Origin of the sequence: Pseudomonas sp. REST10, assembly GCF_029542605.1 — a bacterium.
Taxonomy (GTDB): domain Bacteria; phylum Pseudomonadota; class Gammaproteobacteria; order Pseudomonadales; family Pseudomonadaceae; genus Aquipseudomonas; species Aquipseudomonas khazarica.
This window is the reverse complement of sequence record NZ_CP035677.1, coordinates 2,341,019-2,395,968: the sequence shown is the minus strand read 5'-3', so window position 1 is coordinate 2,395,968 and position 54,950 is coordinate 2,341,019. Positions and strand designations below refer to the sequence as shown.

Genomic DNA, 54,950 nt, shown 5'->3' with positions numbered 1-54,950 from the left:
GCATAGGCGAAGCCCTTGTCGATCAGGGTCTGGATCATCTGGTGCATACCGGCGATATGGCCGGTGGCACGCGGTTCGATGTCCGGGCGCAGCACGGACAGGCGCGCCTCGTCCTCGTGCATCGCGGCGATCATGCGCTCGACCAGCGCCTCGAACGGCTCGCCGTTCTCGTTGGCGCGGCGGATGATCTTGTCGTCGATGTCGGTGATGTTGCGCACGTAGGTCACGTCATAGCCGCGCTGACGCAGCCAGCGGGTGACCACGTCGAAGGCGACCATCACGCGGGCGTGACCGATATGGCAGTAGTCGTACACGGTCATGCCGCACACGTACATGCGCACCTGGTTGCCGATCAGCGGCTGGAAGGCGTCCTTGGTCTTGGTCAGGGTGTTGTAAATGCTCAGCATCTTTCTCTAATTCCTCAAGCACGGCTTGCAAGGCAGCGCGCGATGATCAGGCAACGCGGGGCGACGTGAGCAAGCGCTTTGCCAACCTCGCATCGACGCTGCCTGATCGAGCGCAGCGATTTGCCAGCCGTTATTGCCCCCAGGAGTCGCGCAGGGTCACGGTACGGTTGAACACCAGGGCATCGGCGGTCGAGTCCTTGTCCAGGCAGAAGTAGCCTTCACGCTCGAACTGGAAGCGATCGTCGGCAGTAGCCTGGGCCAGCGACGGCTCGGCACGGCAACCGGTGAGCACCACCAGCGAATCCGGGTTGATGTTGTCGAGGAAGCTGCCGCCCTCTTCCGCCTTCTCCGGGTTGGCCGAGCGGAACAGGCGATCGTACAGGCGCACCTCGCAGGCCACGCTCTCGGCCGCCGGCACCCAGTGGATCACGCCCTTGACCTTGCGCCCTTCCGGGTTCTTGCCGAGGGTGTTCTCGTCGTAGGAGCAACGCAGCTCGACGATGTTGCCGGCGGCGTCCTTGACGGCCTCGTCGGCGCGGATCACGTAGCTGCCGCGCAGGCGCACTTCACCACCGGGGATCAGACGCTTGAAGCCGTCCGGCGGGGTTTCCTCGAAGTCGCTGGCATCGATGTAGATCTCGCGGGAGAACGGCAGCACGCGCACGCCCATGTCCTGCTTCGGGTGGCGCGGCAGCTCGAGGTTCTCGACCTGGCCTTCCGGGTAGTTGGTGATCACCACCTTCAGCGGCTTGAGCACGCACATGGCGCGCGCGGCGTTGGCGTCCAGGTCGTCACGAATGGCGAACTCGAGCATGCCGATATCCACCAGGCCGCCGGCACGGTTGACGCCGATCATGTCGCAGAAGGTGCGGATCGACGCCGGGGTGTAGCCGCGACGGCGGTAACCGGACAGCGTCGACATGCGCGGGTCGTCCCAGCCATCGACGTGTTTCTCGTCGACGAGCTGCTTGAGCTTGCGCTTGCTGGTGATGGTGTAGTTCAGGTTCAGGCGGGCGAATTCGTACTGACGCGGCGCCGCCGGCACCGGCAGGTTGGCCAGGAACCATTCGTACAGCGGACGGTGATCCTCGAACTCCAGGGTGCAGATCGAGTGCGTCACACCCTCGATCGCATCGGACTGACCGTGGGTGAAGTCGTAGCTCGGGTAGATGCACCACTTGTCACCGGTCTGGTGGTGATGGGCGTGGCGGATGCGATAGAGGATCGGGTCGCGCAGGTTGATGTTCGGCGAGGCCATGTCGATCTTGGCACGCAGCGAACGGGCGCCGTCCGCGAACTCGCCAGCCTTCATGCGGGCGAACAGGTCCAGGTTCTCCTCCACCGAACGCTCACGGAACGGGCTGTTCTTGCCCGGCTCGGTGAGATTGCCACGGTATTCGCGCATTTCTTCGGCGTTCAGATCGCAGACGAAGGCCTTGCCCGCCTTGATCAGCTCGATGGCCCAGGCATGCAGCTGGTCGAAGTAGTTGGACGCGTAGCGCTCTTCGCCCGCCCACTTGAAGCCCAGCCACTCGACGTCGGCCTTGATCGCGTCGATGTATTCCTGGTCTTCCTTGGCCGGGTTGGTGTCGTCGAAACGCAGGTTGCACTGGCCACCGAACTCCTCGGCCAGGCCGAAGTTCAGACAGATGCTCTTGGCATGACCGATGTGCAGGTAGCCGTTGGGCTCCGGCGGAAAGCGGGTCACGATCTGGGCGTGCTTGCCGCTGTCCAGATCGGCCTGGACGATGGGGCGCAGGAAGTTGGCGGCTTTTTCGACGGTGGGCTTGCTCATGGTGTCCTTAACAATACTGGCGCGGCACAGGGTAGGCCGCCTCGGGCAAAGTCCGTATCATAACCAACCTGTCAAGCCCCTGACAGGGTGCATGCCACCCTGACAAGCGCTGTTCATCCACGAGCCGAGCGCTCGAACCTGCCTCATCACGGATACGATCATGATCAAACTGCACACCAACCACGGCGTCATCACCCTGAACCTGTTCGCCGACAAGGCCCCGGAAACCGTGGCCAACTTCGAGCAATACGTGAAGGAAGGCCACTACGACGGCACCATCTTCCACCGTGTGATCGGCAACTTCATGATCCAGGGCGGCGGTTTCGAGCCGGGCATGAAGCAGAAGCCGACCCGTGCACCGATCAAGAACGAAGCCAACAACGGCGTTGCCAACAAGGTCGGCACCGTCGCCATGGCCCGCACCATGGAGCCGCATTCGGCCAGCGCGCAGTTCTTCATCAACGTCGCCGACAACAGCTTCCTCAACCACAGTGCACCCACCGTTCAGGGCTGGGGCTACGCCGTGTTCGGTGAAGTGGTCGAAGGCATGGACGTGGTCGAGAAGATCAAGGGCGTCTCCACTACCATGAAAGCCGGCCACCAGGACGTACCGGTCGACGACGTGGTCATCGAAAAGGCCGAAGTCGTCTGACAGACCGACGAAAAACTACTGCGCTAGGCCATGCGTCGTTGCGGCCGGCCTCGGACTGCTCATTTACAACTCGTAAACTGCGCATCCTCGGCCATCCGCGCCTAGCCTAGCCTAGCCGTCGCTCGCTACCTTTTTCATCGGCCTGTTGAACGAAATGATCCTGCTGATCTCCGATCTGCACCTCGAAGAGAAACGCCCGGACATCACCCGGGCGTTTCTGCATTTTCTCGCCACGCGCGCGCGCCAGGCCGAGGCGCTGTACATCCTCGGCGACTTCTTCGAGGTCTGGATCGGCGACGACGGCATGTCGCCCTTCCAGCATGAGATCGCCCGCGCCCTGCGCGAGCTGAGCGATGCCGGCACGCGCATCCACCTGATGCACGGCAACCGCGACTTTCTCATCGGCAAGGCATTCTGCCGCGAGGCCGGCTGCACCCTGCTCCGCGATCCCTGCACGGTGCAACTGGGCGGTGGGCGCGTACTGCTGATGCACGGCGACAGCCTGTGCACCCTGGATGTCGGCTACATGAAGCTGCGGCGCTGGCTGCGCAACCCGCTGTCGCTGCTGATCCTGCGCAACCTGCCGCTCGCCACCCGGCAGAAGCTGGCACGCAAGCTGCGCAACGAAAGCCGCGCGCAAACGCGGATGAAGGCCAGTGAGATCGTCGACGTCACGCCGCAGGAAGTGCTCAGGGTCATGGCCGCGCATGGCGTGCGCACGCTGATCCATGGCCACACCCATCGCCCGGCCGTGCATGAGCTGGAGGTGAACGGCCAGCCGGCACGGCGCATCGTGCTGGGCGACTGGGATCGCCAGGGCTGGGCGCTGCAGATCGATGACGAGGGCTTCAACCAGGCGCCGTTCGAGCTTGCTCCCGCAAACGCCTGCGAGCCGTAGCCATACCATCCTGTAGGAGCGGCTTCAGCCGCGAAAGCGATGTAGGGCGGGTGAAACCCGCCATCTCCCTCGCGGCGGGTTTCACCCGCCCTACCCGGCCAAACGCCTCCGAGCCGTAGCCCGTACAAATGCTCAATCTGAAGTGGCAACCGCCGCCGCAGCCTTATGCCGGTACACCACTGTGGAAACGGAACTGCTCGTCCGGCGAGGTGATCAGTTCCTGCTCCACGGCCCGCACCACCTCGATGCGCGCATCGACATCGGCCGCATCGCCGTACAGGTAGGCGAGCTTGAGATAGCCCCGGTAGTGGCGCCCTTCGCTTTCCAGCAGCCCGGCGTAGAACTTGGCCAGTTCGGCGTCCAGACGCGGCACCAGCGCGGCGAAGCGCTCGCATGAACGCGCCTCGATGAAGGCGCCCACCACCAGCACATCCACCAGCCGCTCGACTTCACCATTGCGCAGCAGCGCACGCAGGCCGGCGGCGTAGCGCGACGCCGATACGTGGCGGATCTCGATACCCCGGCCGCGAATGATCTTGCTCACCTGCTCGAAGTGCACCAGCTCCTCACGGGCCAAACGCGACATTCTCGCGGTCAATTCGGTCTTGGTTAGGTAGCGTCCCATGAGGCTCAGGGCTGTCTGTGCGGCCTTGTACTCCAGGTTGCGGTGATCGAGCAGCAGGATTTCCTGCTGACGCAAGGCCTCGTCCAGCCAGGCATCCGGTGTGGCGACGCCGCCAAGAAAGCCGAGAATTTCCTGCAGGATCGACACAGGTTCTTCGCCGTTACTCGGAATATGCTCGGCATTTGACATCATATTTGAAGCGCTCATGGTGCTGGCGAGGTTGAAAATGGCGGGCCATTATACGAGTGACAGGCCCGTCGACCAGCACAGCGTTGATACAGGTCAACGAGCGGCTGAAGCCGGCGCACCTATAGTTGGATAAGCGCTATTCATTCTCAGGGAGACGACCATGCAAGCGATTCGCAGTATTCTGGTGGTGATGGAGCCCCAACACCCGGAAGGCCTGGCACTGAAGCGGGCCAAACTGATAGCTGGAGTCACCCAGTCGCACCTGCACCTGCTGGTGTGCGACAAGAAGGGCGATCACAGCGCCTGGCTCAACGACCTCAGCAGCGGCCTCGCCCAGGAGGGCTTCAGCGTCTCCACCCAGCAGTCCTGGCACGACAACCTGCACCAGACCATCATCACCGTGCAGCAGGCCGAAGGCTGCAACCTGGTGGTCAAGCAGCACCTGCCTGACAACCCCCTGAAGAAAGCCCTGCTCACCCCCGAGGACTGGAAGCTCCTGCGCTACTGTCCGGGGCCGGTGCTGATGGTCAAGACCGACCGCCCATGGACCGGCGGCAGCATCCTCGCCGCCGTGGATGTGGGCAATGCCGATGGCGAGCATCGCACCCTGCATGCCGGCATCATCAGCCACGGCTACGATATCGCCGGGCTGGCCAAGGGCACCCTGCACGTCATCACCGCCCACCCGACGCCCATGCTGTCCGCCGTCGATCCGACCTTCCAGCTGAAAGAGACCATCGAGGCGCGCTACCGCGAGCAATGCCGCAGCTTCCAGGCCGAGTACGACATCAGCGACGAGCGCCTGCACGTGGTCGAGGGCCCTGCCGACGTGGTGATCCCGCAAATGGCTCACCGCCTCGGCGCCGCCGTCACGGTGATCGGCACGGTGGCGCGCACGGGGCTCTCCGGCGCGCTGATCGGTAACACGGCCGAGGTGGTGCTCGATGCACTGGAAAGCGATGTCCTGGTGCTCAAGCCGGATGAGGTGATCGCCCACCTCGAAGAACTGGTGGCGCAGCGCTGAAGCTGCCCCGGAAATGAAAATGCCGCTCGAGGTCGAGCGGCATTTTTGTATCTGCCGGTGTCGGGCTAGACCCTTACTTCCAGGCCTTCGCGCAGGAACTTCGGAGCGATGTAGCGCTCGTAGTGCGCCTCGGACAACAGGAAGAACTCGCGGTCGATGGCATCGCGCAGCTCGGGCAGGCCCCAGTCGCGAAACTCCGGGAGCAGCACCATGCCGTAGGCCTCCAGCTGATTGATCATGCGCGCGCCGCGCGCGATCAGCTGATACGCCCAGCAATAGGGCGACTGCTGCGGCACGAAGCGGATCTGCCGCTGCTCCAGCTGGCTCCGCAGGCGCTGCTCGTCGAACACCTCCAGCTTGGCCGCCATCACCTGCACCAGCAGGACTTCCAGGCGCGTCCAGACGGCGCGCTTCTCCTCGTCGCCGTAGCTGTTCCAGTTGATCACCTCGTGGTGGAAGCGCTTGCAACCGCGGCAGACCACATCGCCATAGACGGTCGAACACAAGCCTACACAAGGCGTCTTGATGCGCTGATTGGACATGGCAAAGCGATATAGACAGCAGAACGGTCGAGCATCTTAGCCCTTTGTCTAATCCAGATCACCCCTACCAATACAGGGACGTCGGCTTAACTTTGTCCGCGCTTTCCAGTAGAATCGGCCCGCCTTTTACGGCGCCAATGTCCGTTGGAAGCTGTTTTCAAAGCGTCACGAGCACAGTCGATCCTGCAGGTACGATGGCGACGCAGCCGCTCGAAGTCCCCCCGAGCGTCTGCGTCAGCCCTCATCAGAACCCGTCCTGCCGGCGTAAAACTTTGAAAGCAGCTTCTACAAGAGACTCATGCAATCTCGGCTGATCGGCTCATAAAGTCGAAAAGCGCCTGGTTCGTGAGTATCTGGATCGCGTCCCGGACAACCCTTTGGGACCACTGATGAGGGTAATAACTGTGCTTGAAGCCTATCGCAAACACGTAGCAGAGCGTGCCGCTCAGGGTATCGTGCCCCAGCCGCTGAACGCCGAACAAACCGCAGGCCTGGTCGAGCTGCTGAAAAACCCGCCGGCTGGCGAAGAAGAATTCCTCGTAGACCTGATCACCAACCGCGTGCCGCCAGGCGTGGACGAAGCCGCCTACGTCAAGGCCGGTTTCCTCTCTGCCGTTGCCAAGGGCGAAGCCACTTCCCCGCTGATCAGCAAGCAGCGCGCCGCTGAACTGCTGGGCACCATGCAGGGCGGCTACAACATCGCCACCCTGGTCGACCTGCTGGACGATGCCGCCCTCGGCAGCGTTGCCGCCGAGCAGCTCAAGCACACCCTGCTGATGTTCGACGCCTTCCACGACGTCGCCGAGAAAGCCAAGGCCGGCAATGCCAACGCCAAGGCCGTGCTGCAGTCCTGGGCCGATGGCGAGTGGTTCACCAACAAGCCGGCCATCGCCGAGAAATACAGCCTGGCCGTGTTCAAGGTCCCGGGCGAAACCAACACCGACGACCTGTCCCCTGCCCCGGACGCCTGGTCGCGCCCCGACATCCCGCTGCACGCCCTGGCCATGCTGAAAATGGCCCGCGACGGCATCGTGCCGGAGCAGCAAGGCGCCATCGGCCCGCTGAAGCAGATCGAAGAGATCAAGGCCAAGGGCTTCCCCGTCGCCTACGTCGGTGACGTGGTCGGTACCGGTTCGTCCCGCAAGTCCGCCACCAACTCGGTGCTGTGGTTCTTCGGCGACGACATCCCGTACGTTCCGAACAAGCGTGCCGGCGGTTTCTGCTTCGGCACCAAGATCGCTCCGATCTTCTACAACACCATGGAAGATGCCGGCGCCCTGCCGATCGAGTTCGATGTCTCGAACATCAACATGGGCGACGTGATCGATGTCTACCCGTACGCTGGCAAGGTCTGCAAGCACGGCACCGACGACGTCATCACCACCTTCGAACTGAAGACCCCGGTGCTGCTCGACGAAGTCCGCGCTGGCGGCCGTATCCCGCTGATCGTCGGCCGTGGCCTGACCGAGAAGGCGCGTGCCGAGCTGGGCCTGGGCGCTTCCGAGCTGTTCAAGAAGCCGGAGCAACCGGCTGACAGCGGCAAGGGCTTCACCCTGGCGCAGAAGATGGTCGGCAAGGCCTGCGGCGTCGAAGGCGTGCGCCCTGGCACCTACTGCGAACCGAAGATGACCACCGTCGGTTCCCAGGACACCACCGGCCCGATGACCCGCGACGAGCTGAAAGACCTGGCTTGCCTGGGCTTCTCCGCTGACCTGGTGATGCAGTCCTTCTGCCACACTGCGGCCTATCCGAAGCCGATCGACGTCACCACCCACCACACCCTGCCGGATTTCATCCGCACCCGTGGCGGCGTGTCCCTGCGTCCGGGCGACGGCATCATCCACAGCTGGCTGAACCGCATGCTGCTGCCTGACACCGTCGGCACTGGTGGCGATTCGCACACCCGCTTCCCGATCGGCATCAGCTTCCCGGCCGGTTCCGGCCTGGTGGCCTTCGCCGCCGCCACCGGCGTCATGCCGCTGGACATGCCGGAATCCGTTCTGGTGCGCTTCAAGGGCAAGATGCAACCGGGTATCACCCTGCGTGACCTGGTCCATGCGATCCCTTACTACGCCATCCAAAAAGGCCTGCTGACCGTCGAGAAGAAAGGCAAGAAGAACATCTTCTCCGGCCGCATCCTCGAGATCGAAGGCCTGGACAACCTGACCGTCGAGCAGGCGTTCGAGCTGTCCGACGCCTCCGCCGAGCGTTCGGCTGCCGGCTGCACCATCAAACTGCCGGAAGCGGCCATCGCCGAATACCTGCAGTCCAACATCACCCTGCTGCGCTGGATGATCAGCGAAGGCTACGGTGATGCCCGTACCCTGGAGCGTCGCGCCCAGGCGATGGAAGCCTGGCTGGCCAACCCGGTGCTGATGGAAGCCGACAAGGACGCCGAGTACTCGGAAATCATCGAGATCGACCTGGCCGAGCTCAACGAGCCGGTACTGTGCGCCCCGAACGATCCGGACGACGCCCGTCTGCTGTCCACCGTGGCCGGCGACAAGATCGACGAAGTGTTCATCGGTTCGTGCATGACCAACATCGGTCACTTCCGCGCTGCCGGCAAGCTGCTGGACAAGGTCAAGGGCGGCATCCCGACTCGTCTGTGGCTGTCGCCGCCGACCAAGATGGATGCCCACCAGCTGACCGAGGAAGGCTACTACGGCATCTACGGCAAGGCCGGCGCACGCATGGAAATGCCGGGCTGCTCGCTGTGCATGGGTAACCAGGCTCGCGTCGCTGCCAACTCCACCGTGGTCTCGACCTCCACCCGTAACTTCCCGAACCGTCTGGGCGATGGCGCCAACGTGTACCTGGCCTCTGCCGAACTGGCTGCGGTCGCTTCGATTCTCGGCAAGCTGCCGACCGTCGAGGAGTACATGGCCTACGCGAAGGATATCGACAGCATGGCTGGCGACATCTACCGCTACCTGAGCTTCGACCAGATCGCAGACTTCCGTGAAGCTGCGGCCAACGCCCAGATCCCGGTCGTTCAGGCCTGATCCCAGCGTTGTGACAAGAGCCCCGCCCAGTGCGGGGCTTTTTTATGCCTGCACAGGAGCAGGCACACTGGCATATGCCTTGCTTCGCCTCCAGGCACAGGGCCCTTCCAACGCTGGAAGCGGCTTGATCGACAACGGCGTCGTATCCCCTCCGGCCATTGCGCCGGAGTCAGGTACGACGTTTTTTTATGGCCTGTCACTGGTCATCTGCGTGAGCGTTAAGGAAGCGACATGAGCGAACACGACACCCCTCGCGACGACGCCCCGGCCTGGGGCAGCGATGCCCCTGAGAAAAGCGTCCTGAACATCGGCTTCATGGCCCTGAGCGACTCCGCCTCGGTGGTGGTCGCCGCCACTCAGGGTTTCGCCGAGAAGTACGGGCTGAGCCTCAGGCTGCATCGCCAGACGTCCTGGGCCGGCCTGCGCGACCGCCTGCTCAGCGGCGAGCTGGACGCCGCGCACAGCCTGTACGGGTTGATCTACGGGGTGCAGCTGGGCCTCGGTGGCGCCCCCGCCACCGACATGGCCGTGCTGATGGGGCTGAACCAGAACGGCCAGAGCATCAACCTGTCGCACAGCCTGCAGGCGGCCGGCGTGACCAACGGTGAGGCACTCAGGCAACACGTGCACCAGCATGAGGCGCGCCTGACCTTCGCCCAGACCTTCCCCACCGGCACCCACGCCATGTGGCTCTACTACTGGCTGGCCAGCCAGGGCATCCATCCGCTGCGCGATGTCGACAGCGTGGTGGTCCCGCCGCCACAGATGATCGAACACCTCGAAGCGCAGCGCATCGACGGCTTCTGCGTCGGCGAGCCTTGGACCGCCAAGGCCGTCGACGAACAGCTGGGCTGCACCGTCACCACCATCCAGGCGATCTGGCCGGACCACCCGGAGAAGGTGCTGGGTTGCACCCGCGCCTTCGTCGAGCAGAACCCCAACACCGCGCGCGCCCTGATCATGGCCGTGCTCGACGCCGCCCGCTTCATCGACGACAACGAAGAGAACAAGCGCAGCACCGCCCAGCTGCTCAGCGGCAGCGAATACGTCAACGCCCCGGTGTCGGCCATCACGCCACGCTTCCTTGGCCAGTATCAGGACGGCCTGGGGCATACCTGGCAGGACGAGCACCCGCTGCGCTTCCATGCCGGCGGCCTGGTCAACCAGCCCTACCTGTCCGACGCCATGTGGTTCATGACCCAGTTCCGCCGCTGGGGCCTGCTGCGCAGCGACCCGGACTACCTCGGCATCGCCCGCCAGGTGCAGCAACTGGCGCTGTATCGCGAGGCAGCCAGCGCGCTGGGCATTGCCGTACCCGCCGAGATGCGCAGCTCCACGCTTCAGGACGGCACCTGCTGGGACGGCAGCGACCCGGTCGCCTATGCCCGCAGCTTCCACCTCCACGCCCTGGCCGACAGCCCGGCTGCCGCCCTGTAACTGCCCGGAGAGCCATCGATGCTGCGTATCCTGCTGATCAACGACACGCCCAAGAAGGTCGGCCGCCTCAAGACAGCACTGGTCGAGGCCGGCTTCGAGGTGATCGACGAATCAGGGCTGACCATCGACCTGCCCGAGCGCGTCGAGGCGGTGCGCCCCGACGTCATCCTGATCGACACCGAGTCGCCCGGACGCGACGTCATGGAACAGGTGGTCCTGGTCAGCCGCGACCAGCCACGGCCCATCGTCATGTTCACCGACGAGCACGACCCCGGCGTGATGCGCCAGGCGATCCAGAGCGGTGTCAGCGCCTACATCGTCGAAGGCATCCACGCCCAGCGCCTGCAGCCGATCCTCGACGTGGCCATGGCGCGCTTCGAGAGCGACCAGGCCTTGCGCGCGCAATTGCAGGCCCGCGACGCACAGCTGGCCGAGCGCAAGCGCGTGGAGCTGGCCAAGGGCCTGCTGATGAAGATGAAGAGCTGCAACGAAGAGGATGCCTACACCCTGATGCGGCGCCAGGCCATGAGCCGCCAGCAGAAGCTGATCCAGGTCGCCGAACAGATCATCGCCATGCACGACATGCTCGGCGGCTGAGCAACTGTACCGCTGAAACAGCTCACTGTACCGGTACGGACTGTATCAGTCAGGCAACTGTTACAGCCGCCTTCGCCGGCGCCTGTGTATGCCCCGTCCCGCCGGCCTCGGCTAGGGTAGACAACCCCTAGCCGAGGAACCCCTCATGACCGAACACGACCTGCTGGCCGAAGCCGACCGCCGCGCCCTCGCCTACCTGGACGGCACCCCCACGCGCCGGGTCTTCCCCGACGCCCCTGCCATCGCCGCCCTGGCCGCCTTCGACCAGCCACTGCCGGAACAGGGTCACGCCGCCGAGCAGGTGCTGCGCCAGCTCGACGACATCGGCTCACCCGCGACGGTGGCGAGCAACGGCGGGCGCTACTTCGGCTTCGTCATCGGCGCGACGCTGCCGGCGGCGGCCGCCGCCGAACGCCTGGTGCTGGCCTGGGACCAGTGCGCCTCGTCCTTCAACAACTCGCCGGTGGTCGACCAGCTCGAACGGGTCGCCGGGCGCTGGGTATGCCAGGCTCTGGGGCTGCCGGCGCAGAGCGCGGTCGGCTTCGGCACCAGCGCCACCGCCTGCACCCTGACCTGCATCGCCGCCGCTCGGCGCAAGCTGCTCGCCGAGCAGGGCTGGGATTTCGATGGTGATGGCCTGACCGGTGCGCCAGCGCTGCGCGTGGTGCTCTCGGAAACGGCGCACGTCACCGTGAAGAAGGCCCTGCGCGTGCTCGGCTTCGGCATGAATCAGCTGATCTACGCACCGGTCGACGAACGCGGGCGCATCGACCCGGCGCGTCTGCCGCCGCTGGATGCACGCAGCCTGCTGATCCTGCAGGCCGGCGAGGTCAACAGCGGCGAGTTCGACCCGTTCGCCGAACTGATCCCCAGGGCCCGCGCCGCTGGCGCCTGGGTGCATGTCGACGGCGCCTTCGGGCTCTGGGCGCGGGCCTCGTCGTCGGCGCACCTGGCCGCCGGCATCGAGCAGGCCGACAGCTGGACCTGCGATGGGCACAAATGGCTCAACACCCCTTACGACAGTGCCATGGCCATCTGCCGGGACGCCAGCGCCCTGGCTGCGGCGATGAACAGCGACGCCGCCTACGCCATGGCCAGTGCCCACGCGCAGACCAACCTGACCCTGGAGTTCTCCCGCCGGGCGCGCGGCGTGGCGATCTGGGCGGCACTGGCCAACCTCGGCCGCGACGGCCTGCGGCGCATGATCGACCGACACATTCGCCAGGCCCGCCTGCTCGCCGACGCCCTCAGCGCCGGTGGCTACCAGGTGCTCAACCAGGTGCCGCTGAATCAGGTGCTGGTACGCGCCGACTCGGACGCACAGACAGACGCCATCCGCGAGGCGGTCCAGGGCAGTGGCGAGGCCTGGTTCGGCCCGACCCGCTGGCAGGGACGCCCGGCGTTCCGCCTGAGCGTCTCGTCCTGGCGCACCACTGACGAGGACATCCAGGCCCTGGCCGAACTGCTGCTGCGACTCAAGCGCCAGAGCGGCGCATAGCGCGCTGGACAGCCTGGCGGCCACAGGCGTATCGTCGCCGCCAGGTCACAGCAGTGACCAACGTCGCTCGGACGGTTCCGGGCGCTTACGTATCCGAGGAAATCATGGCAGAGAACGCCAAGCGCCGCTTTGCGCGCATCGATCGTCTCCCCCCCTACGTCTTCAACATCACCGCCGAACTGAAGATGGCTGCGCGCCGTCGCGGTGAAGACATCATCGACTTCTCCATGGGCAACCCCGACGGTGCGACTCCGCCGCACATCGTCGAGAAGCTCGTGCAGGTCGCCCAGCGCGAAGACACCCACGGATACTCCACCTCCCGCGGTATTCCACGCCTGCGCCGCGCCATCTCGCGCTGGTACAAGGACCGCTACGACGTGGAGATCGATCCGGAAAGCGAAGCCATCGTCACCATCGGCTCCAAGGAAGGCCTGGCGCACCTGATGCTGGCCACCCTGGATCATGGCGACACCGTGCTGGTGCCCAACCCCAGCTACCCGATCCACATCTACGGCGCGGTGATCGCCGGCGCCCAGGTGCGTTCGGTACCGCTGGTGCCGGGCGTGGACTTCTTCGCGGAGCTGGAACGCGCCATCCGCGAGTCGATTCCCAAGCCGAAGATGATGATCCTGGGCTTCCCCTCCAACCCCACCGCGCAGTGCGTGGAGCTGGACTTCTTCGAGCGCGTGGTCGCCCTGGCCAAGCAGTACGACGTACTGGTGGTGCATGACCTGGCCTATGCCGACATCGTCTACGACGGCTGGAAGGCCCCGTCGATCATGCAGGTGCCGGGCGCCAAGGACATCGCGGTGGAGTTCTTCACCCTGTCCAAGAGCTACAACATGGCCGGCTGGCGCATCGGTTTCATGGTCGGCAACCCCGAGCTGGTCAACGCCCTGGCGCGGATCAAGAGCTACCACGACTACGGCACCTTCACCCCCCTGCAGGTGGCCGCCATCGCTGCCCTGGAAGGCGACCAGCAATGCGTGCGCGATATCGCCGAGCAGTACCGCCAGCGTCGCAACCTGCTGGTCAAGGGGCTGCACGAGATCGGCTGGATGGTAGAGAAGCCCAAGGCCTCGATGTACGTCTGGGCCAAGATTCCCGAGGCCTACGCGCATCTGGGCTCGCTGGAGTTCGCCAAGAAGCTGCTGGCCGAAGCCAAGGTCTGCGTGTCGCCCGGCCTGGGCTTCGGTGACTACGGCGACGACCACGTCCGCTTCGCCCTGATCGAGAACCAGGACCGCACGCGCCAGGCGCTGCGCGGGATCAAGGCGATGTTCAGGGCCGACGGCCTGCTGCCGGGCAAGCCCGCCAGAGCCGAGCAGGAACAGTGACAGAGGGCGCCGCAAGGCGCCCTTTCTCCATCAGCGGCAAAGCTGACAAGATCTGCGACAATTCATGACGTTTGCCAACCTCAGCTGGTAGTTCCGGGGAATTGCCCGGCAGAGTGAACGCCCGTACACTGCGCGCCCCTTCCCTGACGGTCGTACCTCGATGCTCTTCGTTCTGCGCATGCTGCTGATGGGCGTGCATTTCATCTTCGCCGGGCTGCTCGGCCTGCTGCTCGGCCTGTGCCGCCCCTTCAACCCGGACAACAGCCGCCTCTGCGCACGCCTCTACTCGCTGCCCGCGCTGTGCCTGCTGCGCCTCAAGCTCAAGGCCGACGTCCGTCCGCTGCTGGAACACCAGCGTTCATGCGTGATCATCGCCAACCATCAGTCCAACTTCGACCTGTACGTGCTGGGCCGCGTGGTGCCCAGGCGCACGGTGAGCATCGGCAAGAAGAGCCTCAAATGGGTGCCGTTCTTCGGCCAGCTGTACTGGCTGGCGGGCAACGTGCTGATCGACCGCAGCAACGCCCTGGCTGCCAAGCGCGCCATGCTGACCACCACCGCAACCCTGCGTGATCACGACACCTCGATCTGGGTGTTCCCGGAGGGCACGCGCAATCTCGGCCGTGGCCTGCTGCCGTTCAAGAAAGGCGCCTTCCAGATGGCGATCAACGCCGGCGTCCCGATCATTCCGGTGTGCGTGAGCAACTATGCCAGGTCCATGCGCCTCAACCGCTGGAACAGCGGCCGCATCCTGATCCGCTCGCTGCCGGCCATCCCCACTGCCGGCCTGAGCCTGGACGACATGCCGGCGCTGATGGAGCGCTGCCAGCAGGCCATGCGCGAGTGCATCAACAGCATGGACGCGGAACTGGCCAGCGCCTGACTGGCAGACGGGTTGTCGGTGCGCACCGACAACCCGCGGCAACCATCAAAACGATCGATAGTTACTCTGCTGCACATCCATTATTCAATCGAAATCCCTTGAGCGATTCTGTGCCCACGCCTACCCAAGACCTGGAGCACGGACATGTCACGCCTCGCACAAGCGGCCCGCAACGGCGCCCTCGCAGCCATCGGCCTGTATCTGATCAGCACCTCCACGGTGCTGGTGCTGAGCTATGCCAGCCTGAAGCCAAGCACGCCGACCTTCGAACAGTCGGCGCCGCTGCAGACGCTGATCAGCCAGCTGCCGGCGCTGTTGCGCGCCCTCTCGCCAAGCTGAGGTGCGGCCATGCTCAGAACCCAACGGAGCCGCCTGCTGATGCTTGCCGGCATGGCCCTGCTGACCACCCTGCTGGCCCTGGTCGGCATCGGCAAAGGCTCGGCTGGCGCTGTGGCGCGCAACATCGAATGCAGCCACAAGCTCGCCCATCACCTCGACCTGGCCGAGAGCCTCAAGCGGCAGCGCAGCAGCCCGCCACCCAGCCGCGACGAGCGCTTCTCGCCCTACTTCCTGCCCGTCAGGCAGGCATGAAAAAGCCCGGAAACCCGGGCTTTTCTGACGGCGAATCAGGCTCAGGCCTTGGCTTTCCTGCCCTGGGCGACGAAGCGCATCATCCACTCGCCCACCACACTGCCCTGCTGGGCGTGCTTGAGGCTGTCCACCCCTTGCTGATAGACCTGCTCGCCAAGGTGCTGCTGACGCAGCTCGAGCAGCGCCCGCGAGTAATCGTGGATGAACTCGGGGTGGCCCTGGAAGCACAGCACCTGATCCTCGATGTGGTACGCACCGATCGGGCAGAAGTCGCTGGACGCCAGCAGCGTGGCCTTCTCCGGCAGGCGAGTGACCTGGTCCTGGTGGCTGATCAGCAGTTGCAGCTCGTCCAGTGCCGGGCTCATCCACTCCGGGTTGCCCTGCAGGCGATAGCTGTGCACGCCAACACCCCAGCCCTGCTCGGCACGCTCGGCCTTGCCGCCCAGCAACAGCGCCAGCAACTGGTGACCAAAGCAGATGCCCAGCAGCTTGTCGCCACGCTGGTAGCGCTCGAGCAGGTACTGCTTGAGGGTCTGGATCCATGGCTCGCTGCCGAACGAATCCGCCTTGCTGCCGGTCACCAGGTAGGCGTCGAACTGCTCGCTGTCGGGCGGGTAATGCCCCTCCACCACGTTGTAGACACTGAACTCCGCCGCAACCGGTTGCTGAGCGAAAAGCTGCTCGAACATACGGCCATAGCCCTGATACTGGTCGACCAGTTCGGGACGGAGGATGTCAGTTTCCAGGATGCAGATACGCAGTGACATGAGGTTTCCTGTGTGAGCACGAAGGTAGGACGATTTGTGCGTTTTTCTTAACACATGCCCCCACACAAAGAAATAGCCAAGCCTGATTTACACGCATATTCGGCGTTCCGGAGCCCTGTGCAAGGCTGCGAACATTCGTCAATTAAAATTGACATCGCCCTGACGCAATGGCGCTGCACGAGGCGCTATCAGCCGCTTCGATAGTTACCATGCACACCATTCACTTCTGTGATGGCGAGCCTGCGGTGAATATCACTTCACCGGGCAGTCGCCCTCATCACACAGAAGGAAATCGATCATGAGCATTTATGCCGCGCTCGCCAGCTTCGCCGCTGCTTCCGCCTTCCAGACCTCCGCCCCGGCTCGCCCTGCCCCTGCGGCACCGGCAAACCGCGACGTCCGTTCCAGCTGACGACCCGCCAGGAGAGCCGCCATGCACAGCCAACTCAGCCTGGACGCCTATGGCGTCACCTACGTTCACCTGCAAGACGACGGCCTGCAGTTCGAGAGCGAAGCCGCCCTGCAGCTCGATGACGGCAGCATGCTGACCCTGCGCATGCCGACCCGCTACAGTGAGATGCTGGCCATTCACGAAGCGGTGTGCATTCAGCAGGGCTGGTGCCAGGCGGCCTGACGGACGCTCCCCCAAAAAGAAACGGCCCATCGGGCCGTCTCTTTGCACACCAGCCGCCTCAGAAGCACTCACCCTTGGCCGCCTTCTCCAGCAGCAGCGCCGGCGGCAGGAAGCGCTCGCCATATTGCTCGGCCAGGTACTGCGCACGGGCGACGAAGTCCTTCACCCCGTACTGATTGATGTACTGCAGCGCACCGCCCGTCCAGGCAGCGAAGCCAATGCCAAAGATCGAGCCGACGTTGGCATCGGCCACCGACTGCAGCACGCCCTCCTCGACGCAACGTACCGTCTCGATGGCCTGGATGAACAGGATCCGGTCGCGGACATCCTGCTGCGGAATCTGCGCATCGGCCTTTTCGAAACGCGCCTTGAGCTCGGGCCACAGGTGCTTCTTGCCAGCGGCCGGGTAGTCGTAGAAGCCCATGCCAGCCGCCTTGCCTGGACGCTTGTACTCGCCCAGCATCATGTCGATGACCGCGAAGGCCGGGTGCTCGGGGACGGATTTGCCCTCTGCCGCCAGGTCCTTGATGGTCTGCTGGCGGATGTGGTTCATCAGGCTCATCGACACTTCATCGCTGATCGCCAGCGGGCCGACCGGCATGCCGGCGTTGCGTGCCTCGTTCTCTATCATCGCTGCGCTGACGCCTTCGCCAAGCATGGCCAGGCCTTCGTTGGTGAAGGTGCCGAACACCCGCGAGGTGAAGAAGCCACGGCTGTCGTTGACCACGATGGGGGTCTTCTTGATCTGCATGACGTAGTCGAAACCACGCGCCAGCGTCTCGTCGGAGGTCTTCTCGCCGCGGATGATTTCCACCAGCGGCATCTTGTCGACCGGACTGAAGAAATGCAGGCCGATGAAGTTCTCCGGCCTGGCCACGGCAGTCGCCAGACCGGTGATCGGCAGCGTCGAGGTGTTGGAGGCGATCACCGCATCGCCCAGCGCGGCCGCTTCTGCGGCGGCGGTGACCTTGCCCTTGAGCGCACGATCCTCGAATACCGCCTCGATGATCAGGTCGCAGCCGTCGAAGTCCGCCTCGCTGTCGCTCGCCTTGATCAGCCCGAGGAACGCGTCGCGCTGCTCGGCGCTCATGTGCCCCCTGCCGACCTTCTTGTCCAGCAGCCTGGCCGAGTAGCCCTTGCCCTTCTCCGCCGCTTCGACGGACACGTCCTTGAGCACCACCTCGATACCCGCCGCTGCCGATACGTAGGCGATACCCGCACCCATCATGCCCGCGCCGAGCACACCGACCTTCTTCGTCCGGGTCTTCGGGTAACCCTGCGGGCGCGAACCGCCGGCATTGATCTCATTGAGATGAAACCAGAAGGTGCCGATCATGTTCTTCGCCACCTGGCCGCAGGTCAGCTCGGTGAAGTAGCGCGCCTCGATGATCTGCGCGGTGTCGAAGTCGACCTGCGCGCCCTCGACCGCCGCGCACATGATTTTCTCCGGCGCGGGGAAGCAGCCCCGGGTCTTGTCGCGCAACACGCTCGGGGCAATGGCCAGCATCTGCGCCACGTTCGGTGAACTCGGCGTCCCCCCCGGAATCTTGTAGCCCTGCACGTCCCAGGGCTGCCGCGCGGTCGGGTTGGCGGCGATCCAGGCCCGCGCCTTGGCCAGCATCTCCTCGCGGTCGCCGGCCAGATCATGGATCAGCCCGGCCTTGAGCGCTGCCTCCGGGCGCACCTTCTTGCCTTCGGCCAGGTACGGCAGCGCCTTTTCCAGGCCGAGGATGCGCACCATGCGCACCACGCCGCCACCACCGGGCAGCAGCCCCAGAGTGACCTCCGGCAGGCCGAGCTGCACATGGGGCTCGTTCAGGGCAATGCGCTGGTGGCAGGCCAGGGCGATCTCCCAGCCACCACCCAGCGCGGCACCGTTGATGGCCGCGACCACCGGTTTGCCGAGGGTCTCGAGACGGCGCAACTGGCCCTTGATCTTGAGGATCATCTCGTAGAAACCCTGGGCATCGGCTGGGGTGACCTGGATCAGTTCGTTGAGGTCGCCGCCGGCGAAGAAGGTCTTCTTCGCCGAGGTGACGATGACCCCGGCGATGGTGTCCTTTTCCGCCTCCAGGCGGTCGACGATCTCGGCCATGGCCTCGCGGTACACCGCGTTCATGGTGTTGGCACTCTGGCCGGGCATATCCATGGTCAGGACGACGATAGCGTCCTGGCCTTTTTCGTAGCGGATGGCGTCAGTCATTTTTTCACGTCCCAAATATTCGGGGAGTGCTTCAGGGGCGTCACGCGCGCGGCTCAGGCAAGGCGGAAATCATTGGACTTCCAGCGCCGCGCGGCCGAGCGCAGTCGCCCGTGACAGCTCCTAGATACGTTCGATGATGGTGGCGATACCCATGCCACCGCCCACGCAAAGGGTGGCCAGGCCATAGCGCAGCTGGCGCTTCTCCAGTTCGTCGAGCAGCGTGCCGAGGATCGCGCAGCCGGTGGCGCCCAGCGGGTGCCCCATGGCGATCGCGCCGCCATTGACGTTGACCTTGTCCTCGCTCACGCCCATGTCCTTCATGAACTTCATCACCACCGAGGCGAAGGCCTCGTTGACCTCGAACAGATCGATGTCATCCACCGCCAGCCCCGCCTTGGCCAGCGCCTTGCGCGTGGCAGGCGCCGGCCCGGTGAGCATGATGGTCGGATCGGTACTGGTCACCGCCGTGGCGACGATACGCGCACGTGGTTTCAGGCCCAGTTCGCTGCCCTTGGCCGCAGAGCCGATCAGCATCAGCGCGGCGCCGTCGACGATGCCGGAGCTGTTGCCCGGCGTGTGCACATGCTCGATACGCTCGACATGGCTGTAGACGCGCAAGGCGGTGGCATCGAAGCCCATCTGCCCCATCATCTCGAAGCTGGGCTTGAGCTTGTTCAGCCCCTCCAGCGTCGAGTCGCCACGGATGAATTCGTCATGTTCGAGCAGCAGGATGCCGTTCTGGTCGCGGACCGGCACCAGGGACCTGGCGAATGCGCCATTACCGCTGGCGCGTGCGGCCTTCTGCTGCGAACGCAGGGCGAAGGCATCGACGTCCGCGCGGGTGAACCCTTCCAGCGTCGCGATCAGGTCGGCGCCGATGCCCTGCGGCACGAAATTGGAGTGAATGTTGGTTTCCGGGTCCATCACCCAGGCGCCGCCGTCGGAGCCCATGGGCACGCGTGACATCGACTCGACGCCACCGACCACCACCAGGTCCTCGAAGCCGGAGCGCACCTTCATCGCTCCCATGTTCACCGCCTCCAGCCCCGAGGCGCAGAAGCGATTGAGCTGTACGCCCGCCACGCATACGTCCCAGTCGGCCACCATCGCGGCGGTCTTGGCGATGTCGGCGCCCTGGTCGCCTACCGGCGTCACGCAGCCCAGCACGATGTCGTCCACCTGGCTGGTATCCAGATCGTTACGGGCTTGCAGGGCAGTCAGCAGGCCGGCGACCAGCTGGACGGGCTTGACGCTGTACAGCGCGCCGTCCTTCTTGCCCTTGCCACGCGGCGTGCGCACCGCGTCGAAAATATAAGCTTCGGTCATGGCATCCTCGGAAGGTCATGCGGCGCTGGCGATCACGGCGCCGCGCCGGTTCTTGTTTGAGCGTCCCTACCTTAGCGCCACGAGGCCAGCGCTCAATGACCGAAGCGCTCAGCGCCATTGACCACTGAGCTCAGACGAACGGTCGTTTGTTCGTCAACGGCCACATGGGCCCGAGCAACCTGTCTGCCACAAGGCATGCGGCCTGCGCGCCTGGCGCGCGTCATAGCGCGTGTTTCCTAGCAGCCAGCCATTAGCAACCAAGTCATCTAAGAAAGCGCTGACTGCAGCCCTAGAGTTAGTCATGCACCTTGACGAAAACCGGTGCAGGGAACCGTCGCTGGGTCATGCCGGGGCGGTCGATGGAACTACGCCCAGGCAGCAGCTCGCCAGGCAGACCGGCAGGCGTCCGACACGACGCCCATAACAACAAGAGGCATATGGCCATGAACAAGCAGCCGAAATACCGTCAGGCTGGCGTCATTCTCTTCGCCACGGCGGTCATACTGATCCTTCCCAACCTGACCCGTCTGGTCAGCTGACCCCTCAACGACCCCGCTGCTGTGCAGACGCCGTGGTGCGCTCGGCACAGGGCGGGTGCTTTCCCATGACCTGCTGACACCCCGTCTGGACGGCGCGCCCGCATCGGGCAAAGATAGTTCGATCCCTCGCCAGCCCCGGAGCCAGACATGCGCCTCGCCATTCTCTTCCTTACCGGCCTGTTCACCCTTGCCGGCGCCCACGCCGCGGAAGTGGACCAGGCTGCCGCACTCGAGACGCTGCAAGACGAAGACAGCCTGCTGATCGACGTGCGCAGCGCCGAGGAATTCGCCGACGGCGCCCTGCCCGGCGCTATCAACCTCGAACATGATCGGATCGCGGAACGCATCGCCAGCGTGGCCCCCGACAAGGACCGCCCGCTGGTGCTGTACTGCCGCAGCGGGCGGCGCTCCTCATTCGCGCAGGACAAGCTGCAGGCACTGGGCTACAGCCGGGTGATCAATGCAGGCGCGTATGACGACCTGCTGCCGCTCCTGGAGCGCGGCGAATGAGGGGGCTGCTGGTCAGCCTGATGCTTCTTGGCTGTTCCCTCTCGCTGCAGGCTGGCGAGTTCGCCGCGCAACTGAACGCTGGCACGCGCAGCTGGAGCAGCAGCGAACTGTTGCACCACCCTCAGGCCCGCGACATCGAGATCGCCGACGACGTCAGCTACAAGCGCCCCATGCGCTACCGTGCGGTCCCGATCCGCGCGCTGCTCGAGGGCGTGACGGCGGGCGATCACCTGCAGGCGGTGGCATCGGACGGCTTCGCCGCCGAGCTTCCGGCCGCCCTGCTGCTGGCCGACGAAGGGGCCAAGGCCTGGCTGGCCATCGAAGACCCGGACGAGCCGTGGCCACCGCTGGCCCAGGGCAAGGCCAGCGCGGGGCCATTCTACCTGGTCTGGACCGACCCGCACGCCAGCCAGATCAGCCCCGAGCAGTGGCCCTTCCAGGTCGTCAGGATTCGCCAGCTCGCGGCGGTGGAGCAACGCTTCCCCGCCCTGCTCCCGGCCGGTGACGCGAGCAGCGAGGTGCAGGCCGGCTTCGCCCTGTTCCAGAAGAACTGCATGGCCTGCCACCGCCTCAATGGCGCCGGTGACTCCGCGTTCGGCCCCGATCTGAATATCCCCTACAACCCCACCGAGTACTTCACCGGCGACTTCCTGCGCCAGTACATCCGTGACCCGCAAAGCCTGCGGCGCTGGCCACAGGCACGCATGCCCGGCTTCTCCGAGCAGGTGCTCGACGCCACGCAGCTGCAGCAGCTGATCGCCTACCTGCAACACATGGCCACGCGCAAGCTCCCGCCGCCGGGCTAGCGCGGCAGGCTCTCCTCCAGCGCCTCGCGAATCAGGCTCTGCAGCAACTGCACCGGCTCGCTCGGCTGCGCCTCGGCGCGGTGCAGGGCCAGCTCCAGAGTCGGCAGCGGCGGTAAGCCGCTGCTGCCGCTCGGCAGGACCTCGACACCGGCCGGCAGGCACAGCGCCGTACGCACGGTGATGCCCAGGCGCGCACGCGCGGCGGCCCACAGGCCACCCAGGTTGGCGCTGGAAAACGCCACGCGCCAGGGCAAACCGGCACGATCCAGCGCCGCACATGGCTCGGAACGGAACAGGCATGGCGCCTCGAAGCACAGCAGCGGTAACGGTTCGCCCGCCTGTTCGCGCCAGCGGGCCAGTACCTCGGCGTCGCCGATCCAGCACATCTGCACCCGGCCCAGGAGCTCGCGCCCCGGCGCAGCAGGATCGCCCCCCCAGACCAGCGCCAGGTCGAGCCCACCAGCGGCGAGCGCCTCGAGCAACTCGGCGTTGCGCGCCACCCGCACCTCGATGCGCACCCGTGGATGCAAGCGCGCAAAGCGGCCGAGCACCTCCGGCAGGAGGATTTCGCCGAAGTCTTCCTGCAGACCCAGACGCACCTCACCACCGAGCCGGCCGCTGTGCAGCGCGGCACAGGCCTCGTCATTGAGGGCCAGCAGGCGTCGGGCGTAAGCCAGCATCAGCTCGCCGCTGTCGGTCAGCGCCAGGCCGCGCCCCGCGCGACGCAGCAGCAAGGCATCGGCCTGACTCTCGAGCTTGCGCAGCTGTGCGCTGGTGGCCGAGGTCGAGCGCCCCAGGCGCTGCGCGGCGCGAGCGAAGCTGCCCAGTTCGACCCCGGTAACGAAGGTGCGCAGGGCGTCCATGTCGAAGTTGGTCAGGCGCATGACACTCCCGTTTTTTGGAATCAACAGTTGGAAATTATCCGATTTTCAGCACGGATTCTCTCTCGCACACTGCCAGACCTCAAGCGCGAGGCATCCGGCCTGCGCATGTGCAGCGAGAACCGATCATGAACATGCCCGCTCCCACCGCCACCACCTGTCCGCCACAGGCCCCGCCGCTGAGCCAGCGCTGGAAGGTGCTGATCGCCGGTTTCGTCGCCAACGCCGCGCTGATTGCCGCTACCGCCGGCCTGCCGACCACGGCACTGAGCCTGAGCAGCGACTACGGCTTCGGCCATGCCGAACTGGCCTGGGTCTTCGGCAGCATGGGTCTGGGACTGGCTCTGAGCGAGTTGCCCTGGGGCATGCTGACCGACCGCTGGGGCGACCGCCCGGTGCTGCTCTGCGGCCTGCTGGTGACTGGCCTGGCGCTGCTTGGCCTGGCCATCGGCGGGCAGCCGGGTGATGGCGCCCTGATACGCCTGTGCGCCGGCCTGACGCTCGCCGGGCTGGCCGGCGGTAGCGTGAACGCCGCCAGCGGTCGCGCGGTGATGGCCTGGTTCGGCCCCGGCGAACGCGGGCTGGCCATGAGCATCCGCCAGACCGCCGTGCCCCTGGGCGGCCTGCTGGGGGCCTGCGTGCTGCCGTCACTGGCGCGCCAGCAGGGGTTCAGCCTGGTGTTCGGCCTGCTCGCCGGGCTCTGCGCGCTGGCCGGCTACCTGACCTGGCGCTGGCTGCACGAGGCTCCCGGCCAGGCCCAGGCGGAACCCGAGCGCCGCGCCCTGCGCCCGGCCTGGAGCGAAGCGCCGCTGTGGCGCCTGGCGCTGGGTATCGGCGTGCTGTGCATGCCGCAGTTCGTGATCCTCAGCTTCGGCGCGGTGTTCATACATGAGCAGCTCGGCGGCAGCCTGCTCATGGTCAGCGCCAGCCTGGCCACCCTGCAGCTCGGTGCCGCCGTCGCACGCGTGCTGAGCGGGCGCTGGAGCGACCGCAACGGCAATCGTCATCTGTACCTGTGGCGCTGCGTGCTGGCGGCCGCTGCGGCCTACCTGCTACTGGCCGGTGCCACCGCCCTGCTGACGCGGCAGATGCTGCCCCCGGCGCTGGTGCTGGCGCTGCTGATCGGCTGCGGCATCCTGATCTCGGCATGGCATGGCGTGGCCTATACCGAACTGGCCAGCCAGGCCGGCGTGGCCCGTGCGGGCACGGTGCTGGGCATGGCCAACACCCTGGTGTTCGTCGGCATGTTCCTCACCCCGACGCTGGTCGCCGCCGGCCTGCGCCACGGTGACTGGCCGCTGGTGTGGGGCGTGGCGGCCCTGCTGACGCTGGCAGCCTGGCCGCTGCTGCGCGCGTCGCGCGGCTGAACGACCCTACTGCTGGCGCACCTGCAGCAACGGCGCGACCTGCACCTGCGCATGCATCTGCTCGCAACCACCGCCACGGCGCATGCCGCGCACCGGGCAGGCATCGAGGTAGTCCAGGCCGACCGCCAGCTTCAGGTGACGCCCCGGGCGTGCCAGGCAGTTGGTCACGTCGAAGCTGTACCAGGCATCGCCAACCCAGGCCTCGGCCCAGGCATGGCTGGCCAGGTGCTCGGCATCGTCCGTGTAGAGGTAGCCCGACACGTAGCGCGCCGGCACCCCCAGGCTGCGAGCACAGGCGAGGAAGGCATGGGTGTGGTCCTGGCAGACACCGCGACGGCCGGCGAAGGCCTCGGCAGCACTGGTATCCACTTCGGTGACGCCCGGCTGATAGACGATATGGGCATTGAGCGCATGCATCAGGTCGATCAGGCCGTTGCGGTCGCTGTGCGCCCTGGCGTGCTGCGCGGCGAACTCGCGAATGGCGTCATCCGCCTGGGTCAGGCGGGTGAAGCGCAGGAACGGCAACGCCGACTGCTGCTCGTGCTCGGCCTCGCACGTCTCGTCGATCTCCACCTGGCCCCGGGCGCCGATGACGATGGCCTCGTGCGGCTCGTCCAGGGTCAGCACATGCAGGATGTTGCCGTACGGATCGATCTGCGCATGCACCGGGCGCGGCAGATCGAGCTGCCAGCTGAGCACCTGCTGTCGCTCGCTGTCATGCGGGGTCAGGCGCAGGTACTGGATACTCGCGCGCACCTGATCATCGTAACGGTAGGTGGTGTCATGACTGATCGAAAGTCTCATGCGACCTCCAGATAGGACGTGTGGATGGTGTTGCCCAGCTGGCGCACCAGCAGGATGAAGTCGGTCAGCCAGGCGTGCAGACCTTCGTCGAGCACTTCGTCGATGCTGGTGTAGCGCAGGCGCGCATCCAGTTCGGCGGCCAGGCGCTGCGCGGGGCGACCGTTCTCCCCCGGTAGACCGGCGAGCATCAGGTTGAGTTCTTCCATGCAGGCGCGCAGCGAACGCGGCACGTCCGGACGCAGCAGCAGCAGTTCGGCGACCTTGCGCGTGCGCGGCGAGCCACGGTAGATCTCGGCGAAGGCCTCGAACGAGGACAGCGCACGCAGCAGCGCGCTCCACTGGTAGTAACTGCGCGCCGTGCGCTCCTCCAGTTCGTCGATCTCTTCGCCGAGCATTTCGTAGCGCGCATCGAGCAGACGCAGGGTGTTGTCGGCGCGCTCGATGAAGGTGCCCAGGCGGATGAAGCGATAGGCCTCGCCACGCATGATGGTGCCGAAGGTGGCGCCACGGAACAGGTGCGAACGCTCCTTGACCCACTCGCAGAAGCGACTGATGCCATAACGCCCCAGCCCCTGCTCGGCGATGCCGCGCATTTCCAGCCAGGTGGCGTTGATGTTCTCCCACATGTCGGCGGTGATGCGCCCGCGCACCGCGTGCGCATTGCTGCGCGCCGCCTGCAGGCAGCAGTAGATGCTGCCGGGGTTGCTCGCATCGAGGGCGAAGAAGTGCAGCATGCGCTCGGCATGCAGCGGGCCATGACGCTCCAGGTATTCGTCCAGCGTGCCGGTGATGAGCAGCGGCATGGCCAGTTCGTCGAGGCCGTCGCCACGGCCGTCCTGCGGCATCAGCGACAGCGAGTAGCTGACGTCGAGCATGCGCGCGAGGTTCTCGGCACGCTCCAGGTAGCGCGACATCCAGTACAGATCGGAGGCAGTACGACTGAGCATGATTAGTCCTCCACCACCCAGGTGTCCTTGGTCCCGCCGCCTTGCGACGAGTTGACCACCAGCGAGCCTTCGCGCAGTGCCACGCGCGTCAGGCCGCCAGGCACCAGGCGGGTTTCGCGGCCGGTCAGGACGAACGGACGCAGATCGATATGGCGCGGTGCGATGCCGCGCTCGACGAAGGTCGGGCAGGTCGACAGGCTCAGCGTCGGCTGGGCGATGTAGGCCTCCGGCTTGGCGATCAGGCGGGCACGGAAGGTCTCGATCTCGGCCTTGCTCGCCGCCGGCCCGACCAGCATGCCGTAGCCACCGGAGCCCTGGGTTTCCTTGACCACCAGCTCGGACAGGTTGGCCAGCACGTGGGACAGCTCCTCCGGCTTGCGGCACTGCCAGGTCGGCACGTTCTTGAGAATCGGCTCCTCGTCCAGGTAGAAGCGGATCATGTCGCCGACGAAGGGATAGACCGACTTGTCGTCCGCGACACCGGTGCCGATGGCGTTGGCCAGCACCACGTTGCGCGCGCGATAGGCCGACAGCAGCCCGGCGACGCCGAGCATCGACTCGGGGTTGAAGGCCAGCGGATCGAGGAAGGCGTCGTCGAGACGGCGGTAGATCACGTCGACCTGGCGCGCCCCCGCGGTGGTGCGCATGTAGACCTTGTCGTCACGCACGAACAGGTCCGCCCCCTCCACCAGCTCCACGCCCATCTCGCGGGCCAGGAAGGCGTGCTCGAAATAGGCGCTGTTGAAACGTCCCGGGGTCAGCACCACGACCGTGGGGTTGTCCAGCGGGCTGGAGCTCTTCAGCGCGTCGAGCAGCAGGTTCGGGTAGTGATCCACCGGCGCCACGCGCTGCGCGGCGAACAACTCGGGGAACAGGCGCATCATCATCTTGCGGTCTTCGAGCATGTAGCTGACGCCGCTCGGCGTACGCAGGTTGTCCTCGAGCACGTAGTAGCTGCCGTCGCCATCGCGCACCAGGTCGACCCCGGCGATGTGCGCGTAGATGTCGCGATGCAGGTCGAGCCCCTGCATGGCCATCTGGTACCCCTCGTTGGCCAGCACCTGTTCGGCCGGGATGATGCCCGCCTTGATGATGCGCTGGTCGTGGTAGAGGTCGGCGAGGAACAGGTTGAGCGCCTGCACGCGCTGGATGCAGCCACGCTCGACGATGCGCCACTCGCTGGCGGGTATGGCGCGTGGAACGATGTCGAAGGGAATCAGCCGCTCGGTGCCCTGATCGTCGCCGTAGAGGGTGAAGGTGATACCCGCGCGATGGAACAACAGATCGGCTTCGCGCCGGCGCTGGGCCAGCAGCTCGTCCGGCGTTTCCGCCAGCCAGCGGGCGAACTCTCGGTAGTGCGGGCGGACAGCGCCACTCGCGTCGTACATCTCGTCATAAAAGGTGCGGGCCATGCCGTACTCCTTGTCACCCGGACTTGCAGCATCCTCTGCAAGGCCCGAGCCAGCACTATTAATCCTTTAATTTCAACAACCTAGCAAATGATCGAATACTCCACGCACCATCAAGGTGCGGCGCAATGTTGCCGTCACAACCTGTCGCCCCATTAGGTGGCGCAGGAGCGGCGAACGCCTCGCGATGCAGGCAGAGAGCCTGCACCACCCGCTCCACGCCGGACGCGGCCAGCTGTCCGTCACATTGCGTGACCGCTCGGTCAAGTGCAATCGCTTTCGCACGCAGGCGACGGCATGAACTGCCCCAGGGTGAAGCGCCCCCTCACTGCCTGGAGGCGAGAAACTCGGCAACGACCTGCACGGCCGTGTCGAGGTGCTGCTCATGAGTGTAGCCCGACGCCTTCAGCGGCTTGAGGTCGTGGTCGGCGGCGGCCAGCCAGTGCAGGTCGATGGCCGAGGACAAGGCGTAGGCGGCGACCGCCTCACGATTACCCAGCGCATCGCGTTCGCCCTGGACGATCAGCGTCGGCGTGCGCAGCTCGGCCAGGTGGGCGACACGGGGCTTTTCCGGTTTCCCGGCGGCATAGAAAGGGTAGCCCAGGCAAACCAGGGCAGCCGCCCCCAGTTCGTCTGCCAGCAGACTGGCCATGCGCCCGCCCATGGACTTGCCGCCGATGGCCAGGGGCCCTGCGACGAGTTGGCGCACCCGGGCATGGACGTCACGCCATTGCTGCAGCAGTTGCGCCTGGGGATTCGGGGGGCGCTTGCGTCCATCCACACGGCGCTGGGCCATGTAGGCGAACTCGAAGCGCACCACGCGCACGCCGCGCGCGGCGAGCCCCTGCGCCATGCGCTGCATGAACGGACTGTCCATCGCTGCGCCTGCACCGTGCGCCAGGATCAGAGTGGCCGTTGCCGCCTGCGGCGGTTCGTCCCACAGCCAGGGCTGCCCCTGCTCACATTGATCGGCGTCAATAAACCCAGATGGCCCTTTGCTCATGCTTGCCTCGCGTCGATATCCGTGGTGTTCATGGCCTGCTCATGCCTAGGGGTGCCACGGATGTCGGCCGCTCTGCCATAACCGTGGATGGAAGCCCAGACATGAACACAACAACCCGTTCCGCCTACAACTACAGGGTGGTTCGCCAGTTCGCCATTATGACGGTGGTTTGGGGCATCGTCGGCATGGGACTCGGCGTATTCATCGCCGCCCAGCTGGCCTGGCCCGAACTGAACTTCAACCTACCCTGGACCAGCTTCGGCCGGCTCCGCCCACTGCACACCAATGCGGTGATCTTCGCCTTCGGTGGCTGCGCACTGTTCGCCACCAGTTACTACGCGGTGCAACGCACCAGCCAAACCACGCTGTTCGCACCCAAGCTGGCTGCCTTCACCTTCTGGGGCTGGCAACTGGTGATCGTGCTGGCCGCGATCAGCCTGCCGCTGGGCTGGACCAGCTCCAAGGAATACGCCGAGCTCGAGTGGCCGATCGATATCCTCATCACCATCGTGTGGGTGTCCTACGCCATCGTCTTCTTCGGCACCGTCATGCAACGCAAGGTCAGCCACATCTACGTGGGCAACTGGTTCTTCGGCGGTTTCATTCTCACCGTGGCGATCCTCCACCTGGTCAACAACATGGAGATTCCGGTCACCCTGACCAAGTCCTACTCGCTGTACGCGGGTGCGACCGATGCGATGATCCAGTGGTGGTACGGCCACAACGCCGTGGGCTTCTTCCTGACCGCTGGCTTCCTGGGGATGATGTACTACTTCGTGCCCAAGCAGGCAGGTCGTCCGGTCTATTCCTACCGCCTGTCCATCGTCCACTTCTGGGCGCTGATCGCGGTCTACATCTGGGCCGGTCCGCACCACCTGCACTACACCGCGCTGCCGGACTGGGCCCAGTCCCTCGGCATGGTGATGTCGCTGATTCTCCTGGCACCGAGCTGGGGCGGCATGATCAACGGCATGATGACCCTCTCCGGCGCCTGGCATAAGCTGCGCACCGACCCGATCCTGCGCTTCCTGGTGGTATCGCTGGCCTTCTACGGCATGTCCACCTTCGAAGGCCCGATGATGGCCATCAAGACCGTCAACGCCCTGTCCCACTACACCGACTGGACCATCGGCCACGTGCACGCCGGCGCCCTCGGCTGGGTCGCCATGGTGTCGATCGGCTCGCTGTATCACCTGATTCCCAAGGTCTTCGGTCGCGAGCAGATGCACAGCATCGGCCTGATCAACGGCCACTTCTGGCTGGCCACCATCGGCACCGTGCTCTACATCGCCTCGATGTGGGTCAACGGCATCACTCAGGGCCTGATGTGGCGTGCAGTCAACGAAGACGGCACCCTCACCTACTCCTTCGTCGAAGCGCTGGAAGCCAGCCATGTCGGCTTCGTGGTGCGGGTGATCGGTGGCGCCATCTTCTTCAGCGGCATGCTGCTGATGGCCTGGAACGTCTGGCTGACCGTGCGTAGCGCCGAGTCGACCGAGATGGAAGCCGCTGCGCAGTTCTCGGTAGAAGGAGCCCACTGATGAAACACGAGATTCTCGAGAAGAACATCGGCCTGATGGCGCTGGTGATGATCCTGGCGGTCAGCATCGGTGGTCTGACCCAGATCGTTCCCCTGTTCTTCCAGGACGTCACCAACGAGCCGGTCGAAGGCCTCAAGCCTTACAACGCCCTGCAGCTCGAAGGTCGCGACATCTACATCCGCGAGGGCTGCGTCGGCTGCCACTCGCAGATGATCCGCCCGTTCCGCGCCGAGACCGAGCGCTACGGCCACTACTCCGTCGCCGGTGAAAGCGTCTGGGACCACCCCTTCCTGTGGGGTTCCAAGCGTACCGGTCCGGACCTGGCCCGCGTCGGCGGCCGTTACTCGGACGAGTGGCATCGCGCTCACCTGTACAACCCGCGCAACGTCGTGCCCGAGTCGAAGATGCCGGCCTACCCCTGGCTGGTGGAAAGCACCCTCGACGGCCAGGACACCGCCAAGAAGATGAGTGCCCTGCGCACCCTTGGCGTGCCCTACAGCGACGAGGACATCGCCGGGGCCGGTGATGCGGTCAAGGGCAAGAGCGAGATGGACGCGCTGGTCGCCTACCTCCAGGTGCTTGGCACCGCCGTGAAGAACAAGAGGTAAGCGCCATGTTGGAATTCATCGATGTGGGCACGCTGCGCGGGCTGGGTACCGCGCTGGTACTGATCGCCTTCACCGCAGTCACCTTCTGGGCCTATAGCGGCGAGCGCCGCGACGAGTTCAACGCAGCGGCCAACCTGCCGTTCGCCGACGACAAGCCCGATGTCTGGAGTAACGAAGCATGACCGCCTTCTGGAGCCTATACATCACCCTGCTCACCGTGGGCACGCTGATCGCGCTGTTCTGGCTGATCTTCGCCACCCGCAAGAGCGAAGTGCACAAGAACCCGACCGAGCAGACCATGGGCCATGCCTTCGATGGTATCGAGGAGTATGACAACCCGCTGCCCAAGTGGTGGTTCATGCTGTTCCTCGGCACCCTGGTGTTCGGCGCGGCCTACCTGCTGCTCTACCCGGGCCTGGGCAACTTCAAGGGCCTGCTGCCGGGTTACAAGGACGGCTGGACCCAGGTCAACCAGTGGCAACGCGAGATGGATCGTGCCGATGAGCTGTACGGGCCGATCTTCGCCAAGTTCGCCGCCATGCCCATCGAGGACGTGGCCAAGGACGAGCAAGCCCTGAAGATGGGTGGCCGCCTGTTCGCCTCCAACTGCTCGGTATGCCACGGTTCCGACGCCAAGGGCAGCTACGGCTTCCCCAACCTGGCCGACGACAGCTGGCGCTGGGGCGGCGAGCCGGAGACCATCAAGACCACCATCCTCAAGGGGCGTCACGGCATGATGCCGCCGCAGGGTGCGGTGATCGGCGAAGACGGCGTGCGCAACGCTGCCGCCTACGTCCTGACCCAGCTGGCGGGTCGCGAACTGCCGGAAGGTGAAGTCGCCGACGTCGCAGCAGGCGAGAAGATCTTCTCCACCACCTGCTTCGCCTGCCACGGCGCCAGCGGCACGGGCACCCCTGCCCTGGGTGCACCGGACCTGACCCGTCCGAGCGCATTCATCTACGGCAGCAGCTTCGCCCAGTTGCAGCAGACCATCCGCTATGGTCGCAGTGGCAACATGCCGCCTCAGGAAGATTTCCTGGGTAACGACAAGGCCCACCTGCTGGCGGCCTATGTGCTGAAACTGAGCCAGGGCAAGAACGAGTAACTCCCGCTTTGCCGGCGATCATCCCCTGGTCGCCGGCCCCTCCCAGCACCTGTGCGACCCAGTGTCGCACCTGCCGACCAATAGCCCTGCAATTTTCTTGATCTGGGCTAAGCTGCCTTTCAGTCGCCATCTGACACAACTCCAAGGCGATCCCTTCTTAGCGCTGCGCAAATTGGTTGCGCCAAAGCTGCCGGAGCTGTCTCCGGGGCCTGCCCGCAGTCCCCTTGAAAGGCTCTGAAACCCCGTTCGTGTCGGCATGTTGCGTTGCAATGGCTACCTGCTTTCTCCATACTTGCCGCCGATTTTTGCCCCATAAAACTCCATTAACCGTGGAACCCCTAGCATGAGCACAGCAATCAGTCAGACTGCTTATAACTATAAGGTGGTCCGCCAGTTCGCCATTATGACGGTGATCTGGGGGGTCATTGGGATGGGTCTAGGCGTGTTCATCGCCGCACAACTCGTGTGGCCAGAACTCAACCTGGGCCTGCCGTGGACCAGCTTCGGCCGTCTGCGTCCCTTGCATACCAACGCGGTGATCTTCGCTTTCGGCGGATGCGCCCTCTTCGCGACCTCGTACTACGTGGTCCAGCGCACCTGTCAAACGCGTCTGGTCTCCGACGGTCTGGCTGCCTTCACCTTCTGGGGTTGGCAAGCGGTCATCGTCCTGGCGGTGATCACCCTGCCCATGGGCTACACCAGCTCCAAGGAATACGCCGAGCTCGAGTGGCCGATCGACATCCTCCTGGGTGTGGTCTGGGTCACCTACCTGCTGGTGTTCTTCGGCACCATCATGAAGCGCAAGACCAAGCACATCTATGTGGGCAACTGGTTCTTCGGCGCCTTCATCCTGGTCACCGCGATGCTGCACATCGTCAACAGCATGGAAGTACCGGTCACCCTGACCAAGTCCTACTCCATGTATGCCGGTGCCACCGACGCCATGATCCAGTGGTGGTACGGCCACAACGCCGTGGGCTTCTTCCTGACCACCGGCTTCCTGGGCATGATGTACTACTTCGTACCCAAGCAGGCCGAGCGTCCGATCTACTCCTATCGCCTGTCCATCGTGCACTTCTGGGCGCTGATCACCCTGTACATCTGGGCCGGCCCGCACCACCTGCACTACACCGCACTGCCGGACTGGGCCCAGTCCCTCGGCATGGCGATGTCCGTGATCCTGCTGGCGCCGAGCTGGGGTGGCATGATCAACGGCATGATGAGCCTGTCCGGCGCCTGGCATAAGCTGCGCACCGACCCGATCCTGCGCTTCCTAGTGGTGTCCCTGGCCTTCTACGGCATGTCCACCTTCGAAGGCCCGATGATGGCCATCAAGACCGTCAACGCCCTGTCCCACTACACCGACTGGACCATCGGCCACGTGCACGCTGGCGCCCTCGGCTGGGTAGCGATGATCTCCATCGGCTCGCTGTATCACCTGATTCCGAAGGTGTTCGGTCGCGAGCAGATGCACAGCATCGGCCTGATCAACGCGCACTTCTGGCTGGCCACCATCGGCACCGTGCTGTACATCGCCTCGATGTGGGTCAACGGCATCACCCAGGGCCTGATGTGGCGCGCGGTCAACGAAGACGGCACCCTCACCTACTCCTTCGTCGAAGCGCTGGAAGCCAGCCATGCGGGCTATGTCGTGCGCATGATCGGTGGTGCCTTCTTCGTCACCGGCATGCTGCTGATGGCCTACAACACCTACCGCACCGTGCGTGCCGCCAAGCCGGCTGAATACGATGCGGCTGCGCAGATTCCCGCCGGAGTAGCTCACTGATGAAACACGAAATCATCGAGAAGAATATCGGCCTGATGGCGCTGCTGATGGTGATTGCCGTCAGCATCGGTGGCCTGACCCAGATCGTCCCGCTGTTCTTCCAGGACGTCACCAACGAGCCGGTCGAAGGCCTCAAGCCCTACACCGCACTGGAGCTGGAAGGCCGTGATATCTACATCGCCAACGGTTGCGTTGGCTGCCACTCGCAGATGATCCGTCCGTTCCGCGCCGAGACCGAGCGCTACGGCCACTACTCCGTCGCCGGTGAAAGCGTCTGGGACCACCCCTTCCTGTGGGGTTCCAAGCGTACCGGTCCGGACCTGGCACGTGTCGGCGGCCGTTACTCGGACGAGTGGCACCGCGCCCACCTGTACAACCCGCGCAACGTAGTGCCCGAGTCGAAGATGCCGGCCTACCCCTGGCTGGTCGAGAACAAGCTCGATGGCAAGGACACCGCGAAGAAGATGGAAGTCATGCGTGGCTTCGGCATCCCCTACACCGACGAAGATATCGCCGGTGCTCGCGATGCCGTGAAAGGCAAGACCGAAATGGACGCGCTGGTCGCGTACCTGCAGGTTCTCGGCACTTCCATCAAGAACAAACGGTAAGACGCCATGGATATCGGGACTATTCGCGGAATCGGCACGGCGGTGGTGTTCATCGCCTTCATCAGCGTGGTGCTCTGGGCCTACAGCAGCAAGCGCAAGTCGGGCTTCGACGAGGCCGCCAACCTGCCCTTCGCGGATGATCCCGAAACCAAGCGCGACCAAGACTCTTCCAGGAGCAATAACCAATGACCACGTTCTGGAGTTGGTACGTAACCATCCTCTCCCTGGGCACCATCTTCGCCCTGACCTGGCTGATCTTCGGCACCCGCAAGGGCCAGCGCCAGGAAGTGACCGACGAAACCGTCGGCCACAGCTTCGATGGCATCGAGGAGTATGACAACCCGCTGCCGAAGTGGTGGTTCATGCTGTTCGTCGCCACCATCATCTTCGCCCTCGGCTACCTGGCCCTCTACCCGGGCCTGGGCAACTGGAAGGGCCTGCTGCCGGGCTACGACTACGTCGACAGCGAGAGCAAGACCCCCTTCGCTGCCGGCGTACAGATCGCCGACGGCTCCATGCGTCACGCGGGCTGGACCGGCGTGCACCAGTGGGAGAAGGAAATGGCGCGCGCCGACGAGCAATACGGCCCGCTGTTCGCCAAGTACGCTGCCATGCCCATCGAGGAAGTGGCCAAGGACGAGCAAGCCCTGAAAATGGGTGGTCGTCTGTTCGCTTCCAACTGCTCGGTGTGCCACGGTTCCGATGCCAAGGGCAGCTACGGCTTCCCCAACCTGACCGACAACGAATGGCGCTGGGGCGGCGAGCCGGAAACCATCAAGACCACCATCCTCAAGGGTCGCGAAGGTGCCATGACGCCTCAGGGTCCGGTCATCGGCGAAGATGGCGTGCGCAACGTCGCCGCCTACGTCCTGACCCAGCTGGCGGGTCGTGAGCTGCCGGAAGGCACCGAAGCCGACATCGAAGCGGGCCAGAAGGTCTTCGCCGGTACCTGCTTCGCCTGCCACGGCGCCGACGGCAAGGGTACCCCTGCCCTGGGCGCCCCGAACCTGACCAACCCGGCAGCGTTCATCTACGGCAGCAGCTACGCGCAACTGCAGCAGACCATCCGCTACGGTCGTCACGGCAAGATGCCGGCCCAGGAAGAATTCCTCGGCAACGACAAGGTCCACCTGCTGGCCGCTTACGTCTACAGCCTGTCGCACAAGGCGCAAGAGCAGTAAGCGTAGAAGGACTCTTTTGACAAGGGTCAATGAACGCCCGGGTCGCGACTGCTGGTCGCACCCGGGCGTTGTCTTTCAGGCGTACCATATAGCCACCGTGAACTGACCCTGACCGGCACGCATCGGCCCGGGCTGCCAACCAACCGCCGTGGTATGCATTGATGAGCGAACAGATTCCCGTCCAGGACATCACCCCTCCTTCCGCCAAGAATGCCAGCGTCGATCTGTACGCCAGCCGCGAGAAGATCTACACCCGCGCATTCACCGGCCTGTTCCGCAACCTGCGTCGCGCAGGCGGAGCACTGCTGTTCATTCTGTTCTTCGGCACCGTCTGGCTGAACTGGGAAGGCCGTCAGGCCGTCTGGTGGAACCTGCCGGAGCGCAAGTTCCACATCTTCGGCGCCACCTACTGGCCACAGGACTTCATGCTGCTGTCCTGGCTGTTGATCATCTGCGCCTTCGGCCTGTTCTTCATCACCGTGTTCGCAGGCCGCGTCTGGTGCGGCTACACCTGCCCGCAGAGCGTGTTCACCTGGGTGTTCATGTGGGCCGAGAAGGTCACCGAGGGTGACCGCAACCAGCGCATGAAGCTGGACAAGCAGCAGATGAGCGGCCACAAACTGGCACGCAAGGTGGCCAAGCACGGTATCTGGCTGGGCGTGTCCCTGCTCACCGCGATCACCTTCGTCGGCTACTTCACCCCCATCCGCGACCTGATTCCCGAGCTGCTGACGCTGCAGGCCGGCGGCTGGGCGCTGTTCTGGGTCGGCTTCTTCACCCTGGCCACCTATGGCAACGCCGGCTACCTGCGCGAACAGGTATGTATCTACATGTGTCCCTACGCGCGCTTCCAGAGCGTGATGTTCGACCAGGACACCCTGATCGTCTCCTACGATCCGCGTCGCGGCGAGTCACGCGGCCCGCGCAAGAAGGACGCCGACTACAAGGCCCAGGGCCTGGGCGACTGCATCGACTGCAAGATGTGCGTGCACGTCTGCCCCACCGGCATCGACATCCGTGACGGCCTGCAGATCGAGTGCATCGGTTGCGCCGCCTGCATCGACGCCTGCGACAGCATCATGGAGAAGATGAACTATCCCAAGGGGCTGATCAGCTACACCACTGAACACAACCTGTCCGGACGCAAGACCCACCTGCTGCGCCCGCGCCTGATCGGTTACGCTGTCGCGCTCGTCGCCATGATCGGCCTGTTCGCCTGGGCCGTGGCCAACCGCCCGCTGGTCGAGCTGGACGTGCTCAAGGACCGCGTGCTGTTCCGCGAGAACGAGCGCGGCCACATCGAGAACGTCTACACCCTGAAGATCATGAACAAGGCGCAGCACGACATGACCTACGTGATCACCGCCGACGGTCTCGACGGCCTGGTCTACGAAGGCAAGCGCGAGGTTCGCGCCCTGGCGGGCGAGGTCTACTCCTTCCCGGTGGAACTCTCCATCGCGCCGGAGAAGCTGCCTTCCAGCGCCAACAACATCGTCTTCCACGTACAATCCGCGGATGACCCCAGTATCAAGAACGACGCCGACAGCCGCTTCATCGGCCCAAGCGTCCGCTGACAACGGAAAGAGCATGACCGAACACGCACCATCGCCAGCAAAACCCTGGTACAAGCAGTTCTGGCCCTGGTTCATCATCGCCCTGCTGGGCTACTCCGTGGTGCAGGGCCTTGCCCTGCTCACGCTGGCCACGCGCAATCCACCCGGGCTGATTTCCGATGACTACTACGACGTCGGCAAGGGCATCAACCAATCGCTGGAGCGCGAGCAACTGGCCGAGCGCCTGCAACTCCACGGCGAGCTGGTGCTCGATGGCGCCACCGGCGTCGCGACCCTGGTGCTGGAGGGCAACAGCCGCCCGCAGCAGATCGTCCTCAACCTGATCTCGCCGACCCAGCCGGAGCGCGATCGTCGCGTCATTCTGCAGCCCGGCGCCGATGGCCAGTACCGTGGCCAGATGGTCGACCAGGTCAGCGGCCGGCGCTTCGTCGAACTGCTGGGCCAGGAAGGCAGCCAGAGCTGGCGCCTGTTCGAGGAAGAGAACATTGCCGACGGCAAGGCCATCATGATCGGTGACAATCCCTCCTACTGATCATGCCCGCCCCTACGCCCTGCTATCACTGCGGACTGCCGGTTCCCACCGGCAGCCATTTCCATGCCACGGTCCTCGGCCAGCCCCGTGACTTCTGCTGCCCCGGCTGCCAGGCCGTAGCGGAAGCCATCGTCGCCGGCGGCCTCGAGCACTACTACAGCCACCGCAGCGAAAACGCCGCCAACCCGCAGACCCTGCCCAAGGCCCTGCCCGACGAGCTGGCGCTGTACGACCGCAGTGACGTGCAACAGCCCTTCGTGCAGCACGAGGGCGAGCTGAGCGAAACCCAGCTGCTGATCGAAGGCATCAGTTGCGCCGCCTGCGGCTGGCTGATCGAGAAACACCTGCGTGGCGTGCCCGGCGTGGCCGAGGCGCACCTGAACCTGTCCAACCACCGCCTGCAGGTGCGCTGGCAGGACAGCCAGATCCCGCTCAGCCAGTTGCTCGCCGAGTTGCGCCGCATCGGCTATGCCGCTCACCCCTGGCACGCGGACGAGGCCGCCGAGCGGCTGGCAGCGGAGAACCGCAGGCGCATGCGCGAGCTGGGCGTGGCCGGCCTGCTGTGGATGCAGGTGATGATGGCGGCCATGGCCACCTGGCCGGAATTCAACGTCGACCTGACGCCCGAGCTGGACAAGATCCTGCGCTGGACCAGCCTGTTCCTCACCACCCCCATCGTCTTCTACTGCTGCGGGCAGTTCTTCCGCGGCGCCCTGCGCGACCTGCGCACCCGCCACCTGACCATGGACATCTCCGTCTCCCTGGCGATCGGCGGGGCCTACGTCGCGGGCATCTGGTCCACCGTCACCGGAGTCGGCGAGCTGTACTTCGACGCCGTGGGCATGTTCGCCCTGTTCCTCCTCGCCGGACGCTACCTGGAGCGACGTGCGCGCGAGAGAACCGCTGCGGCGACCGCACAACTGGTCCAGTTGCTGCCTGCCTCCTGCCTGCGCCTGGCCGATGACGGCCAGAGCCAGCGCATCCTGCTCAGTGAACTGCAGGTCGGCGAACGGGTGCTGGTGCAACCCGGCTCGCTGGTGCCTGCCGACGGGCGCATTCTCGCCGGCCAGTCCAGCGTCGACGAATCCCTGCTGACCGGCGAATACCTGCCGCAGGCGCGCGCTATCGGCGACAGCGTCACCGCCGGCACCCTGAACGTCGAAGGCCCGCTGACCGTGGAAGTCCAGGCCCTGGGCGATGCCACGCGGCTGTCCGCCATCGTCCGCCTGCTCGAACGTGCGCAGAGCGAGAAACCGCGCCTGGCGGAGATCGCCGATCGCGTTTCGCAGTGGTTTCTGCTGTTCATCCTGCTGGCCGCCGCCCTGGTCGGTTGCATCTGGTGGGAAATCGACTCCAGTCGCGCCTTCTGGGTCGTGCTCGCCCTGCTGGTCGCCACCTGCCCCTGCGCACTGGCCCTGGCCACACCGACGGCGCTGACCACCGCGACCGGCAGCCTGCACAAGCTGGGCATGCTGCTGACCCGTGGCCATGTCCTCGAAGGGCTCAACCATATCGACACGCTGGTGCTGGACAAGACCGGCACGCTCACCGAGGGACGCCTCACCCTGAGCGCCATCTATCCGCTGCGCGAACTGGATCAGGACAACTGCCTGGCGCTGGCCGCCGCCCTGGAAAACCGCTCCGAGCACCCCATCGCCCGCGCCTTCGGCCAGGCACCACGGGCCGCCGATGCGGTCGACAGCCATCCGGGCCTGGGCCTGCAGGGCAGCGTCGACGGCCGTCTGCTGCGCATCGGCGAGGCCCGCTTCGTCTGCGCGCTGAGCGGCCAGGAGGTACCGGAGATTGCCGGAGAGCACGGCCAGTGGTTGCTGCTGGGCGACGAACAGGGGCCACTGGCCTGGTTCGTCCTCGACGACCGCCTGCGCGACGACGCTCCCGAGCTGATCGCCGCCGCCCGCGCGCGTGGCTGGCACATCCACCTGCTGTCGGGCGACAGCTCGCCGATGGTCGCCGAGGTAGCACACCAGCTCGGTATCGAGGACGCCCGTGGCGGCCTGACGCCGGACGCCAAGCTGGCAGTGCTCAAGCAGCTGCACGGCGCGGGGCGCCGTGTGCTGATGCTCGGCGATGGCGTCAACGACGTGCCGGTCCTGGCGGCAGCCGATATCAGCGTGGCCATGGGCTCGGCCTCCGACCTGGCCAAGACCAGCGCCGATGCGGTCCTGCTGTCCAACCGTCTGGGCAGCCTGGTACAGGGTCTGGCCATGGCCAGGCGCACGCGACGGATCATCATCGAGAACCTGTGCTGGGCAACGCTGTACAATGGCATGGTCCTGCCCTTCGCCGCGCTCGGCTGGATCACCCCCATCTGGGCGGCGGTCGGCATGTCGTTCAGCTCACTGCTGGTCGTGCTCAATGCCCTGCGCCTGAGCCGCAGCCCGAACAGCTAGGCACGAACCGCGCTCGCTCGGCGCTGTGCGTGCCTACCCATACGCCCCACGGAGACCGCATGCCCGCGCTCTACATCCTGATCCCCGTCGCCATCGCCCTGGTCGCCTTCGCCATCTGGCTGTTCTTCTGGGCCGTGGACAGCGGCCAGTACGACGACCTCGACGGCCCCGCGCACAGCATTCTCTTCGATGACGAAGACCCGCTGCACAAGGCGGGCGTGGAACAGGCCGAAGAGCAGAGCAAGCAGGACAAGCCCGATGCTTGAGCTGGCGCCCCTGCTGGTGTCAGCCCTGATTCTCGGCCTGCTCGGCGGCGGCCATTGCCTGGGCATGTGCGGCGGCCTGATGGGCGCCCTGACCCTGGCCATTCCCCCCCAACAACGCGGTCGCCGCCTGCAGCTGCTGCTGGCCTACAACCTCGGGCGCATCCTCAGCTACAGCGCCGCCGGGCTGCTGCTCGGCCTGGCGGGCTGGGCCGTGCGCGGCAGCGCCGCCGAGGTCGTCATGCGCAGCCTGGCGGCCCTGCTGCTGATCGCCATGGGCCTGTACCTGGCCGGCTGGTGGAGCGGCCTGACCCGCATCGAGGCGCTCGGCCGTGGCCTGTGGCGGCATATCCAGCCGCTCACCCGCCGCTTCATGCCGGTCAGCAGCCTGCCGCGCGCACTGGTGCTCGGCGGCCTGTGGGGCTGGCTGCCCTGCGGCCTGGTCTACAGCACCCTGCTGTGGGCCTCCAGCCAGGGTGATGCCCGCGTCAGCGCCCTGCTGATGCTGGCGTTCGGCCTCGGCACCTGGCCGGTCCTGCTGGCCACCGGCCTCGCCGCCGAACGCATCACCGCCCTGCTGCGCCAGCGCGGCATCCGCATGGCGGGTGGCCTGCTGGTCATCCTGTTCGGCCTCTGGACCCTGCCCGGCCCGCACCAGCACTGGCTGATGGGCCACTGACCCCTTCCCTGGCCCGGATGCGATCCGGGTCCGGCAGCGACAACCCACCACACCCCGCCTGCCCTTGATTCAGATCAAGCCGCCCGCCCGGCTGCATCCCTAGACTGGCCGCACAGCCTGACCAGGATTATTTCCCATGCTCGAAGCCATCCAGTGGGACGCCGATCTGATCCGCCGCTACGATCTCGCCGGCCCACGCTACACCTCCTACCCGACTGCCGTGCAGTTCCACGACGACATCGGTCCGTTCGACCTGCTGCACGCCCTGCGTGACAGCCGCAAGGCCGGCCGCCCGCTGTCGCTGTACGTGCACATCCCGTTCTGCGCGCACATCTGCTACTACTGCGCCTGCAACAAGGTGATCACCAAGGACCGTGGCCGCGCCCTGCCCTACCTGGAGAAGCTCGAGCGCGAGATCGAGATGGTCAGCCGCTACATCGGCAAGGAGCAGGTCATCGAACAGCTGCACTTCGGCGGCGGCACGCCCACCTTTCTCAACCACGACGAGCTGCGCCGGCTGATGCAGCACCTGCGTCAGCATTTCAACCTGCTGGATGACGATTCCGGCGACTACAGCATCGAGATCGACCCCCGCGAAGCGGACTGGTCGACCATGGGTCTGCTGCGCGAGCTGGGCTTCAATCGCGTCAGCCTGGGCGTGCAGGATCTCGACCCGGAGGTGCAGCGTGCGGTCAATCGCCTGCAGACGCTGGAAGAAACCCGCGCCATCATCGAGGCCGCGCGCACCCTGCAGTTCCGCTCGGTGAACATCGACCTGATCTACGGCCTGCCCAAGCAGACGCCGGAGCGCTTCGCCCGTACCGTCGCGGAGGTGATCGCCCTGCAACCGGACCGCCTCTCGGTGTTCAACTACGCTCACCTGCCCGAGCGCTTCATGCCGCAGCGGCGCATCAACAGCGAGGACCTGCCAGCGGCGGCCGACAAGCTGGCCATGCTCCAGGCCAGCATCGAGCAGCTGGCCAACGCGGGCTACCGCTACATCGGTATGGACCACTTCGCCCTGCCGGATGACGAACTGGCGATTGCCCAGGAAGAAGGCACCCTGCAGCGCAACTTCCAGGGCTACACCACCCACGGCCATTGCGACCTGATCGGCCTGGGCGTGTCGGCCATCAGCCAGGTCGGCGACCTCTACAGCCAGAACGACAGCGACATCGCCAGCTACCAGCAAAGCCTCGGCAACGGCCAGCTGGCCACCCGTCGCGGCCTGCATTGCAACGCAGACGACCGCCTGCGCCGCGCGGTGATCCAGCAGCTGATCTGTCATTTCGAACTGGATTTCCGCGGTATCGAGCACGCCTACGCCATCGACTTCCGCGACTATTTCGCGGCCCTCTGGCCAGACCTGCAGCGCCTGCATGACGACGGCCTGATCGAACTGGGCGAACACGGCATCCGCGTGCGCCCTGCCGGACGCCTGCTGGTGCGCTCGCTGTGCATGCTGTTCGACCGCTACCTGAACGACCAGGTGCGCCAACGCTTCTCACGGGTGATCTGAAGCGCCGAGCGCCAGCGCTGCCTGAGCGCTGGCAGGCGAGTCAGGCCACGGACAGGCTCGCCACCGTCTGCATCTGCTGCTCGGTGAGGTTGCTCTCACGGATCAGCTTGATCAGATTGGCATTGGCCGAGGTCAGGGCGCCGTTGAGTGACGCCAGCTCACTCTGCAACCCTTCCAGTTGCTGGCGCTTCGCCTCTGGATCGAGGCTCTGATCGCTCATCAGCGCCTCGATCTGCGCCTGTTTCTCGGCGATCTGCGCGCGCAGCTCACGGATCATCTTCAGCAGGTCCTTGATCGCCCTGGGCAGGTCGCTGTCATCGATGTCCTTGTTCTTCTCGGCGCTCGCCGACATGCTCTTGCCCAGGTTGGAAAGGCTCACGCGAAGCCCTTCGCGCACCTCCTCCGGGCTCCGTTCCACTGCGGTATTTTGTCGCTGAACACCCTGGACGAGATTGCCCAGCGACCCGCCGATATCGATACGCATCACGCTGCTCCCTGCCTTGGACGATAGTGCTACAGTCTGCATCGGCCGCTGCAGGGCAAACTTGAGCATCCGGTCAGGCCTCAGATGGCTAGCCCCTGCCTGCCCCGCTGCGGTACCCTTACGAGCATTGCGTGTATATCGGGAAGCCCAACGATGTCCGAGAGCATCAAGTTGCGTACGCAACATCAAGCCCATTGCAAGGATTGCAGCCTGGCTGCCCTGTGCCTGCCCATTTCGCTGAACATGGAGGACATGGACGCGCTGGACGACATCGTCAAGCGTGGCCGTCCGCTGAAGAAAGGCGAGTTCCTGTTCCGCCAGGGCGATGCCTTCGGCTCCGTTTTCGCGGTGCGTTCCGGCGCCCTGAAGACCTTCGGCCTGAGCGATGGCGGCGAGGAGCAGATCACCGGCTTCCACCTGCCCAGTGAACTGGTCGGCCTGTCCGGCGTCGATGGCGAGCGCTACCCGGTCTCCGCCCAGGCCCTGGAAACCACCTCCGTGTGCGAGATTCCCTTCGAGCGCCTGGACGACCTGGCCCTGCAACTGCCGCAACTGCGTCGCCAGTTGATGCGCATCATGAGCCGCGAGATTCGTGACGATCAGCAGATGATGCTGCTGCTCTCGAAGAAGACCGCCGACGAACGCATCGCGACGTTCCTGGTCAACCTCTCGGCCCGTTTCCGCGCACGCGGTTTCTCGGCCAACCAGTTCCGTCTGGCCATGTCGCGCAACGAAATTGGTAACTATTTGGGCCTTGCGGTCGAGACGGTGTCTCGCGTATTTACCCGCTTTCAGCAGAACAAGCTGCTCGAAGCCGAGGGCAAGGAAGTGCACATTCTCGATCCGATCGAGCTGTGCGCCCTGGCTGGCGGCAATCTAGACGTTTGAGTTCGCACGATTCTCGCGGGCTCAACGCATTCAGGACCCCACGATGATTTTCGACGAATTCAGCATCAAGACCCTGATCCGCCCGGTACCGGACTTTCCCAAGCCGGGCGTGATCTTCCGCGACATCACTCCGCTGTTCCAGTCGCCACGCGCGCTGCGCCTGGTGGCCGACAGCTTCATCCAGCGCTACGTCGAAGCCAAGTTCAGCCATATCGGCGCCATGGATGCTCGTGGCTTCCTGATCGGCTCGATCATCGCCTACGAGCTGAACAAGCCGCTGGTGCTGTTCCGCAAGCAGGGCAAGCTGCCGGCGGATGTCCTCAGCGAGGGCTACCAGACCGAGTACGGCGAAGCCTTCCTCGAAGTGCATGCCGACAGCCTCTGCGAGGGCGACTCGGTGCTGGTCTTCGATGACCTGATCGCCACTGGCGGTACCCTGATCGCCGCCGCCAACCTGGTGCGACGCATGGGCGCCGATGTGTTCGAGGCCGCCGCCATCATCGACCTGCCCGAGCTGGGCGGTTCGCAGAAACTCCAGGATGCCGGCATCGCCACCTTCACCCTGACCGCCTTCGCTCTCGACGACCATTGAGCCTCCGGACCCGCCCTCTCGCGGCGGGTCACGCTCGGGTACCCATCGACCCTTCTCGCTGAAATGACCATGCAAGCATTCGAACTCGACCAATCACCCGACTGGCGCAAGCGCCTGGGTGCCCGGATGGACAGCCTGACCACACAACGCGTGGTCACCCTGCTGATCATCATCAACGCCGCCATTCTCGGCCTGCAGACCTCGCCGGCGCTCATGGCGGACTGGGGCAAGCCGCTGCTGATCCTCGACAGCCTGATCCTCGCCTGCTTCGTGATCGAGCTGGCGCTGCGCTTCGCGGCCCACGGCGTCGCCCTGCTGCGCAATCCCTGGGCGGTATTCGACTGCGTGGTGGTGGCCATCGCCCTGGTGCCCGCCAGCGGCCCCTTCGCCGTATTGCGCGCCCTGCGCGTACTGCGGGTGCTGCGTCTGGTCTCGATCAACCCGAGCATGCGCAAGGTGGTGCAGGCCCTGCTCGCCTCGCTGCCCGGCATGGGCAGCATCGTCATGCTGATGGGGCTGGTGTTCTACGTCGCGGCGGTGATGGCCACGCAGCTGTTCGGCGCGAGCTTCCCTGAGTGGTTCGGTAACATCGGCGCCAGCCTGTACACCCTGTTCCAGGTGATGACCCTGGAAAGCTGGTCGATGGGCATCGTGCGCCCGATCATGGAACAGCACCCGCTGGCCTGGCTGTTCTTCGTGCCCTACATCCTCGTCGCCACCTTCATGATGCTCAACCTGTTCATCGCGGTGATCGTCAACGCCATGCAGAGCACGCACGAGCCGAGCGCCGAGGAGCTGGCCGCCGCCGCACGTGAACAGGCCATTCTCGACGAACTGCGCGCCCTGCGCAGTGAAGTGGCCGAACTGCGCCGCAACACGCCCTGATCCGCGCTACCGCGCGCCCGTCGTCTCGCGTCGGGTCGCGCCCCTCCCCAGGCAGCCTGGCAGCACACCCGCCTTAAGTTGGCGGCGCCAGGCGCCGCCACACCCGATAGTTACATCGTTCAATGACACAGTTGGCCTGTCGAGGTCCCGGCACCTCGACCCGAATGCTGTCACCCGGAGCCGCACGATAACCGGGAGCGCCAACTCCCCTTAAGAGGACACGAACGATGAGCGCCAGCGCCACCCTGCCCCAAACGAAATCCAGCTTCCCGGTTCGCCGCATGGATTTCAGCTTCAGCGAGACACCGAAATACTGGTTCTACGACGACCCCTTCATGAGCCAGTTCATGAACAACCTGTCGTCGCTGTTTCCCTACGGCGAGAAGTTCTTCGTCGACAGCGTACGGGCGGTACGCGACCAGGTCAGCGAGCCGCAACTGAAAAAGGACATCAGTGCCTTCATCGGCCAGGAGGCCATGCACTCCAAGGAGCACGCGGCGTACAACGACTACGCCAATGCCCACGATATCGACCTGGAGCGCCTGGAGCTGCGCATCAAGATACTGCTGGAATGGGTCACCCGCTTCAGCACCAAGAAGCATCGTCTGGCCGCCACCTGCGCCCTGGAACACTTCACTGCGACCATGGCCGAACAGCTGCTCAAGCGCGAAGACCTCACCACGCAGATGAACGACCCCAAGCTCTATCAGCTGTGGATGTGGCACGCGATCGAGGAGAACGAGCACAAGGCGGTCTGCTACGACGTCTACCAGAAGGTCTACGGCGGCTACTTCACCCGGACCCTGGTGATGCTGCTGACCACCGTGATCTTCTTCGGCGTGATCGGCTGGTTCCAGATCCACCTGCTGCGCAAGGATGGTCAGCTGTTCAACTGGCGCAGCTGGGGCTTCGGCCTGAAGAAGCTGTTCGGCCCGCGCAACGGTTTCTTCACCAAGCTGATCGGCCCTTACCTGGACTACTACCGGCCCGGCTTCCATCCGAAGGATCACGACACCGAGAAGCTGGAGAACCGCTGGCGCGAGCGCCTCGGCTTCAACAGCTGATACCCCTGCAGGGCGGCCCAGGCCGCCCTTTTTTATGCAAGTGTGCAGCCGCGAAAAGCATCGCGGCTGAAGCCGCTCCTACAACAGCCCTCCATAGCCTGCATATCTCACCGCAGCCGGCGTCCCTCAGCCCAGCCGCAGCTGCCCCATGCTCTGCAGCACGCTGGCACCGGTGAACAGCATGACGATCTGCTCCTCGGCCAATGCACAGATCGCCTCGCGCCGATGCGGCTGGCCGATGTAGTCCAGCGACTGCTCGAACAGACTGCGACTGATCAGCCCCGAGACCTGGCGCACGGCCGCCGCACTGACGATCCCCGGCAGCAGCTTGAACTCGACGATGTCGGCGGCCATGTCGTCGGCGAAATCATCCATTACCCGACGCAGGGCCTCGCGCAACACCGGCGAGGCGCCATGCAGTTCGCGGACACCGATGATGAAGGCCTCCGGGTGCGCGGCAACGAAGTCGAAGAACAGCTGCACCGTCTCGTGACAGACGCGCCGCCCACGCCCCAGGTCGATCCCCAGCAGCCTGGGCAGTGCCGGCCCCTGCTCCTTGACCGCGCGCTGTGCCGCCTCGCGGCGCAGGTCGCGCAACGGCTGGCGCAGCAAGCGGGTGATCTCGCCGATCACGTTCAGGCCGAGATCGTCGACATCACGAAAGTGCCGGTAGAAGGTATTGGGGTTGAGGCCCGCCTCGCGGGCCAGTTCGCGCAGCCCCAGGCTGCTGAGGCTGCGGCTGGTTGAGGTGAGGCGTAACGCCGCCTCCATCAGCAGGCGCTTGCCGGGCGCCTCGCTGGCCTTGTCACGCACCTGCGCTTCGTCGTCGTGCATCCCTTCCCCTATCTAAAGTTGGCTTGCTGGCCCGATGCCTTGCCGCCGAGTATACACATGTCTACCTTGGTATACAGATGTAGACACCAACAAGAACGACAAGCAGGAGTCCGGCCATGAATGCGCCCGTGTCACCCCCTACCGCTGCCCGCCATTGCAAGATCGCCATCCTCGGCAGCGGCTTTTCCGGCCTCGGCATGGCCATCCGCCTCAGGCAACAGGGCGAGCAGGACTTCCTGCTGTTCGAAAAGGAGGCCGGCGTCGGCGGCACCTGGCGCGTGAACAATTACCCAGGCTGCGGCTGCGACGTGCAATCGCACCTGTACTCCTTCTCCTTCGAACCGAATCCGAACTGGACGCGCATGTTCGCCAAACAGCCGGAAATCAGGGCCTACCTGGAAGGCTGCTGGGAGAAATATCGCCTGCAGGACAAGACCCGGCTCGGCACCGAGGTGGTGGAGATCCGCTGGGACGAGCAGGCCGAGCTGTGGCACCTGCTGGATCGCGCTGGCAACCGCTACAGCGCGCAGTTCGTGGTGTCGGGGATGGGCGCCTTGTCCACGCCATCGATTCCCGCGCTCAAGGGCCTGGAGAACTTCAGCGGCGAGGTGTTCCACTCGCAGCAGTGGAACCACGACTACGACCTCTCCGGCAAACGCGTGGCGGTGATCGGCACCGGTGCCTCGGCCATTCAGTTCGTGCCGCAGATCCAGAAGCAGGTCGAGCACCTCGACCTCTACCAGCGCACCGCTCCGTGGATCATGCCCAAGCCGGATCGCGCCATCCGCGACAACGAGCGCAGCCGCTTCAAGCGCTTCCCGCTGGCGCAGAAACTCTGGCGCGGCGCCCTCTACAGTATCCTCGAAAGCCGGGTGATCGCCTTCGCCTTCGCCCCGCGCCTGCTGCGCATGGCCCAGGGAATCGCCAAGCTGTACATCAAGAAGCAGATCAAGGACCCGGTGCTGCGCGCCAAGGTCACCCCGGACTACACCATGGGCTGCAAGCGGGTACTGATCTCCAATGACTACTACCCGGCGCTGACCCAGGCCAATGTCGACGTGATCACCGATGGCATCGCGGAAATCCTGCCACATGGCGTGCGCACCAGCGACGGCCAGGAACGCGCCGTCGACGCGATCATCTTCGGCACCGGCTTCACCCCCAGCGATCCGTTGCCACGCGGTACGGTGTTCGGCCGTGGCGGCGTCGACCTGCTCGACACCTGGCCGGAAGGCCCGGAAGCCTACAAGGGCACCATGACCGCCGGCTTCCCCAACCTGTTCTTCCTGATGGGACCGAACACCGGCCTGGGCCACAACTCTATGGTCTACATGATCGAGTCGCAGATCACCTACGTGCTCGGTGCGCTGCGCCAGATCGACGACGGGCGCCTGCAGAGCCTGGAGCCCAAGCGCGAAGCGCAGGATGCCTTCAACAGGAAGATCCAGGGCACCCTCGGCGCCACCGTGTGGAACGCCGGCGGCTGCATGAGCTGGTACCTGCATCCGGTCAGCGGACGCAACTGCACGGTATGGCCCGGCTTCACCTGGCGCTATCGCATGCTGACCCGCCACTTCGACCCGCATGCCTACCACTTCAGCCGCAAGCAGGCCGCCCACCCGGCGCAAAGCAACGCCATCACCCTCGATACCCAGGAGGTCAGCGCATGAAATCCTTCGAGAACAAGGTAGCCGCCATCACCGGCGCCGGCTCCGGCATCGGCCGCGCCCTCGCCTGGCACCTGGCTCGCCAGGGCTGCCACCTGGCGCTCTCCGACGTCAACGTCGAGGGCCTCAGGGAAACCGCCGAGCAGGCGCGCAAGCTGGGCGTCACCGTCAGCGAGCAGCGCGTCGACGTTGCCGACCGCGCCGCCGTCGAAGCCTGGGCGGAGCAGATCGTCGTCGAGTTCGGCCGGGTCAACGCCATCTTCAACAATGCCGGCGTCGCCCAGGGCGGCACGGTGGAAGGAAACGACCACGCCGACTACGAGTGGATCATGAACATCAACTTCTGGGGCGTGGTCAACGGCACCAAGGCCTTCCTGCCCTATCTCAAGAATGCCGGCCAGGGCCATGTGATCAACGTTTCCAGCGTCTTCGGGCTGTTCTCGCAGCCCGGCATGAGCGCCTACAACGCCAGCAAGTTCGCCGTGCGCGGCTTCACCGAGTCGCTGCGTCAGGAGCTGGACATGGCCAACTGCGGGGTTTCCGCCAGCTGCGTCCACCCCGGCGGCATCCGCACCAACATTGCCAAGACTGCCCGCATGAACGACAGCCTGGCCAAGGTCACCGGCCAGGCCGCCGAGCAGGCACGCCAGCAGTTCAACGACCAGTTGCTGCGCACCACGCCGGAGCAGGCGGCGAAGGTCATCGTCAACGGCGTGCTGGCCAACAAGCGGCGCATCCTCATCGGTGCCGACGCCCATGTGCTGGACTGGATGCAGCGCAGCATGCCGGCGCTGTATCAGCGCCTGGTCACCCTGTCGATGCGCCTGGCCGCACGCTTCGCCCCGAGGCCGCGCAATGCCGGCAAGGCCAGCGAAGCGACCGAATAGCAGGCCGCATGCGAACACAGGGCCGGCGCACTGCCGGCCCTGTGCGTTTGTCGGGTAGTGCCCGGGGCGTCCGCAGCTGCGCTAAGGTATGGCAATAGACGCACCCTCATCCACGCGGCGCCGCCACCGGCCCCGGCTGGAACCTCGGTGCGGCGTCGACACCGAGGGCGGCACCTTGATCCAGAAGGTGGCCTCATGAGCGTACTCACCTGCACCCACCGCGACCACACCATCCGCGCCAGCGTCATGGAGCACCCCGGCCTGCCCACGCCCTGGGCCGGCGGTTGCCAGATCACCGATCCTGCCGGCCACACCAGCAAGCGCCAGACGCTGCCGGTGGACTATGCCTTCATGGATGACCTGGACAAGGCCCAGCACGCCTCCATCGCCCACGGCAAATGGCTGGTGGACCAGAAACTGGACCACGGTCGCAACTGGCACTGACCGCGCCCTGCGTACACGAGCGGGGCGCCCGCCAGCCGCGCAGCGTCTCCTGGCGCTCCCGCTGCGGGCCTGGACTAGTTGCGGTCGCGCAGCGGATCGAGCAACGGCTTGAGGCCGTTGTGATCGATCTCCTGCATCAGTGCCAGCAGCTGGCCCAGCTCGCCCTTGGGAAACCCCTCGCGGGCGAACCAGTTGAGGTAGTGCCCGGGCAGGTCGGCGATCAACCGGTCCTTGTACTTGCCGTACGGCATGCGGCGGGTCACCAGGAGTTTCAGCGCTTCGGGGTTCATCGTTCGCTCGGGTCGTCGAAAAAATCCGCCCATTGTGCCAGGCCTCAGCGACTCAATGCCTCACGCACGAAGTCCAGGCGGTCCTGGCCGAAGTACATGTCGTCTCCGACGAAGCAGGTCGGCGCACCGAACACGCCACGCCTGACCGCTTCCTCGGTGGTCGCCTTCAGCGCTTCCTTCACTGCGGGCTCGCCGATCTGCTGCTGCAACGCCGCAGCGTCGAGGCCGGCCGCCGCCAGCACTTCCGCGACCCTGACCGGGTCGCCCATGTTCACGCCATCCACCCAGGTCGCCTGGAACAGCGCCTGCAGGGCATCGTCGAGGCGCTCGGGCTGATGCAGCTGCACCGCCACCAGCAGGCGCATGAGGCTCAGGGTGTTGATCGGAAAATGCGGATTGAAACGCATCGGCACGCCGTAGCGCTCGGCGTAGCGCGCGAGGTCGCGAATCATGTAACGCCCCTTGGCCGGAATCATCGCCGGCGAGGCGTTGCCGGTCGCCTGGAAGACGCCGCCCAGCAGCATCGGCCGATAGACCAGCGCAGCGCCACAGTCGCGGCACAGCGCCGGTAGCTGGGTATGGGCCAGGTAGGAGGCCGGGCTGCCCAGGTCGAAGAAGAACTCCACCGTCTTGCTCATCAGCTTCACTCGCTCGTTGTTGTGGTTATCGGCTTGCACAGGTTACCAGCGCTCCATCCACGGCCGCAGGTCCAGCTCGAACGTCCAGGCATCGCGAGGCTGGGCGTGCAGGAACCAGTAGCTGTCGGCGATGTGCTCGGGGTCGAGGATGCCATCCTGATCCTTCCTGGCATACAGCTCGGGGAAGCTGTCACGAATGAAGGCCGTGTCGATCGCCCCGTCCACCACCACATGGGCCACGTGAACGTTCAACGGCCCCAGCTCGCGCGCCATGCTCTGCGCCAGGGCGCGAATGCCGTGCTTGGCCCCGGCGAAGGCGGCGAAACCGGCGGCGCCACGCAGGCCTGCGGTCGCCCCGGTGAAGAGAATGGTGCCGCGACCACGCCCGACCATGCGCCTGGCCACCGCCTGGCTGGTGAGGAAACCGGCGAAGCAGGCCATTTCCCAGATCTTGAAATACTTGCGTGCGGTTTCATCGAGAATGCTGCAGGGCACGTTGGCGCCGATGTTGAAAACCATCACCTCGATGGGGCCGATATCCCGCTCGATGTGCTCGACCAGTTCGGCCACCTGTTCTTCACGCCGCGCATCGGAAGCAAAGCCATGGGCTTCGCCGCCCTCGTCACGGATCTGCTCCAGCAACGGCTGCAACTTGTCCAGGCTACGCCGGGTGACGCAGGCCACATAGCCTTCGCGGGCGAAACGCCGGGCAATGGCGCCGCCGGTGGCATCACCGGCGCCGATGATCAAAGCGACTTTCTTGTTCTCGTTCATGGCTTCCTCCTTTTAACTAACGATCGTTAGCTGAACGAACGTTATGCTATGCTCCCGGACAGGTCAAGCCACCCTCACCCACGGAGCCTCTCATGCGTTATTCCGCCGAACACAAGGCCGAAACCCGCGAACGTCTGCTCGCCAGCAGCGGCGCCATCGCCAAGCAGCAGGGCTTTGCCGTGACCGGCGTGGATGCGCTGATGAAAACCATAGGCCTGACCGGCGCGGCGTTCTACAGCCACTTCCCGAGCAAGGACGAGCTGTTCGCCGAGCTGATCGAGCGCGAGCTGCGTATAAGCCTGCAGCGCCTGGGTGGCGGGCCGGGCGCTGCCGGGCGTGACAAGCTGCAGCGCTGCCTGGCGGCCTACCTCAGCCTGGCGCATGTCGAGCAGCCCGACAAAGGCTGCGTGTTGCCAAGCCTGGGCGCCGAGATCGCGCGTGCCGACGAGCGCGTCCGGCAGCGCACCGAGCAGCAGATTCTGCAACTGCAGGAAACCTGGGCCGAGATCATCGGCGACCGGCAACTGGCCTGGACGATCCTCGCGCAATGCCTGGGCAGCTTGCTGCTGGCACGCATGCTGGCCAGCCAGGACACGCGCCAGCAGGTGCTGGATGCCAGCCTGGACATGCTCGAACACACATTGAAGCCTGTCGGCTGAGCACGTATGCCGTTAACCTAGACGGAACATCCCTGCCAGGACCGCACCATGTCCCACACCCCTTCCCCGCTGGTTGGCGAAAGCCCCCTGCATGCGATCGAGGTCCGCATCCTCGGTTGCCTGATCGAGAAGCAGCTGACCACCCCGGAAAGCTATCCGCTGACGCTCAATGCCGTGCAACTGGCCTGCAACCAGAAGACCAGCCGTGAACCGCTGATGAACCTCGAATCCGGCGAAGTCGGGCGCTACCTGCGCAGCCTGGAAGGCCGGCAACTGGTGCACCTGCAGATGGGCAGCCGGGCGGATCGCTGGGAACAGCGCTGCGACAAGCAACTGGAACTGGTCAAGCCGCAGACGGTGCTGCTCGGCCTGCTCATGCTGCGCGGACCGCAGACGCTCAACGAACTGCTGACCCGCAGCAACCGCATGTACGACTTCGATGACGTGGCCGAAATCCAGCACCAGCTGGAACGCCTGATCGGTCGCGGCCTGGCCATGCTGCTGCCGCGCCAGACGGGCCAGCGCGAGGACCGCTATATGCATCTGCTGGGTGACCCGGCGGACCTCGAAAGCCTGCTGGCCAGCCGCCCGAGTGGCCGCAGCGAGGCCGCGGCACCTAACGAAGATCGCCTGGTCGAACTGGAAGCGCGCATCGCTGCGCTGGAAGAACGTCTGGCGCGCCTAGAAGGCGCGCAATGACCGCTACCCCCATGGAAAAGGAGCCCAACGCGTTGAACCTCAAGACTCGTTTCAGCCTGATCATCGCCACTGCCCTGCTCGCAGCCGGCTGCAGCAGCACCGCGGAAAAATCCCAACCGACAATAACCCCTGCCGACCCCAGCCAGGGCTGCACCTCCTCGGCGGTGGAGCACCTGAAGGGCGAGACCGCGACCCCCGAGCTGCTGGAGCAGGCACGCCAGCAGGCGGGCGCCAGTACCGCGCGCATACTGACACCGGGCAGCGTGGTGACCCTGGAATACAATAGACAGCGTCTCAACCTCAACGTCGATGACCAACGCGTGATCACCCGCGTTTCCTGCGGCTGATTGCAGCGCTGCGGATCGCTCCGCAGCGCTTGCGCCGACACTGCCCACCACCCTTGCACAGGCCAACGCCATGACCTCCCAAGTGGAACCCTGCGCCGAGCTGATGCTGGACAACCAGCTGTGCTTCGCCCTCTATTCCACCTCGCTGATGATGACCAAGACCTACAAGCCATTGCTGCAGGCACTCGGTCTTACCTACCCGCAGTATCTGGCAATGCTGGTGCTGTGGGAGAACGAGGGCATTACCGTCAGCGAGATCAGCGCGCGCATGCTGACCGATCCCGGCTCGCTGACGCCGCTGCTCAAGCGCCTGGAGAGCGAAGGCCTGCTGCAGCGCCAGCGCAGCAGCCAGGATGAGCGTGTCGTGCAGCTGTACCTGACCGACAAGGGCCGTGCCCTGCACGAGCAGGCCAAGGCCTTGCCGGCGTGCATCCTCAAGGCCTCCGGGCTCAACATCGACCAGCTGGGCGACCTGCGCGATGACCTGGTGGCCTTGCGCAAGCACCTGCAGGACGCCCTCTGAAGCAACGCCTGCTTCTGCCCGGCCTGCGCATGAAAAAAGACCCCGCGACCGTCACCGGTCGCGGGGTCTTGTTTTGTCGAGCGGGTGGCGGCCACGGCCTGCACTGCCGTGACCAGGACGGCAGGGCTTACGCCTGATCGCGCACCTGCTCCCAGGTCAGATCCAGGCACTTGCGTGCTTTTTCCACCAGTTCGTCCACTTCCGCCTGGCTGATCACCAGCGGCGGCGCGATGATCATGGTGTCGCCCACGGCGCGCATGATCAGACCGTTATTAAAGCAGTGGCCGCGGCAGACCATGCCTGCCCCCACATCAGCGGAGAAACGCTTGCGCGTCGCCTTGTCCTGCACCAGTTCGATGGCGCCGAGCATGCCGATACCGCGCACTTCGCCCACCAGCGGGTGATCCGCCAGCTCGCGCAGACGCTTCTGCAGATAGGGCGCAGTCTCTGCCCTCACCCGCTCGACGATGCCCTCTTCCTTGAGGATGCGCAGGTTCTCCAGGCCCACCGCCGCCGCTACCGGATGCCCGGAATAGGTGAAGCCGTGGTTGAAATCGCCGTGCGCCTCGATCACCTCGAACACCTTGTCGCTGACGATCAGGCCACCCATCGGCACGTAGCCGCTGGTCAGCCCCTTGGCGATGGTCATCAGGTCGGGCTGCAGACCGTAGTACTGGCTGCCGAACCACTCGCCGGTACGGCCGAAGCCGCAGATCACTTCATCGGCGACGAAGAGGATGTCGTACTTCGCCAGGATCTCCTTGATCCGTGGCCAGTAGCTGTCCGGCGGCA

59 protein-coding genes (1 of these 59 cut by a window edge) are annotated in these 54,950 nt (G+C 65.2%); 41 read left to right on the top strand and 18 right to left on the bottom strand.

The genetic code is table 11. From position 1 onward, the window contains the following. Positions 1-407, bottom strand: the 5' portion of a protein-coding gene (gene cysS / locus EWH21_RS11310; RefSeq protein WP_277700525.1) for a cysteine--tRNA ligase. It extends 976 nt beyond the left edge of the window; only the first 407 of its 1,383 coding nucleotides appear in the window; the start codon lies at positions 405-407; its stop codon lies off the left edge, out of view. A gap of 130 nt (positions 408-537) precedes the next feature. Continuing rightward, entirely contained in the window at positions 538-2,202 is a 1,665-nt protein-coding gene (locus tag EWH21_RS11305; protein WP_037053072.1) for a glutamine--tRNA ligase/YqeY domain fusion protein, read from the bottom strand. A gap of 160 nt (positions 2,203-2,362) precedes the next feature. On the opposite strand from EWH21_RS11305, the gene EWH21_RS11300 reads away from it, so the two are divergent. Then, positions 2,363-2,854, top strand: coding sequence for a peptidylprolyl isomerase (locus EWH21_RS11300; protein ID WP_179554046.1), 492 nt, complete (start codon positions 2,363-2,365; stop codon positions 2,852-2,854). 154 nt (positions 2,855-3,008) lie between these two features. Further along, a complete protein-coding gene (gene lpxH, locus EWH21_RS11295) occupies positions 3,009-3,752 on the top strand; it encodes a UDP-2,3-diacylglucosamine diphosphatase (protein ID WP_277700524.1) in 744 nt (247 codons plus the stop codon). A gap of 163 nt (positions 3,753-3,915) precedes the next feature. On the opposite strand, the gene EWH21_RS11290 is transcribed toward lpxH, so the two are convergent. Beyond that, complete coding sequence (locus EWH21_RS11290; RefSeq protein ID WP_134675973.1) at positions 3,916-4,569, bottom strand: tRNA-(ms[2]io[6]A)-hydroxylase; 654 nt, start codon at positions 4,567-4,569, stop codon at positions 3,916-3,918. A 157-nt stretch (positions 4,570-4,726) separates the two neighbouring features. Between EWH21_RS11290 and EWH21_RS11285 the strand changes: the two genes are divergently transcribed. After that, complete coding sequence (locus EWH21_RS11285) at positions 4,727-5,590, top strand: universal stress protein (RefSeq protein WP_152488573.1); 864 nt, start codon at positions 4,727-4,729, stop codon at positions 5,588-5,590. A gap of 65 nt (positions 5,591-5,655) precedes the next feature. On the opposite strand, the gene EWH21_RS11280 is transcribed toward EWH21_RS11285, so the two are convergent. Then, positions 5,656-6,132, bottom strand: coding sequence for a DUF1289 domain-containing protein (locus EWH21_RS11280; RefSeq protein WP_037053082.1), 477 nt, complete (start codon positions 6,130-6,132; stop codon positions 5,656-5,658). A 404-nt stretch (positions 6,133-6,536) separates the two neighbouring features. On the opposite strand from EWH21_RS11280, the gene acnB reads away from it, so the two are divergent. The 8 genes from acnB to EWH21_RS11240 all read left to right on the top strand — a co-directional run bounded on the left by acnB (position 6,537) and on the right by EWH21_RS11240 (position 15,480). Further along, a complete protein-coding gene (gene acnB / locus EWH21_RS11275) occupies positions 6,537-9,137 on the top strand; it encodes a bifunctional aconitate hydratase 2/2-methylisocitrate dehydratase (protein WP_277700610.1) in 2,601 nt (866 codons plus the stop codon). A 231-nt stretch (positions 9,138-9,368) separates the two neighbouring features. Next, positions 9,369-10,574 (top strand): CmpA/NrtA family ABC transporter substrate-binding protein, encoded by a 1,206-nt coding sequence (locus EWH21_RS11270; protein ID WP_152488571.1) that lies wholly within the window; start codon positions 9,369-9,371, stop codon positions 10,572-10,574. A gap of 18 nt (positions 10,575-10,592) precedes the next feature. Then, a complete protein-coding gene (locus tag EWH21_RS11265) occupies positions 10,593-11,171 on the top strand; it encodes an ANTAR domain-containing response regulator (protein WP_037053090.1) in 579 nt (192 codons plus the stop codon). A gap of 145 nt (positions 11,172-11,316) precedes the next feature. After that, positions 11,317-12,669 (top strand): pyridoxal-dependent decarboxylase, encoded by a 1,353-nt coding sequence (locus EWH21_RS11260; protein WP_037053091.1) that lies wholly within the window; start codon positions 11,317-11,319, stop codon positions 12,667-12,669. Positions 12,670-12,773: 104 nt separating this feature from the next. Next, positions 12,774-14,006: an alanine transaminase gene (gene alaC / locus EWH21_RS11255; protein ID WP_037053093.1), complete on the top strand. Its 1,233-nt coding sequence runs from the start codon at positions 12,774-12,776 to the stop codon at positions 14,004-14,006. Positions 14,007-14,166: 160 nt separating this feature from the next. Beyond that, positions 14,167-14,889 (top strand): 1-acylglycerol-3-phosphate O-acyltransferase, encoded by a 723-nt coding sequence (locus EWH21_RS11250; RefSeq protein ID WP_134675976.1) that lies wholly within the window; start codon positions 14,167-14,169, stop codon positions 14,887-14,889. 144 nt (positions 14,890-15,033) lie between these two features. Next, positions 15,034-15,228, top strand: coding sequence for a hypothetical protein (locus EWH21_RS11245; RefSeq protein ID WP_134675977.1), 195 nt, complete (start codon positions 15,034-15,036; stop codon positions 15,226-15,228). A 9-nt stretch (positions 15,229-15,237) separates the two neighbouring features. Beyond that, complete coding sequence (locus EWH21_RS11240) at positions 15,238-15,480, top strand: hypothetical protein (RefSeq protein ID WP_047588484.1); 243 nt, start codon at positions 15,238-15,240, stop codon at positions 15,478-15,480. A gap of 41 nt (positions 15,481-15,521) precedes the next feature. Here the strand turns inward: EWH21_RS11240 and EWH21_RS11235 are convergent, their stop codons facing one another. Then, positions 15,522-16,247 (bottom strand): amidotransferase, encoded by a 726-nt coding sequence (locus EWH21_RS11235; protein ID WP_277700523.1) that lies wholly within the window; start codon positions 16,245-16,247, stop codon positions 15,522-15,524. A 298-nt stretch (positions 16,248-16,545) separates the two neighbouring features. On the opposite strand from EWH21_RS11235, the gene EWH21_RS11230 reads away from it, so the two are divergent. Together EWH21_RS11230 and ptrC are read left to right on the top strand one after the other, a co-directional pair. Further along, positions 16,546-16,659 carry a PA2485 family small membrane protein gene (locus EWH21_RS11230; protein ID WP_277700522.1) on the top strand — a complete coding sequence of 38 codons (114 nt, stop codon included), beginning with the start codon at positions 16,546-16,548 and terminating at the stop codon, positions 16,657-16,659. Between the two features lie 21 nt (positions 16,660-16,680). Then, positions 16,681-16,881 carry a type III secretion system co-regulatory protein PtrC gene (gene ptrC, locus EWH21_RS11225; protein ID WP_037053098.1) on the top strand — a complete coding sequence of 67 codons (201 nt, stop codon included), beginning with the start codon at positions 16,681-16,683 and terminating at the stop codon, positions 16,879-16,881. 58 nt (positions 16,882-16,939) lie between these two features. Here ptrC and EWH21_RS11220 read toward each other — a convergent pair whose 3' ends face one another. After that, positions 16,940-19,084: a 3-hydroxyacyl-CoA dehydrogenase NAD-binding domain-containing protein gene (locus EWH21_RS11220; protein WP_277700521.1), complete on the bottom strand. Its 2,145-nt coding sequence runs from the start codon at positions 19,082-19,084 to the stop codon at positions 16,940-16,942. A 120-nt stretch (positions 19,085-19,204) separates the two neighbouring features. After that, positions 19,205-20,410, bottom strand: coding sequence for an acetyl-CoA C-acetyltransferase (locus EWH21_RS11215; protein ID WP_037053104.1), 1,206 nt, complete (start codon positions 20,408-20,410; stop codon positions 19,205-19,207). A gap of 686 nt (positions 20,411-21,096) precedes the next feature. On the opposite strand from EWH21_RS11215, the gene EWH21_RS11210 reads away from it, so the two are divergent. Further along, positions 21,097-21,459 (top strand): rhodanese-like domain-containing protein, encoded by a 363-nt coding sequence (locus tag EWH21_RS11210; protein ID WP_037053105.1) that lies wholly within the window; start codon positions 21,097-21,099, stop codon positions 21,457-21,459. A 20-nt stretch (positions 21,460-21,479) separates the two neighbouring features. Then, complete coding sequence (locus tag EWH21_RS11205) at positions 21,480-22,265, top strand: cytochrome c (RefSeq protein WP_277700609.1); 786 nt, start codon at positions 21,480-21,482, stop codon at positions 22,263-22,265. Here EWH21_RS11205 and EWH21_RS11200 read toward each other — a convergent pair. Next, entirely contained in the window at positions 22,262-23,149 is an 888-nt protein-coding gene (locus tag EWH21_RS11200; protein WP_277700520.1) for a LysR substrate-binding domain-containing protein, read from the bottom strand. The genes EWH21_RS11205 and EWH21_RS11200 overlap by 4 nt on opposite strands. A 125-nt stretch (positions 23,150-23,274) precedes the next feature. Between EWH21_RS11200 and EWH21_RS11195 the strand changes: the two genes are divergently transcribed. Then, complete coding sequence (locus tag EWH21_RS11195; RefSeq protein ID WP_277700519.1) at positions 23,275-24,513, top strand: MFS transporter; 1,239 nt, start codon at positions 23,275-23,277, stop codon at positions 24,511-24,513. 6 nt (positions 24,514-24,519) lie between these two features. Here the strand turns inward: EWH21_RS11195 and EWH21_RS11190 are convergent, their stop codons facing one another. The 4 genes from EWH21_RS11190 to EWH21_RS11175 all read right to left on the bottom strand — a co-directional run bounded on the left by EWH21_RS11190 (position 24,520) and on the right by EWH21_RS11175 (position 28,676). Beyond that, complete coding sequence (locus EWH21_RS11190; RefSeq protein ID WP_277700518.1) at positions 24,520-25,317, bottom strand: transglutaminase family protein; 798 nt, start codon at positions 25,315-25,317, stop codon at positions 24,520-24,522. Beyond that, the gene (locus EWH21_RS11185) at positions 25,314-26,264 is read right to left on the bottom strand and encodes an alpha-E domain-containing protein (protein ID WP_037053110.1); all 951 of its coding nucleotides are present in this window, start codon (positions 26,262-26,264) and stop codon (positions 25,314-25,316) included. Before EWH21_RS11185 ends, EWH21_RS11190 begins: the two co-directional genes overlap by 4 nt. Before the next feature lie 2 nt (positions 26,265-26,266). Further along, positions 26,267-27,676 carry a circularly permuted type 2 ATP-grasp protein gene (locus tag EWH21_RS11180; protein ID WP_047590580.1) on the bottom strand — a complete coding sequence of 470 codons (1,410 nt, stop codon included), beginning with the start codon at positions 27,674-27,676 and terminating at the stop codon, positions 26,267-26,269. 322 nt (positions 27,677-27,998) lie between these two features. Then, positions 27,999-28,676 carry an alpha/beta family hydrolase gene (locus tag EWH21_RS11175; protein ID WP_277700517.1) on the bottom strand — a complete coding sequence of 226 codons (678 nt, stop codon included), beginning with the start codon at positions 28,674-28,676 and terminating at the stop codon, positions 27,999-28,001. 101 nt (positions 28,677-28,777) lie between these two features. On the opposite strand from EWH21_RS11175, the gene ccoN (EWH21_RS11170) reads away from it, so the two are divergent. The 14 genes from ccoN (EWH21_RS11170) (at position 28,778) to hemN (ending at position 42,483) form a co-directional block, all read left to right on the top strand. Next, positions 28,778-30,217: a cytochrome-c oxidase, cbb3-type subunit I gene (gene ccoN / locus EWH21_RS11170; RefSeq protein WP_152488562.1), complete on the top strand. Its 1,440-nt coding sequence runs from the start codon at positions 28,778-28,780 to the stop codon at positions 30,215-30,217. Further along, positions 30,217-30,825 (top strand): cytochrome-c oxidase, cbb3-type subunit II, encoded by a 609-nt coding sequence (gene ccoO / locus EWH21_RS11165; RefSeq protein WP_134675983.1) that lies wholly within the window; start codon positions 30,217-30,219, stop codon positions 30,823-30,825. The genes ccoN (EWH21_RS11170) and ccoO (EWH21_RS11165) overlap by 1 nt, the downstream gene beginning before the upstream one ends. Positions 30,826-30,830: 5 nt before the next feature. Further along, positions 30,831-31,007 carry a CcoQ/FixQ family Cbb3-type cytochrome c oxidase assembly chaperone gene (locus EWH21_RS11160; protein WP_037057539.1) on the top strand — a complete coding sequence of 59 codons (177 nt, stop codon included), beginning with the start codon at positions 30,831-30,833 and terminating at the stop codon, positions 31,005-31,007. Further along, entirely contained in the window at positions 31,004-31,930 is a 927-nt protein-coding gene (ccoP, locus tag EWH21_RS11155; protein WP_047589881.1) for a cytochrome-c oxidase, cbb3-type subunit III, read from the top strand. The genes EWH21_RS11160 and ccoP (EWH21_RS11155) overlap by 4 nt, the downstream gene beginning before the upstream one ends. Before the next feature lie 343 nt (positions 31,931-32,273). Further along, complete coding sequence (ccoN, locus tag EWH21_RS11150) at positions 32,274-33,716, top strand: cytochrome-c oxidase, cbb3-type subunit I (protein ID WP_134675984.1); 1,443 nt, start codon at positions 32,274-32,276, stop codon at positions 33,714-33,716. Next, positions 33,716-34,324 carry a cytochrome-c oxidase, cbb3-type subunit II gene (gene ccoO, locus EWH21_RS11145; protein WP_134675985.1) on the top strand — a complete coding sequence of 203 codons (609 nt, stop codon included), beginning with the start codon at positions 33,716-33,718 and terminating at the stop codon, positions 34,322-34,324. Before ccoN (EWH21_RS11150) ends, ccoO (EWH21_RS11145) begins: the two co-directional genes overlap by 1 nt. Positions 34,325-34,330: 6 nt before the next feature. Continuing rightward, positions 34,331-34,513 (top strand): CcoQ/FixQ family Cbb3-type cytochrome c oxidase assembly chaperone, encoded by a 183-nt coding sequence (locus tag EWH21_RS11140; protein ID WP_037057020.1) that lies wholly within the window; start codon positions 34,331-34,333, stop codon positions 34,511-34,513. After that, positions 34,510-35,505, top strand: coding sequence for a cytochrome-c oxidase, cbb3-type subunit III (gene ccoP, locus EWH21_RS11135; protein ID WP_037057022.1), 996 nt, complete (start codon positions 34,510-34,512; stop codon positions 35,503-35,505). The genes EWH21_RS11140 and ccoP (EWH21_RS11135) overlap by 4 nt, the downstream gene beginning before the upstream one ends. Before the next feature lie 161 nt (positions 35,506-35,666). Then, positions 35,667-37,079, top strand: a complete 1,413-nt coding sequence (gene ccoG, locus EWH21_RS11130; RefSeq protein ID WP_037057029.1) for a cytochrome c oxidase accessory protein CcoG — start codon at positions 35,667-35,669, stop codon at positions 37,077-37,079. A 13-nt stretch (positions 37,080-37,092) separates the two neighbouring features. Beyond that, complete coding sequence (locus EWH21_RS11125; RefSeq protein WP_037057032.1) at positions 37,093-37,611, top strand: FixH family protein; 519 nt, start codon at positions 37,093-37,095, stop codon at positions 37,609-37,611. A gap of 2 nt (positions 37,612-37,613) precedes the next feature. Then, positions 37,614-40,022 (top strand): heavy metal translocating P-type ATPase, encoded by a 2,409-nt coding sequence (locus EWH21_RS11120; RefSeq protein ID WP_277700516.1) that lies wholly within the window; start codon positions 37,614-37,616, stop codon positions 40,020-40,022. A 59-nt stretch (positions 40,023-40,081) separates the two neighbouring features. Next, positions 40,082-40,288, top strand: a complete 207-nt coding sequence (gene ccoS, locus EWH21_RS11115) for a cbb3-type cytochrome oxidase assembly protein CcoS (protein ID WP_037057038.1) — start codon at positions 40,082-40,084, stop codon at positions 40,286-40,288. Then, positions 40,281-40,964, top strand: a complete 684-nt coding sequence (locus EWH21_RS11110) for a sulfite exporter TauE/SafE family protein (RefSeq protein WP_150609355.1) — start codon at positions 40,281-40,283, stop codon at positions 40,962-40,964. Before ccoS ends, EWH21_RS11110 begins: the two co-directional genes overlap by 8 nt. 136 nt (positions 40,965-41,100) lie before the next feature. Beyond that, entirely contained in the window at positions 41,101-42,483 is a 1,383-nt protein-coding gene (gene hemN / locus EWH21_RS11105; RefSeq protein WP_047587448.1) for an oxygen-independent coproporphyrinogen III oxidase, read from the top strand. A gap of 40 nt (positions 42,484-42,523) precedes the next feature. Here hemN and EWH21_RS11100 read toward each other — a convergent pair whose 3' ends face one another. Further along, entirely contained in the window at positions 42,524-42,967 is a 444-nt protein-coding gene (locus EWH21_RS11100) for a DUF1931 family protein (protein WP_047587450.1), read from the bottom strand. 153 nt (positions 42,968-43,120) lie between these two features. On the opposite strand from EWH21_RS11100, the gene fnr reads away from it, so the two are divergent. From fnr to EWH21_RS11080, 4 genes are all read left to right on the top strand, one after another. Further along, the gene (gene fnr / locus EWH21_RS11095; protein WP_037057050.1) at positions 43,121-43,855 is read left to right on the top strand and encodes a fumarate/nitrate reduction transcriptional regulator Fnr; all 735 of its coding nucleotides are present in this window, start codon (positions 43,121-43,123) and stop codon (positions 43,853-43,855) included. 43 nt (positions 43,856-43,898) lie between these two features. Next, positions 43,899-44,447 carry an adenine phosphoribosyltransferase gene (locus tag EWH21_RS11090; RefSeq protein WP_277700515.1) on the top strand — a complete coding sequence of 183 codons (549 nt, stop codon included), beginning with the start codon at positions 43,899-43,901 and terminating at the stop codon, positions 44,445-44,447. Positions 44,448-44,516: 69 nt separating this feature from the next. After that, a complete protein-coding gene (locus tag EWH21_RS11085) occupies positions 44,517-45,332 on the top strand; it encodes an ion transporter (RefSeq protein ID WP_277700514.1) in 816 nt (271 codons plus the stop codon). A gap of 227 nt (positions 45,333-45,559) precedes the next feature. Further along, entirely contained in the window at positions 45,560-46,396 is an 837-nt protein-coding gene (locus EWH21_RS11080; protein WP_179554029.1) for a metal-dependent hydrolase, read from the top strand. A gap of 126 nt (positions 46,397-46,522) precedes the next feature. Here EWH21_RS11080 and EWH21_RS11075 read toward each other — a convergent pair whose 3' ends face one another. Beyond that, entirely contained in the window at positions 46,523-47,230 is a 708-nt protein-coding gene (locus EWH21_RS11075; RefSeq protein ID WP_047587452.1) for a TetR family transcriptional regulator, read from the bottom strand. A 116-nt stretch (positions 47,231-47,346) separates the two neighbouring features. Between EWH21_RS11075 and EWH21_RS11070 the strand changes: the two genes are divergently transcribed. The 3 genes from EWH21_RS11070 (at position 47,347) to EWH21_RS11060 (ending at position 50,228) form a co-directional block, all read left to right on the top strand. Continuing rightward, the gene (locus EWH21_RS11070; protein ID WP_047587454.1) at positions 47,347-48,900 is read left to right on the top strand and encodes an NAD(P)/FAD-dependent oxidoreductase; all 1,554 of its coding nucleotides are present in this window, start codon (positions 47,347-47,349) and stop codon (positions 48,898-48,900) included. Beyond that, positions 48,897-49,784 (top strand): SDR family NAD(P)-dependent oxidoreductase, encoded by an 888-nt coding sequence (locus EWH21_RS11065; protein ID WP_037057057.1) that lies wholly within the window; start codon positions 48,897-48,899, stop codon positions 49,782-49,784. The genes EWH21_RS11070 and EWH21_RS11065 overlap by 4 nt, the downstream gene beginning before the upstream one ends. A 195-nt stretch (positions 49,785-49,979) precedes the next feature. After that, complete coding sequence (locus tag EWH21_RS11060) at positions 49,980-50,228, top strand: hypothetical protein (RefSeq protein ID WP_037057058.1); 249 nt, start codon at positions 49,980-49,982, stop codon at positions 50,226-50,228. Positions 50,229-50,302: 74 nt separating this feature from the next. On the opposite strand, the gene EWH21_RS11055 is transcribed toward EWH21_RS11060, so the two are convergent. The 3 genes from EWH21_RS11055 to EWH21_RS11045 are packed head-to-tail and all read right to left on the bottom strand — an operon-like array spanning position 50,303 to position 51,930. Beyond that, entirely contained in the window at positions 50,303-50,518 is a 216-nt protein-coding gene (locus EWH21_RS11055) for a DUF3820 family protein (RefSeq protein ID WP_152488555.1), read from the bottom strand. 44 nt (positions 50,519-50,562) lie between these two features. Then, a complete protein-coding gene (locus EWH21_RS11050) occupies positions 50,563-51,156 on the bottom strand; it encodes a 2-hydroxychromene-2-carboxylate isomerase (protein ID WP_277700608.1) in 594 nt (197 codons plus the stop codon). 42 nt (positions 51,157-51,198) lie between these two features. Then, positions 51,199-51,930 carry an SDR family oxidoreductase gene (locus EWH21_RS11045; protein WP_152488554.1) on the bottom strand — a complete coding sequence of 244 codons (732 nt, stop codon included), beginning with the start codon at positions 51,928-51,930 and terminating at the stop codon, positions 51,199-51,201. Between the two features lie 92 nt (positions 51,931-52,022). Here EWH21_RS11045 and EWH21_RS11040 point away from each other — a divergent pair, with 92 nt between their 5' ends. The 4 genes from EWH21_RS11040 (at position 52,023) to EWH21_RS11025 (ending at position 54,158) form a co-directional block, all read left to right on the top strand. Next, the gene (locus EWH21_RS11040; RefSeq protein ID WP_277700513.1) at positions 52,023-52,589 is read left to right on the top strand and encodes a TetR/AcrR family transcriptional regulator; all 567 of its coding nucleotides are present in this window, start codon (positions 52,023-52,025) and stop codon (positions 52,587-52,589) included. A 48-nt stretch (positions 52,590-52,637) separates the two neighbouring features. Continuing rightward, positions 52,638-53,288, top strand: a complete 651-nt coding sequence (locus tag EWH21_RS11035) for a DUF480 domain-containing protein (RefSeq protein WP_150609343.1) — start codon at positions 52,638-52,640, stop codon at positions 53,286-53,288. Between the two features lie 32 nt (positions 53,289-53,320). Further along, positions 53,321-53,635 carry an I78 family peptidase inhibitor gene (locus EWH21_RS11030; RefSeq protein ID WP_277700607.1) on the top strand — a complete coding sequence of 105 codons (315 nt, stop codon included), beginning with the start codon at positions 53,321-53,323 and terminating at the stop codon, positions 53,633-53,635. 70 nt (positions 53,636-53,705) lie between these two features. After that, entirely contained in the window at positions 53,706-54,158 is a 453-nt protein-coding gene (locus EWH21_RS11025) for a MarR family transcriptional regulator (protein ID WP_037057064.1), read from the top strand. 127 nt (positions 54,159-54,285) lie between these two features. On the opposite strand, the gene EWH21_RS11020 is transcribed toward EWH21_RS11025, so the two are convergent. After that, a partial coding sequence (locus EWH21_RS11020; protein WP_277700512.1) for an aminotransferase class III-fold pyridoxal phosphate-dependent enzyme occupies positions 54,286-54,950 on the bottom strand: 665 nt, incomplete at its 5' end.

Bases quoted from the DNA above. Each gene is read 5' to 3' on its own strand.
- ccoG (WP_037057029.1), top strand. From the start codon at position 35,667: ATGAGCGAACAGATTCCCGTCCAGGACATCACCCCTCCTTCCGCCAAG.
- ccoN (WP_134675984.1), top strand. From the start codon at position 32,274: ATGAGCACAGCAATCAGTCAGACTGCTTATAACTATAAGGTGGTCCGC.
- EWH21_RS11300 (WP_179554046.1), top strand. From the start codon at position 2,363: ATGATCAAACTGCACACCAACCACGGCGTCATCACCCTGAACCTGTTC.
- EWH21_RS11305 (WP_037053072.1), bottom strand. From the start codon at position 2,202: ATGAGCAAGCCCACCGTCGAAAAAGCCGCCAACTTCCTGCGCCCCATC.
- EWH21_RS11235 (WP_277700523.1), bottom strand. From the start codon at position 16,247: ATGTCACTGCGTATCTGCATCCTGGAAACTGACATCCTCCGTCCCGAA.
- EWH21_RS11215 (WP_037053104.1), bottom strand. From the start codon at position 20,410: ATGACCGAAGCTTATATTTTCGACGCGGTGCGCACGCCGCGTGGCAAG.
- EWH21_RS11200 (WP_277700520.1), bottom strand. From the start codon at position 23,149: ATGCGCCTGACCAACTTCGACATGGACGCCCTGCGCACCTTCGTTACC.
- EWH21_RS11045 (WP_152488554.1), bottom strand. From the start codon at position 51,930: ATGAACGAGAACAAGAAAGTCGCTTTGATCATCGGCGCCGGTGATGCC.
- ccoN (WP_152488562.1), top strand. From the start codon at position 28,778: ATGAACACAACAACCCGTTCCGCCTACAACTACAGGGTGGTTCGCCAG.
- EWH21_RS11075 (WP_047587452.1), bottom strand. From the start codon at position 47,230: ATGCACGACGACGAAGCGCAGGTGCGTGACAAGGCCAGCGAGGCGCCC.
- EWH21_RS11040 (WP_277700513.1), top strand. From the start codon at position 52,023: ATGCGTTATTCCGCCGAACACAAGGCCGAAACCCGCGAACGTCTGCTC.
- ccoS (WP_037057038.1), top strand. From the start codon at position 40,082: ATGCCCGCGCTCTACATCCTGATCCCCGTCGCCATCGCCCTGGTCGCC.
- ptrC (WP_037053098.1), top strand. From the start codon at position 16,681: ATGCACAGCCAACTCAGCCTGGACGCCTATGGCGTCACCTACGTTCAC.
- EWH21_RS11195 (WP_277700519.1), top strand. From the start codon at position 23,275: ATGAACATGCCCGCTCCCACCGCCACCACCTGTCCGCCACAGGCCCCG.
- EWH21_RS11185 (WP_037053110.1), bottom strand. From the start codon at position 26,264: ATGCTCAGTCGTACTGCCTCCGATCTGTACTGGATGTCGCGCTACCTG.
- EWH21_RS11250 (WP_134675976.1), top strand. From the start codon at position 14,167: ATGCTCTTCGTTCTGCGCATGCTGCTGATGGGCGTGCATTTCATCTTC.
- EWH21_RS11125 (WP_037057032.1), top strand. From the start codon at position 37,093: ATGACCGAACACGCACCATCGCCAGCAAAACCCTGGTACAAGCAGTTC.
- lpxH (WP_277700524.1), top strand. From the start codon at position 3,009: ATGATCCTGCTGATCTCCGATCTGCACCTCGAAGAGAAACGCCCGGAC.
- EWH21_RS11060 (WP_037057058.1), top strand. From the start codon at position 49,980: ATGAGCGTACTCACCTGCACCCACCGCGACCACACCATCCGCGCCAGC.
- fnr (WP_037057050.1), top strand. From the start codon at position 43,121: ATGTCCGAGAGCATCAAGTTGCGTACGCAACATCAAGCCCATTGCAAG.
- EWH21_RS11220 (WP_277700521.1), bottom strand. From the start codon at position 19,084: ATGACTGACGCCATCCGCTACGAAAAAGGCCAGGACGCTATCGTCGTC.
- EWH21_RS11210 (WP_037053105.1), top strand. From the start codon at position 21,097: ATGCGCCTCGCCATTCTCTTCCTTACCGGCCTGTTCACCCTTGCCGGC.
- EWH21_RS11280 (WP_037053082.1), bottom strand. From the start codon at position 6,132: ATGTCCAATCAGCGCATCAAGACGCCTTGTGTAGGCTTGTGTTCGACC.
- EWH21_RS11260 (WP_037053091.1), top strand. From the start codon at position 11,317: ATGACCGAACACGACCTGCTGGCCGAAGCCGACCGCCGCGCCCTCGCC.
- EWH21_RS11285 (WP_152488573.1), top strand. From the start codon at position 4,727: ATGCAAGCGATTCGCAGTATTCTGGTGGTGATGGAGCCCCAACACCCG.
- EWH21_RS11205 (WP_277700609.1), top strand. From the start codon at position 21,480: ATGCTTCTTGGCTGTTCCCTCTCGCTGCAGGCTGGCGAGTTCGCCGCG.
- EWH21_RS11025 (WP_037057064.1), top strand. From the start codon at position 53,706: ATGACCTCCCAAGTGGAACCCTGCGCCGAGCTGATGCTGGACAACCAG.
- EWH21_RS11065 (WP_037057057.1), top strand. From the start codon at position 48,897: ATGAAATCCTTCGAGAACAAGGTAGCCGCCATCACCGGCGCCGGCTCC.
- EWH21_RS11265 (WP_037053090.1), top strand. From the start codon at position 10,593: ATGCTGCGTATCCTGCTGATCAACGACACGCCCAAGAAGGTCGGCCGC.
- alaC (WP_037053093.1), top strand. From the start codon at position 12,774: ATGGCAGAGAACGCCAAGCGCCGCTTTGCGCGCATCGATCGTCTCCCC.
- EWH21_RS11100 (WP_047587450.1), bottom strand. From the start codon at position 42,967: ATGCGTATCGATATCGGCGGGTCGCTGGGCAATCTCGTCCAGGGTGTT.
- EWH21_RS11035 (WP_150609343.1), top strand. From the start codon at position 52,638: ATGTCCCACACCCCTTCCCCGCTGGTTGGCGAAAGCCCCCTGCATGCG.
- EWH21_RS11085 (WP_277700514.1), top strand. From the start codon at position 44,517: ATGCAAGCATTCGAACTCGACCAATCACCCGACTGGCGCAAGCGCCTG.
- EWH21_RS11050 (WP_277700608.1), bottom strand. From the start codon at position 51,156: ATGAGCAAGACGGTGGAGTTCTTCTTCGACCTGGGCAGCCCGGCCTCC.
- EWH21_RS11240 (WP_047588484.1), top strand. From the start codon at position 15,238: ATGCTCAGAACCCAACGGAGCCGCCTGCTGATGCTTGCCGGCATGGCC.
- ccoP (WP_047589881.1), top strand. From the start codon at position 31,004: ATGACCGCCTTCTGGAGCCTATACATCACCCTGCTCACCGTGGGCACG.
- EWH21_RS11290 (WP_134675973.1), bottom strand. From the start codon at position 4,569: ATGATGTCAAATGCCGAGCATATTCCGAGTAACGGCGAAGAACCTGTG.
- hemN (WP_047587448.1), top strand. From the start codon at position 41,101: ATGCTCGAAGCCATCCAGTGGGACGCCGATCTGATCCGCCGCTACGAT.
- EWH21_RS11175 (WP_277700517.1), bottom strand. From the start codon at position 28,676: ATGAGCAAAGGGCCATCTGGGTTTATTGACGCCGATCAATGTGAGCAG.
- ccoO (WP_134675985.1), top strand. From the start codon at position 33,716: ATGAAACACGAAATCATCGAGAAGAATATCGGCCTGATGGCGCTGCTG.
- EWH21_RS11230 (WP_277700522.1), top strand. From the start codon at position 16,546: ATGAGCATTTATGCCGCGCTCGCCAGCTTCGCCGCTGCTTCCGCCTTC.
- EWH21_RS11180 (WP_047590580.1), bottom strand. From the start codon at position 27,676: ATGGCCCGCACCTTTTATGACGAGATGTACGACGCGAGTGGCGCTGTC.
- EWH21_RS11090 (WP_277700515.1), top strand. From the start codon at position 43,899: ATGATTTTCGACGAATTCAGCATCAAGACCCTGATCCGCCCGGTACCG.
- EWH21_RS11245 (WP_134675977.1), top strand. From the start codon at position 15,034: ATGTCACGCCTCGCACAAGCGGCCCGCAACGGCGCCCTCGCAGCCATC.
- EWH21_RS11080 (WP_179554029.1), top strand. From the start codon at position 45,560: ATGAGCGCCAGCGCCACCCTGCCCCAAACGAAATCCAGCTTCCCGGTT.
- EWH21_RS11270 (WP_152488571.1), top strand. From the start codon at position 9,369: ATGAGCGAACACGACACCCCTCGCGACGACGCCCCGGCCTGGGGCAGC.
- EWH21_RS11120 (WP_277700516.1), top strand. From the start codon at position 37,614: ATGCCCGCCCCTACGCCCTGCTATCACTGCGGACTGCCGGTTCCCACC.
- ccoP (WP_037057022.1), top strand. From the start codon at position 34,510: ATGACCACGTTCTGGAGTTGGTACGTAACCATCCTCTCCCTGGGCACC.
- EWH21_RS11190 (WP_277700518.1), bottom strand. From the start codon at position 25,317: ATGAGACTTTCGATCAGTCATGACACCACCTACCGTTACGATGATCAG.
- ccoO (WP_134675983.1), top strand. From the start codon at position 30,217: ATGAAACACGAGATTCTCGAGAAGAACATCGGCCTGATGGCGCTGGTG.
- EWH21_RS11140 (WP_037057020.1), top strand. From the start codon at position 34,331: ATGGATATCGGGACTATTCGCGGAATCGGCACGGCGGTGGTGTTCATC.
- EWH21_RS11055 (WP_152488555.1), bottom strand. From the start codon at position 50,518: ATGAACCCCGAAGCGCTGAAACTCCTGGTGACCCGCCGCATGCCGTAC.
- EWH21_RS11160 (WP_037057539.1), top strand. From the start codon at position 30,831: ATGTTGGAATTCATCGATGTGGGCACGCTGCGCGGGCTGGGTACCGCG.
- EWH21_RS11070 (WP_047587454.1), top strand. From the start codon at position 47,347: ATGAATGCGCCCGTGTCACCCCCTACCGCTGCCCGCCATTGCAAGATC.
- EWH21_RS11110 (WP_150609355.1), top strand. From the start codon at position 40,281: ATGCTTGAGCTGGCGCCCCTGCTGGTGTCAGCCCTGATTCTCGGCCTG.